The 57671-nt window shown below is 70.4% G+C and carries 48 protein-coding genes and 1 pseudogene (2 of these 49 only partly in view); 16 read left to right on the top strand and 33 right to left on the bottom strand.

All coding sequences use genetic code 11. The features are described 5' to 3' along the window. A protein-coding gene (locus AB0J87_RS03980; protein ID WP_363962521.1) for a Clp protease N-terminal domain-containing protein crosses the window boundary here: on the top strand, positions 1 to 42 show its 3' portion. Its footprint begins 441 nt before the window's first position; 42 of the gene's 483 nt are visible here — the last part of the coding sequence; its start codon lies off the left edge, out of view; it ends in the stop codon at positions 40 to 42. 174 nt (positions 43 to 216) lie between these two features. Here AB0J87_RS03980 and AB0J87_RS03975 read toward each other — a convergent pair whose 3' ends face one another. From AB0J87_RS03975 to AB0J87_RS03960, 4 genes are all read right to left on the bottom strand, one after another. After that, positions 217 to 5091: an NAD-glutamate dehydrogenase gene (locus AB0J87_RS03975; protein ID WP_363962520.1), complete on the bottom strand. Its 4875-nt coding sequence runs from the start codon at positions 5089 to 5091 to the stop codon at positions 217 to 219. A gap of 38 nt (positions 5092 to 5129) precedes the next feature. Beyond that, positions 5130 to 5933: a tryptophan 2,3-dioxygenase family protein gene (locus tag AB0J87_RS03970; protein WP_363962519.1), complete on the bottom strand. Its 804-nt coding sequence runs from the start codon at positions 5931 to 5933 to the stop codon at positions 5130 to 5132. 99 nt (positions 5934 to 6032) lie between these two features. Continuing rightward, positions 6033 to 6230, bottom strand: coding sequence for a zf-HC2 domain-containing protein (locus AB0J87_RS03965; protein ID WP_363962518.1), 198 nt, complete (start codon positions 6228 to 6230; stop codon positions 6033 to 6035). Further along, the gene (locus AB0J87_RS03960) at positions 6230 to 6784 is read right to left on the bottom strand and encodes a sigma-70 family RNA polymerase sigma factor (protein WP_221519425.1); all 555 of its coding nucleotides are present in this window, start codon (positions 6782 to 6784) and stop codon (positions 6230 to 6232) included. The genes AB0J87_RS03965 and AB0J87_RS03960 overlap by 1 nt, the downstream gene beginning before the upstream one ends. 172 nt (positions 6785 to 6956) lie before the next feature. On the opposite strand from AB0J87_RS03960, the gene AB0J87_RS03955 reads away from it, so the two are divergent. The 5 genes from AB0J87_RS03955 to AB0J87_RS03935 all read left to right on the top strand — a co-directional run bounded on the left by AB0J87_RS03955 (position 6957) and on the right by AB0J87_RS03935 (position 13212). Further along, positions 6957 to 7541, top strand: a complete 585-nt coding sequence (locus AB0J87_RS03955) for a DUF4142 domain-containing protein (protein ID WP_363962517.1) — start codon at positions 6957 to 6959, stop codon at positions 7539 to 7541. Next, positions 7538 to 9064: a DUF1996 domain-containing protein gene (locus AB0J87_RS03950; protein WP_363962516.1), complete on the top strand. Its 1527-nt coding sequence runs from the start codon at positions 7538 to 7540 to the stop codon at positions 9062 to 9064. Before AB0J87_RS03955 ends, AB0J87_RS03950 begins: the two co-directional genes overlap by 4 nt. A 144-nt stretch (positions 9065 to 9208) precedes the next feature. Next, positions 9209 to 9997: a hypothetical protein gene (locus AB0J87_RS03945; protein ID WP_355190844.1), complete on the top strand. Its 789-nt coding sequence runs from the start codon at positions 9209 to 9211 to the stop codon at positions 9995 to 9997. A gap of 49 nt (positions 9998 to 10046) precedes the next feature. After that, complete coding sequence (locus AB0J87_RS03940) at positions 10047 to 11690, top strand: NADH-ubiquinone oxidoreductase-F iron-sulfur binding region domain-containing protein (protein ID WP_350728446.1); 1644 nt, start codon at positions 10047 to 10049, stop codon at positions 11688 to 11690. A gap of 88 nt (positions 11691 to 11778) precedes the next feature. Further along, positions 11779 to 13212 carry an FAD-binding oxidoreductase gene (locus tag AB0J87_RS03935; protein WP_363962515.1) on the top strand — a complete coding sequence of 478 codons (1434 nt, stop codon included), beginning with the start codon at positions 11779 to 11781 and terminating at the stop codon, positions 13210 to 13212. Here the strand turns inward: AB0J87_RS03935 and AB0J87_RS03930 are convergent. The 4 genes from AB0J87_RS03930 to AB0J87_RS03915 all read right to left on the bottom strand — a co-directional run bounded on the left by AB0J87_RS03930 (position 13209) and on the right by AB0J87_RS03915 (position 17411). Then, positions 13209 to 14036: a L,D-transpeptidase family protein gene (locus AB0J87_RS03930; RefSeq protein ID WP_363962514.1), complete on the bottom strand. Its 828-nt coding sequence runs from the start codon at positions 14034 to 14036 to the stop codon at positions 13209 to 13211. The two genes, AB0J87_RS03935 and AB0J87_RS03930, sit on opposite strands and share 4 nt — an antisense overlap. 134 nt (positions 14037 to 14170) lie before the next feature. After that, a complete protein-coding gene (locus AB0J87_RS03925) occupies positions 14171 to 14947 on the bottom strand; it encodes an ABC transporter permease (protein ID WP_363962513.1) in 777 nt (258 codons plus the stop codon). After that, on the bottom strand, positions 14944 to 16497 hold the full coding sequence (locus AB0J87_RS03920; RefSeq protein ID WP_363962512.1) for an ABC transporter permease subunit: 1554 nt from the start codon (positions 16495 to 16497) through the stop codon (positions 14944 to 14946). The genes AB0J87_RS03925 and AB0J87_RS03920 overlap by 4 nt, the downstream gene beginning before the upstream one ends. Continuing rightward, positions 16494 to 17411, bottom strand: a complete 918-nt coding sequence (locus AB0J87_RS03915) for an ATP-binding cassette domain-containing protein (protein WP_363962511.1) — start codon at positions 17409 to 17411, stop codon at positions 16494 to 16496. The genes AB0J87_RS03920 and AB0J87_RS03915 overlap by 4 nt, the downstream gene beginning before the upstream one ends. Before the next feature lie 134 nt (positions 17412 to 17545). Here AB0J87_RS03915 and AB0J87_RS03910 point away from each other — a divergent pair, with 134 nt between their 5' ends. Together AB0J87_RS03910 and AB0J87_RS03905 are read left to right on the top strand one after the other, a co-directional pair. Next, a complete protein-coding gene (locus tag AB0J87_RS03910) occupies positions 17546 to 18865 on the top strand; it encodes a sensor histidine kinase (protein WP_363962510.1) in 1320 nt (439 codons plus the stop codon). Beyond that, on the top strand, positions 18862 to 19527 hold the full coding sequence (locus AB0J87_RS03905) for a response regulator transcription factor (protein ID WP_350728439.1): 666 nt from the start codon (positions 18862 to 18864) through the stop codon (positions 19525 to 19527). The genes AB0J87_RS03910 and AB0J87_RS03905 overlap by 4 nt, the downstream gene beginning before the upstream one ends. A 3-nt stretch (positions 19528 to 19530) precedes the next feature. Here the strand turns inward: AB0J87_RS03905 and rhaS are convergent, their stop codons facing one another. The 5 genes from rhaS to AB0J87_RS03880 all read right to left on the bottom strand — a co-directional run bounded on the left by rhaS (position 19531) and on the right by AB0J87_RS03880 (position 25316). Next, the gene (gene rhaS, locus AB0J87_RS03900; RefSeq protein WP_355190830.1) at positions 19531 to 20616 is read right to left on the bottom strand and encodes a rhamnose ABC transporter substrate-binding protein; all 1086 of its coding nucleotides are present in this window, start codon (positions 20614 to 20616) and stop codon (positions 19531 to 19533) included. Beyond that, positions 20613 to 21596, bottom strand: a complete 984-nt coding sequence (locus tag AB0J87_RS03895) for an ABC transporter permease (RefSeq protein ID WP_363962509.1) — start codon at positions 21594 to 21596, stop codon at positions 20613 to 20615. Before AB0J87_RS03895 ends, rhaS begins: the two co-directional genes overlap by 4 nt. Then, positions 21586 to 22677 carry an ABC transporter permease gene (locus AB0J87_RS03890; protein ID WP_363962508.1) on the bottom strand — a complete coding sequence of 364 codons (1092 nt, stop codon included), beginning with the start codon at positions 22675 to 22677 and terminating at the stop codon, positions 21586 to 21588. The genes AB0J87_RS03895 and AB0J87_RS03890 overlap by 11 nt, the downstream gene beginning before the upstream one ends. A 48-nt stretch (positions 22678 to 22725) precedes the next feature. Continuing rightward, a complete protein-coding gene (locus AB0J87_RS03885; RefSeq protein ID WP_363962507.1) occupies positions 22726 to 24222 on the bottom strand; it encodes a sugar ABC transporter ATP-binding protein in 1497 nt (498 codons plus the stop codon). Between the two features lie 152 nt (positions 24223 to 24374). After that, complete coding sequence (locus AB0J87_RS03880) at positions 24375 to 25316, bottom strand: AraC family transcriptional regulator (protein WP_355190822.1); 942 nt, start codon at positions 25314 to 25316, stop codon at positions 24375 to 24377. Positions 25317 to 25404: 88 nt separating this feature from the next. Between AB0J87_RS03880 and AB0J87_RS03875 the strand changes: the two genes are divergently transcribed. Beyond that, positions 25405 to 27069, top strand: a complete 1665-nt coding sequence (locus AB0J87_RS03875; RefSeq protein WP_363962506.1) for a zinc-binding dehydrogenase — start codon at positions 25405 to 25407, stop codon at positions 27067 to 27069. Here the strand turns inward: AB0J87_RS03875 and AB0J87_RS03870 are convergent. From AB0J87_RS03870 to AB0J87_RS03860, 3 genes are read right to left on the bottom strand one after another with little or no spacing between them, the layout of a single operon-like run. Continuing rightward, on the bottom strand, positions 27050 to 29017 hold the full coding sequence (locus tag AB0J87_RS03870; RefSeq protein ID WP_363962505.1) for an acetoacetate--CoA ligase: 1968 nt from the start codon (positions 29015 to 29017) through the stop codon (positions 27050 to 27052). The two genes, AB0J87_RS03875 and AB0J87_RS03870, sit on opposite strands and share 20 nt — an antisense overlap. A 57-nt stretch (positions 29018 to 29074) precedes the next feature. Continuing rightward, positions 29075 to 29932, bottom strand: a complete 858-nt coding sequence (locus tag AB0J87_RS03865) for a serine hydrolase (RefSeq protein WP_363962504.1) — start codon at positions 29930 to 29932, stop codon at positions 29075 to 29077. After that, positions 29929 to 30861: a LysR family transcriptional regulator gene (locus AB0J87_RS03860; RefSeq protein ID WP_355190818.1), complete on the bottom strand. Its 933-nt coding sequence runs from the start codon at positions 30859 to 30861 to the stop codon at positions 29929 to 29931. The genes AB0J87_RS03865 and AB0J87_RS03860 overlap by 4 nt, the downstream gene beginning before the upstream one ends. A 108-nt stretch (positions 30862 to 30969) precedes the next feature. Between AB0J87_RS03860 and AB0J87_RS03855 the strand changes: the two genes are divergently transcribed. Continuing rightward, on the top strand, positions 30970 to 32538 hold the full coding sequence (locus AB0J87_RS03855; protein ID WP_363962503.1) for a penicillin-binding transpeptidase domain-containing protein: 1569 nt from the start codon (positions 30970 to 30972) through the stop codon (positions 32536 to 32538). Between the two features lie 2 nt (positions 32539 to 32540). On the opposite strand, the gene AB0J87_RS03850 is transcribed toward AB0J87_RS03855, so the two are convergent. The 5 genes from AB0J87_RS03850 to AB0J87_RS03830 form a co-directional block, all read right to left on the bottom strand. Then, positions 32541 to 33245 carry a haloacid dehalogenase-like hydrolase gene (locus AB0J87_RS03850; RefSeq protein ID WP_363962502.1) on the bottom strand — a complete coding sequence of 235 codons (705 nt, stop codon included), beginning with the start codon at positions 33243 to 33245 and terminating at the stop codon, positions 32541 to 32543. A gap of 132 nt (positions 33246 to 33377) precedes the next feature. Continuing rightward, positions 33378 to 34004 (bottom strand): HAD hydrolase-like protein, encoded by a 627-nt coding sequence (locus AB0J87_RS03845; protein ID WP_363962501.1) that lies wholly within the window; start codon positions 34002 to 34004, stop codon positions 33378 to 33380. Positions 34005 to 34095: 91 nt separating this feature from the next. Next, entirely contained in the window at positions 34096 to 34542 is a 447-nt protein-coding gene (locus AB0J87_RS03840; RefSeq protein WP_363962500.1) for a DUF2690 domain-containing protein, read from the bottom strand. 99 nt (positions 34543 to 34641) lie between these two features. Beyond that, entirely contained in the window at positions 34642 to 35151 is a 510-nt protein-coding gene (locus AB0J87_RS03835) for a hypothetical protein (protein ID WP_363962499.1), read from the bottom strand. Between the two features lie 101 nt (positions 35152 to 35252). Further along, the gene (locus AB0J87_RS03830; RefSeq protein WP_350728424.1) at positions 35253 to 35927 is read right to left on the bottom strand and encodes an HAD family phosphatase; all 675 of its coding nucleotides are present in this window, start codon (positions 35925 to 35927) and stop codon (positions 35253 to 35255) included. A gap of 91 nt (positions 35928 to 36018) precedes the next feature. On the opposite strand from AB0J87_RS03830, the gene AB0J87_RS03825 reads away from it, so the two are divergent. Then, entirely contained in the window at positions 36019 to 36813 is a 795-nt protein-coding gene (locus AB0J87_RS03825) for a FoF1 ATP synthase subunit a (protein ID WP_363962498.1), read from the top strand. Here AB0J87_RS03825 and nagZ read toward each other — a convergent pair whose 3' ends face one another. From nagZ to AB0J87_RS03795, 6 genes and pseudogenes are all read right to left on the bottom strand, one after another. After that, positions 36814 to 38124, bottom strand: a complete 1311-nt coding sequence (gene nagZ, locus AB0J87_RS03820) for a beta-N-acetylhexosaminidase (RefSeq protein ID WP_363962497.1) — start codon at positions 38122 to 38124, stop codon at positions 36814 to 36816. Positions 38125 to 38196: 72 nt separating this feature from the next. Then, positions 38197 to 39864, bottom strand: a complete 1668-nt coding sequence (gene ptsP, locus AB0J87_RS03815) for a phosphoenolpyruvate--protein phosphotransferase (protein WP_363962496.1) — start codon at positions 39862 to 39864, stop codon at positions 38197 to 38199. Next, a complete protein-coding gene (locus tag AB0J87_RS03810) occupies positions 39861 to 40121 on the bottom strand; it encodes an HPr family phosphocarrier protein (RefSeq protein ID WP_192790234.1) in 261 nt (86 codons plus the stop codon). Before AB0J87_RS03810 ends, ptsP begins: the two co-directional genes overlap by 4 nt. A 94-nt stretch (positions 40122 to 40215) precedes the next feature. After that, positions 40216 to 40662 carry a PTS glucose transporter subunit IIA gene (locus AB0J87_RS03805; RefSeq protein ID WP_192790233.1) on the bottom strand — a complete coding sequence of 149 codons (447 nt, stop codon included), beginning with the start codon at positions 40660 to 40662 and terminating at the stop codon, positions 40216 to 40218. A gap of 10 nt (positions 40663 to 40672) precedes the next feature. Next, positions 40673 to 40912: pseudogene (locus AB0J87_RS03800) on the bottom strand (PTS glucose/sucrose transporter subunit IIB); the annotation flags it as partial. A gap of 32 nt (positions 40913 to 40944) precedes the next feature. Beyond that, the gene (locus tag AB0J87_RS03795) at positions 40945 to 41979 is read right to left on the bottom strand and encodes an SIS domain-containing protein (RefSeq protein ID WP_350728419.1); all 1035 of its coding nucleotides are present in this window, start codon (positions 41977 to 41979) and stop codon (positions 40945 to 40947) included. 125 nt (positions 41980 to 42104) lie between these two features. On the opposite strand from AB0J87_RS03795, the gene AB0J87_RS03790 reads away from it, so the two are divergent. The 3 genes from AB0J87_RS03790 to AB0J87_RS03780 all read left to right on the top strand — a co-directional run bounded on the left by AB0J87_RS03790 (position 42105) and on the right by AB0J87_RS03780 (position 45244). Next, a complete protein-coding gene (locus AB0J87_RS03790; RefSeq protein ID WP_363962495.1) occupies positions 42105 to 42845 on the top strand; it encodes a GntR family transcriptional regulator in 741 nt (246 codons plus the stop codon). A 28-nt stretch (positions 42846 to 42873) separates the two neighbouring features. After that, on the top strand, positions 42874 to 44187 hold the full coding sequence (locus tag AB0J87_RS03785) for a PTS transporter subunit EIIC (RefSeq protein ID WP_363962494.1): 1314 nt from the start codon (positions 42874 to 42876) through the stop codon (positions 44185 to 44187). A 604-nt stretch (positions 44188 to 44791) separates the two neighbouring features. Continuing rightward, on the top strand, positions 44792 to 45244 hold the full coding sequence (locus tag AB0J87_RS03780; protein ID WP_363962493.1) for an Rv3235 family protein: 453 nt from the start codon (positions 44792 to 44794) through the stop codon (positions 45242 to 45244). A gap of 80 nt (positions 45245 to 45324) precedes the next feature. Here AB0J87_RS03780 and secA read toward each other — a convergent pair whose 3' ends face one another. Then, positions 45325 to 48114 (bottom strand): preprotein translocase subunit SecA, encoded by a 2790-nt coding sequence (secA, locus tag AB0J87_RS03775; protein ID WP_363962492.1) that lies wholly within the window; start codon positions 48112 to 48114, stop codon positions 45325 to 45327. A 223-nt stretch (positions 48115 to 48337) separates the two neighbouring features. Here secA and AB0J87_RS03770 point away from each other — a divergent pair, with 223 nt between their 5' ends. Together AB0J87_RS03770 and AB0J87_RS03765 are read left to right on the top strand one after the other, a co-directional pair. After that, positions 48338 to 48598: an HGxxPAAW family protein gene (locus AB0J87_RS03770; RefSeq protein WP_350728414.1), complete on the top strand. Its 261-nt coding sequence runs from the start codon at positions 48338 to 48340 to the stop codon at positions 48596 to 48598. A 1057-nt stretch (positions 48599 to 49655) separates the two neighbouring features. Next, positions 49656 to 50855, top strand: coding sequence for a crosslink repair DNA glycosylase YcaQ family protein (locus AB0J87_RS03765; RefSeq protein WP_363962491.1), 1200 nt, complete (start codon positions 49656 to 49658; stop codon positions 50853 to 50855). Positions 50856 to 51451: 596 nt separating this feature from the next. On the opposite strand, the gene AB0J87_RS03760 is transcribed toward AB0J87_RS03765, so the two are convergent. From AB0J87_RS03760 to mtrB, 5 genes are all read right to left on the bottom strand, one after another. Then, positions 51452 to 52150: a response regulator transcription factor gene (locus AB0J87_RS03760; RefSeq protein WP_350728412.1), complete on the bottom strand. Its 699-nt coding sequence runs from the start codon at positions 52148 to 52150 to the stop codon at positions 51452 to 51454. A gap of 172 nt (positions 52151 to 52322) precedes the next feature. Continuing rightward, positions 52323 to 52979: a ribosome-associated translation inhibitor RaiA gene (gene raiA, locus AB0J87_RS03755; protein WP_363962490.1), complete on the bottom strand. Its 657-nt coding sequence runs from the start codon at positions 52977 to 52979 to the stop codon at positions 52323 to 52325. A gap of 628 nt (positions 52980 to 53607) precedes the next feature. Continuing rightward, complete coding sequence (locus tag AB0J87_RS03750; RefSeq protein WP_363962489.1) at positions 53608 to 54291, bottom strand: ComF family protein; 684 nt, start codon at positions 54289 to 54291, stop codon at positions 53608 to 53610. A 76-nt stretch (positions 54292 to 54367) separates the two neighbouring features. Further along, positions 54368 to 56110, bottom strand: a complete 1743-nt coding sequence (locus AB0J87_RS03745; protein WP_363962488.1) for an LpqB family beta-propeller domain-containing protein — start codon at positions 56108 to 56110, stop codon at positions 54368 to 54370. Further along, positions 56097 to 57671: the 3' portion of an MtrAB system histidine kinase MtrB gene (gene mtrB, locus AB0J87_RS03740; protein ID WP_363962487.1), read on the bottom strand. 48 nt of this gene lie beyond the right edge of the window; the window shows 1575 of its 1623 coding nt (coding positions 49-1623); its start codon lies off the right edge, out of view; its stop codon occupies positions 56097 to 56099. The genes AB0J87_RS03745 and mtrB overlap by 14 nt, the downstream gene beginning before the upstream one ends.

Here is a 57671-nt window from a genome sequence, read left to right as displayed (position 1 = left end):
GCGACCCGCCTCCGGCAGGTACTGGCGGACGGGAGCTGGTGACCCCCTGGAGCGCCCTGGAAGGCGCCCCACGCCACGCGGCGCTCCGGGCGCACCACCGGGGCACGGCCGAGCACAGGCCCTGGCCGCCGTAGACACAGCGGCCGGGCCGGACCCAGACCGCGGTACGCACGGCGGCCGGGCCGGGCCCGGGCCGCCGTGAGCACAGCGGCCTGGCTACGCCTCCGTGTGCGGGAGGTTGCTGGCCGCCACCAGGGTCCGGATCGCCCGCAGCGCGACCGACAGGGTGGCCAGGTCGAAGTGGTCGCTCTCCCAGATCTCCGAGAGCGTCTGCCGCGCCCTGGAGACCGCCGCCGAGTTGGCCTCAGACCACCGGGCCAGCCGCTCCTCCGGCGGCAGCCCCGGCGTGCTGTGGGCCAGCACGTCGCGGGTCAGCGAGGCGTGCGCGGCGTAGAGGTCGTCGCGCAGGGCGGAGCGGGCCATCGAGTTCCAGCGGTTGTCCCGGGGCAGCGCGATGATGCGCTCCCGGAGGCGGGCCAGCTGGAGCCGGTCCGCCAGGTCGAAGTAGACCTCCGCCACCTCGGCGACCGGGCGGCCCGTCAGCGACGCCACCTCCACCAGGTCCAGCATGGAGTACGCGGGCACCATGGCGGCCGCCCGCTCGGCCAGCTCCAGCGGCACCCCCCTGGCCACGAACGAGTCGCGGCGATCCTCGTAGGCGGCCAGGTCGGGCCCGGTCAGCAGCTTGGGGATGTGGGTCAGCAGGCCGTTGACGCCCTTCACGAAGAAGGCGACCGACCCTGCCAGGTCCAGCGGCGGGCGGCGGTTGACCAGCAGCCAGCGGGTGCCGCGCTCGGCCAGCTTGCGGGCCTCCAGCAGCATGGCGATCTGGGTGGCCGTGTCGGCCTTGTTGTCCAGCGCCTCCACGGCCCGGTGGAAGCTGGGCAGGTCGAACACCTCGCGCGCCACGAGGTAGGCACGCACGATGTCGGGGGTCGAGGCCCCGGTCTCCTCCCCGAAGCGGTACATGAACGTGGTGCCCATGGAGTTGACCAGCTCGTTCACCACGCAGGTGGTGATGATCTCGCGCCGCAGCGGGTGGGCGTCCATGTACGGGCGGAAGCGCTCGCGCAGCGCGGACGGGAAGTACGACACCAGCCACGAGGCCAGGTAGGGGTCGTCGGGCAGGTCGGAGCCCAGCAGCTCGGCGTCGGCGACCAGCTTGGTGTAGGCCAGCAGGACGGAGAACTCGGGCGCGGTCAGGCCGAGCCTGGCCTGGCGGCGCTCGGCCAGCGTCTTGTCCGAGGGCAGGAACTCCAGCTCCCGGTTGACCAGGCCGTCCCGTTCAAGGCGGCGCAGGTAGCGGGAGTGGATGTGGAGCATCTCGACGGCCTGGGTGCGGGCCGCGGCGAGGACCACGTTCTGCGCGTAGTTGTCACGCAGCACCAGGTCGGCGACCTCGTCGGTCATCGAGGTGAAGACCTGGTTGCGCTGCTTGTCGGTCAGCTCGCCGTCGCGGACGACCTGGTCGAGCAGGATCTTGATGTTCACCTCGTGGTCGGAGGTGTCGACCCCCGCCGAGTTGTCGATGAAGTCGGTGTTGACCAGCCCGCCGTTCAGCGCGAACTCGATGCGGGCGAGCTGGGTGAACCCCAGGTTGCCGCCCTCGCCGATGACCTTGCAGCGCAGGTCCGCGGCGTTGACCCGCAGCCCGTCGTTGGCCTTGTCGCCCACGTCCGCGTTGGACTCGGAGCCGGCCTTGACGTAGGTGCCGATGCCGCCGTTCCACAGCAGGTCGACGGGGGCCCGCAGGATGGCGCTGATCAGGTCGTTGGGGGCCAGGGAGGTGACCCCGGCGGGGATGCCGAGCGCCTCGCGCATCTGCGGCGTGATGTGGATGGACTTGGCCGTACGGGGGAAGATGCCGCCGCCGGCCGAGATCAGCTTGGCGTCGTAGTCCTCCCAGGAGCTGCGCGGCAGCTCGAAGAGGCGCTGCCGCTCCGCGTACGAGGTGGCCGCGTCGGGCGAGGGGTCGACGAAGATGTGCCGGTGGTCGAAGGCGGCCACCAGCCGGATGTGGCGGGACAGCAGCATGCCGTTGCCGAACACGTCGCCGGACATGTCTCCGATGCCGGCCACCGTGAAGTCGGTGCTCTGCACGTCCAGGCCCGTGGTCCGGAAGTGGTACTTGACCGACTCCCAGGCTCCGCGGGCGGTGATGCCCATGGCCTTGTGGTCGTAGCCGATCGAGCCGCCGGAGGCGAACGCGTCGCCCAGCCAGAAGCCGTACTCCTTGGCCACGCTGTTGGCGATGTCGGAGAAGGTCGCGGTGCCCTTGTCGGCGGCGACCACGAGGTAGGTGTCGTCGCCGTCGTGCCTGACCACGTCGGGCGGCGGCACGACCTTGCCGTCCACGAGGTTGTCGGTCACGTCGAGCAGGCCGGAGATGAACGTCCGGTAGCAGGCGACGCCTTCGACGAGCATCTCCTCCCGCGTTCCGGACACAGGCGGCTGTTTAACGACAAATCCGCCTTTAGACCCAGTGGGGACGATGACGGTGTTTTTCACCATCTGCGCCTTTACCAGGCCGAGAATCTCCGTACGGAAGTCCTCCATCCGGTCCGACCACCGCAGCCCGCCCCGCGCCACTTTCCCGAAGCGCAGATGCACGCCCTCGACCCGCGGCGAATAGACGAATATTTCGTACTTCGGCCGCGGCAGCGGCAGGACGCTGATCGCCTGCGGGTCGAATTTGAGGGATATGTACGGTTTGCGGTGCCCATCGACCCTTTGGAAGTAATTCGTGCGCAATGTCGCCTGAATCATCTCCAGGTACGCCCGCAGGATCCGGTCCTCGTCCAGCGAGGCCACCTCGTCGAGCGCGCCCAGGATCTCCTCGTTGAGCGCCTCGGCGAGATCGAGCCGCACGTCCTCGCCGCGCCGCGGATCGAGCTTGGCCTCGAAGAAGCTCACCAGCAGCCGCGCCAGCCGCACGTTCCCGGCCAGCACCCGCTCCATGTAGGTCTGCGAGAACGTGCCCCCGGCCTGGCGCAGGTACTTGGCGTACACCCGGAGGATCTCGACCTGCTCCCAGGTCAGCCCGGCGCTCAGGATGAGCGAGTTGAGGTCGTCGGCCTCGACCTGCCCCTTCCAGAGGGCGCTGAGCCCGTCCTGGAACAGCCGCTTGAAGTCGTCCCTGCCGACCTCCTCCGTCGGCGTGTACCGCAGGCCGAAGTCGTAGATCCAGGCGTTCTTGGTGTTGGGGTCGTTGTCGCGGTCGATCTCGTACGGCCGCTCGTCCACGACCTCCACGCCGAGCCGCTGGATCAGCGGCAGCGCCTCGGAGAGCGAGATGGGCGAGCCGACCTTGTAGATCTTGAGCCGCCGCTCCCCCTCGGCCGCGTCGTACGGCTCGTAGAGGTTGATGTCCACCTCCGCGCCGTCGCCCACGGCCACGAGGTCCTCCAGGCGGCGCAGGTCCACGACGGCCACCTTGGGCGGGAAGTCCGCCTTGTAACCCTCGGGGAACGCGGAGGCGTACCGCTTGATGAGCGCGGGCGCCTCGTCCTCGGCGGTCCTCCGCCCCAGCTCGGTGGCCAGGTCGTCCTCCCAGGAGCGGGTCAGGGCGGCCAGCCGCGCCTCCAGCTCCTCGACGTCCACGCTCGGCGGCGGGAGCTGCTTGCCCCGCTCGCCCCGCACGACCACGTGCAGCCGGGCCAGCACCGACTCGCCGATCATCGCGCTGTAGTCGAGCGACTTGCCGCCCAGGGCCTTCAGCAGCACCTCCTGCATCTTCAGCCGCACCTTGGTGGTGTAGCGGTCGCGCGGCAGGTAGATCAGGCAGGAGATGTAGCGACCGTAGTCGTCGCGGCGCAGGAAGAGCTTGACCTGCTTGCGCTCGCGCAGCCGCAGCACGCCCAGCGCGATCGGCAGGAGCTGGTCGATCGAGGTCTGGAAGAGCTCGTCGCGCGGGAACGTCTCGAGGATCTCGATCAGGTCCTTGCCGTCGTGGCTGTCGGGCGCCAGCCCGGCCCTGTCCAGCACCTCCGCCAGCTTCCGGCGGAGCACGGGGATCCTGGAGATCGACTCGTTGTACGCCACGTGCGTGAACAGGCCCAGGAAGCGCCGCTCGCCGATCACCTCGCCCTCGGGCGAAAAGATCTTGACGCCGATGTAGTCGAGGTAGGTCGCCCGGTGAACGGTGGCCCTCGAGTTGGCCTTGGTGGTGATCACGAGCTGCTTCTCGCGCGCCTTGGCGCGCACCTCGGCGGGCAGCGCCGAGAAGCTTTCCGAGCCGACCTTGTCGTCGCGCAGGATGCCCAGAGCCGCGCCCGGCAGCGCCCGCAGCGTCTCGCCCTCGTCGGTGTGCTCGAGCCGGTACTCGCGGTAACCCAGGAAGGTGAAGTGCCCGTCGGCGAGCCAGCGCAGCAGGTCGATGCTGTCCTCGACCTCCGCGGGCTCCAGCGGCGGCGGGCTCATGCCCAGGTCCTCGGCGGTCTGTACGGCCAGCGCCCGCATCTTCCTGAAGTCCTCGACCGCGTGGCGCACGTCGGTGAGCACCCGCTGCAGGTCGGCCTCCAGCGCCTTGAGCGCCTCGGGATCGGCCTGCCGGTCGACCTCGATGTGCATCCACGACTCGACCAGCATCTGGCCGGTGACGTCCTCCTGGCCGCGGCCGAGCATCCGGCCCGTCATGTCGCGGCGCACCCGCATCTGGGGGTGGACCAGCAGGTGGATGCCCAGGTCGTGGCGGTCGAGCTCCATCGTGACGGAGTCGACGAGGAACGGCATGTCGTCCGTGACGACCTCGACGACCGAGTGGCCCGGGTCCCAGCCGTTCTCGTCCAGCGTGGGGGTGTAGGCGCGGACGACCGCCCGGCCCTGGGGGCGGACCTCGGCCAGCTGCCGCTGCGACATCGCGGGGCCGTACACGTCAACGGGGTTGCGGTCGAGCAGGTCCTCCGGCGCGACGTGCCGGTAGTAGAACCGGAGGAAGGACAGGGCCTCCTCGGGGCCCACATGTTCGCTGCTCGCCGCGCAACTTTCCGCGGCTCGCTGGAGCAGCTCGTCCTTGGCCTCGTCGAGGGGCATTTCGGTCTCACTCCTTTGTGAGGGTTTGCCAAAGCTGTTCATAGCCAGGCCCTTAGCTCCCACAGCAGCGGGAAGTAGTGCAAACGCGTTCTGCCGCGTAGATAGGGGGCGCCTGTCGAGCCGCCGGTGCCCGACTTGGTGCCGATTTGACGTTCGACCATCTGGACATGACGTGTCCGCCACTGCGCGGCGGTCGCGTCGTGCGTCAGCAGGTCTTCGGCCAGTTGCCACAGGTCGTCGTACGACCCGCGGTCCCTCGCCACGGCCAGCAGCGAGCCCATGATCTCGTCGTCGGAGACCGGCAGGCCACGCTGGGAGAGGGCGGTGAGGTAAGCATCCCACAGCGAGGGCTCCTCCAGCCTGCGGCGCAGCCGTGCGAGCTCCGTGTCGCTGGCGTGCCTGAAGCTGCCGAGATAGCGCTCGTCCTTCAGCCCGGACAGGAACTCCAGCTCCCGGAACTGCACCGACTGGAAGCCGCTGGCGGGCGCCAGCTTCTCCCGGAACATGAGGAAGTCCTGGGGCGTCATCGTCTCCAGGACGTCCACCTGCTCGATCAGCACCTTCTCGACCGAGTGCACCCGTCGGAACAGGTGCCTGGCCCGCCAGAGCTCGCCGGCGAACATGGCCTCGCGGGCGTTCTCCAGCTCGTGGAGCAGCAGCTTGAACCACAGCTCGTAGACCTGGTGGATGGTGATGAAGAGCAACTCGTCGGGCGCTTCCGACTGTGGCCGTTGCTGTGCGAGAAGCGCGGGCAGGCGAAGATAGCCGCCGTACGACAGCCGGCCGCCTTCCTCGCCGAACCGCCGATGCGGGGGAACGGGCGCATCTCCGTCGATGCCCACCGAACACCTCCCCCTGACCGTCCGGTCACGCTACACCGGACGCAACGCCTCGCCGTACCGATACCACCCGAAAAGGGCACAGACGTCAACGTACAGACGTCAGCGTGACATCGACCTCGGGGGGTCGTCATCGGAGGCTGCGGGAGCGTTCTTGAGCTCGTCGAGCTCTTCCGGAAGCTCGGCAAGCTCAATCAGCTCCGCCTGGCATCTCTTACACGTATCGAGGTGGCGTTCGAAGGCCTCGTGCTCATCCTCATCGAGGACTCCGAGGACATAGGCAGCCACCTCGTCATGCATCAGCCGGCTACCCCCTTGTCCCGCAGCAGTTCGCGGAGAGCCCGGATCCCGTAATAGAGCCGGGACTTCACCGTGCCCGGAGGTATCCCCAGTATCTCCGCCGCTTCACTAATCGTACGGTCTCGGAGGTAGGTCTGCTCTATGACTTCGCGGTGTTCTTCAGAGAGGCTGCGAAGGGCGTCGGCGACGACCATCCGCGACAGAGCTCGCTCCGAGCCGTCGGGTACGGCCATCATGTCGACTTCGGGCGGCTCGACCTCTTGAGGCCGGACGCTCTTCCGTCGACGTCCATCGATAACGATGCGGCGGGCTACCGTCAGTAGCCACGCCCATATAAGGCTTGGTTCCCACTGCAGTCTTGCCGAGTTTTTCCAGGCTCGGACGAGCGTCTCCTGCACCACGTCTTCGGCCCATTGAAGGTCGTTACCTGTCGATTTGCGTACGTGGCGCAGCAGAGGGCCGCCGAACTCCTGGTAAAGCACCGCGATGCGATGCTCCGCCTCGGCATCCGCACTCTCGAACCTGCCGTCGAGGTGACCTAGCACGGGGCACATCTTTACACCTTCGTTATCTCAGCGGTAGCCACTCCGATAACTCCAGTCATTTCTAACTATCTCCGGCCATGTGCTGAACCAAGCCCGAGAGACTCGCGTACCTCCGACCATGCACAGGCTTTTGCGCGGTGGCGAGCTGTTCATGCTCGGTGGCTTCGTCGTGGCGGCCGCGGTGACGATCGTGCTGGTCATGCCGCCTTCGATCGATCCCGCCGCCACTGCGGCGACCCAGACATCATCGGGGCCCGTCACGGCCGCCGACCGTGACCTGCTCATCAAGGTACGGCAGGCCGGTCTCTGGGAGATGCCCGCGGGCGACTATGCCCAGACCCGCGCCGAGTCCCAGCGCGTCAAGGAAGTCGGCAGGCTGATCATGCAGGACCACCAGAGGCTGGACCTGATGACACGGCAAACCGCCAAGAAGCTCGGTGTGGCACTGCCCAGCGAGCCCAACGCCGATCAGCAGAGCTGGATGGCCCAGCTGGCTGCGGAGCGCGGACCCGCCTTCGACCAGGACTTCGCGAACCTGTTGCGTGCCGCGCACGGCAAGGTCTTCACCGTCGTGGCGGCTGTACGGGCCGGTACGCGCAACGCGGAGATCAGGAAGTTCGCCCAGGAAGGCATCAACTTCGTCATGCGCCACATGACGCTCCTGGAGTCCACCGGCCTGGTCGATCACACGCAGTTGCCCGAGCCTCCGACGCCCTCACCAGCTCCACCCGTCGCGATGGCGGTTGAAAAGAGGAGAGACGCATGACGAGATCTAGACGCATGGCCTCGGCCGTGTCCGCATTGGCCGTGGTGGCCGGCGGATTGGTGTCCGCGGCCGTCATCGGCGTCGGCCCCGCGCGCGCCGACCACTGCGACCCGGCACAGGCCTCCCAGGAGCAGCAGCAGGGTCAGCGGAACCGGAACAACAACCAGAACCAGAACCAGGACCAGCAACAAGATCAAGATCAGCAGGGACAGGATCAGAACCAGCAGGACCAGAACCAGAACCAGGATCAGAACGGGCAGAACCAAGGCCAGAACAACAACCAGAACCAGCAGGACCAGAACAACAACCAGCAGAACAACAACCAGCAGCAGAACAACCAGCAGCAGGGCCAGCAGCAGGACCAGAACGGCGACCAGCAGCAGAACGCCGACCAGCAGGGCCAGAGCGGCGGGCGCGCCGTGCTCGACCCGGCCCAGAACCCCGACGCCCAGAACCCCGACGCCCAGAATCCCGACGCCCAGAATCCCGACCCGGAGCAGACCGCCGAGACGTTCGGCCGCCGCAACCGGCCGACCAGGAACCCCGGCCAGGGCAATAACGGGAACAACGGCAACAACGGGAACAACGGGAACAACGGCAACGCCTCCCCCAGCCCGTCCCCCACGGCGTCCGAGGAGCACAACGAGAACGAGTGCGCCGACCTGGGCCCGTTCGTCGAGGACTTCGTCGACATCCGCCAGGTAGCGCCGCGTCAGCTTGACGCCCGCATCGGCAGGGGCGGCTCGCGCGGCACCTTCGTCTCCGCGTGCGGGACGAACCGCAACGGCCACAACAACCCGGACAACTTCATCGTCGCCCCCGGCGTGAGCAACGGAGCCCACCACCTCCACGACTACGTGGGCAACCTGTCAACGGACGGCTTCTCCACGGACGAGAGCCTGGCCGCCGCGGGCACCACGTGCCGGCTGGGCGATAAATCCACCTACTTCTGGCCGGTCCTCAGAGACCGCAAGGTGGACGTGAACACTCAGGATGCGGACGGCAACGTCGGCCAGGTGCTGCGTGCACGCTCCGTGACGCTCCAGTTCCGCGGCAACGCCAGCTCCCAGGTCGTCGCGATGCCGAGGTTCCTCAGGCTGATCACCGGTGACGCCAAGGCCGCCACCAACGGCGCCGGCAACGCCAGGGCCTCCTGGAGCTGCACGGGATTCCAAAACCGCATAAGTCCCGACAAATATCCGCTTTGCCCGCGCGGCAGCCAAGTCGTTCGTATTCTGGACTTCCCTAGCTGCTGGGACGGCCAGAACACTGATAGCGCCAATCACCGAACGCACGTGGTCTTCCCTGGACAGGGTGGCGCCTGCCCGCAAGGAACCAAGGCGGTGCCGGCTTTGCGCATGACCCTCACGTACACCGTGCCGCAAGGCCCGTCATTCGCCGTGGACGCCTTCCCTGAACAGAAGCACAACCCCATCACCGACCACGCCGACTTCGCGAACGTGATGCCCGACCGGCTGATGCAGTTCGTCGTCTCTTGCATCAACCGGGGCCGCCGATGCTGATCTGAAAGCCCTCACGGGCTACCCAGCCTTCCGAGTCGCACCCTCACCCGACCTTGGAGGGAACCTTAGATGCTCCACAGACGACACCCCCGGCACACTCCCACCAAGTTAGACACCCGCAGTGTCCGACTGGGAGCCAGCGCCATGGTCATGGCAGTCGTGCTGTCGGCGTTCGCGCTGACCAGGACAGACCGTGGCATAGCAATCCTCGGCCGGGTGGTCGGCTTCCTCGAGTTCTACGTGGGCGTGATGGCCCTGGTGACCTTCACCGCGACCGTCGCGCTCGGCATCATCACCACCGAGCGGGTCTTCCTGTCTCCGGTCAACCGGGTCAGGTCGCAGCTCGCCCACAAGGCCTTCGGCCTTCTCGGGATGATCTTCCTGATCACGCACATCTCCCTCATGATCAGCCTGGGTCACGTGCCGCCGGGCGCGGCGGTCGTCCCGATCGCCGGAATCAACAAGGGTCTCGGCATCCTGGCCTTCGACATGATGATCGTGGCCGTGGCCACGGGACTGCTCAGGAGGCGCTGGGCGGCGAAGGCCAGGCCATGGATGTGGCGGGTGATGCACTCGGTCGCGTACCTGGGCTGGCCCGTCGCCATCATGCACGGCCTGACGGCCGGCCGTCCGCCGGCCGGCTGGGTGGCCTGGTCCTACGTGGCCAGCATCGCGGCGGTCGGCGGAGCGCTGGTCATCCGCGTGCTGGCCGCGGCCTTCCGGCCGCCGGTCACGCTCGAGAAGATCCAGGGGCCGGCGGTGACCAACCCCGCCGCCATGGGCGTACCCGCCGAGCAGCCGCAGAAGGTCGCGGCGGGCAACGCCGCCGCCGCGGCAGCCGCGGCAGCGGCCGCGGGCCCGGGCCCGGCCCAGAGAAGGAACGCACCGGTAAGCCTCGCCGACGCGCGGCGCAGGTATCGGGAGGCCGGATGAGACCGCCTCAGGAGACCCGGTTGACCCCCGCAACCCGACAGGAGCGATCGTGATTCCGGCCCGAGTGCCGCGGGTCTTACGGATGGGTCCGGCCCGGCTGACCGCCGGGCTGGACCAGACCCGCCGACTGGACCTGCCCGCCCACCGCACCCTCCACGGTTCCCCCAAGCCGCGCGACCTGGATCAGCTCATCTCGATGGCCAACGAGGTGGACATGCGCGGCCGGGGCGGCGCGGCGTTCCCGTTCGCGCGCAAGCTGCGGGCCGTCGCCGACGCGGTGGGCTCGAGCGGCGAGTGCGTCGTCCTCATCAACGGCGCCGAGGGCGAGCCGGCCAGCTCCAAGGACGCCATGCTGCTCACCCGCAACCCCCACCTGGTCCTCGACGGCGCCGTGCTGGCCGCCGAGGCGCTGGGCGCCCGCGAGGTGGTTCTCGCCACGGCCGGCGGCGAGGTCGCCGAGGCGTCCGTCAGCGCCGCCGTGGACGAGCGCCGGGCCGCGAACGTCGCCGGCGGCGCGGAGAGCCGCATCCCGATCCGGGTGGTCGGGATCAAGGAGCGGTTCATCTCCGGCGAGGGCGGCGCGCTCGTCAACGCCGTCAACGGCGAGATCGGCATCCCGCCCGGCCGCAAGAGGCGGGCCGCGATCAGCGGCGTGGACGGGCTGCCGACCCTGCTGTCCAACACGGAGACGTACGCGCAGCTGGCGCTGCTGGCCGAGCTCGGCCCGGAGAGGTACGCCGAGGTCGGCACCCCCAAGGAGCCCGGCACCATCCTGCTCACCGTCAGCGGCGGCGCGGCCAACGGCGCGGTCATCGAGGCGCCGACCGGAACGTACCTGGCGGACGTGCTCGCGCTCACCGAGGCCGAGATCGGCGACGGGGTGCTCATCGGGGGCTACCACGGCGCCTGGCTGTCGGCCGAGGTGGCGCAGACGGCCGTGATCTCGCGCGAGGGCATGAAGCTCGCCGGCGCGACCCTGGGGGCCGGGATCATCGTCCCGCTCGGCGAGTCGACGTGCTCGCTGGGCGAGGCCGCCCGAGTCACCTCCTACCTGGCGGGCGAGTCGGCCGGCCAGTGCGGCCCGTGCCGGCTCGGCCTGCCGGACCTGGCGTGGGCCATGAACGCGCTGGTCGAGGGCAGCGGCTCCGTGGACGCCGTACGGCGCTGCGTGCGCGGCGTCGAGCGGCGGGGGGCGTGCTTCCACCCGGACGGCACGGCCAAGTTCGTGCTGTCGGCGCTGGACGCGTTCGAGAGCGAGATCGCACTCCATCTGGAGCACGGTTCGTGTGGCCGGCCGGTCCGCGGCGCGCTGCCGATGCCCGAGCCCGAGAAGGACTACGTGGAGTACCGGCTGGAGGTCGACTGGTCCCGCTGCGCGGGACACGGACTCTGTGCCCATCTGCTGCCGGAGTTCGTGGAACTGGACGACTACGGGTTCCCGTCGTTCAGGACCGTCCCGGGCTGGATGGCCAAGGAGGCTCGGCGCACGGTCGAGATGTGCCCCGCGCTGGCCCTGCGGATGGTCCAGACCACGGGAGACGGTCACGGTGGTCCGGCTCCGAAGCCGGCCGCCTCGCCGCTGCGGCTGGTCAAGGACGGAGCCCTCAAGAAGTCCGAGAAGAGCGGCCCGCCGCGGCTCACCCGGGTGGGGGGCGCCACTCCCAGGAGCGCGTTCGGAGGGAGCGCCGGCTGAGCCCTGAAGTGATGGAGATGTGACCAAACCTGGCGGGTCATCCGGACGTCTCACCGAGCGGCTCAACACCGATCACACGGAGGCGTCCATGGACCGCCGGGACTTTCTGCATGTCGCCGCGCTCGCCCCGCTGGCCGCCACCGCGCGGTCTACTGGGCGGTCTACTGGCACGTCCGGGCTCTCCGCGCCGCCGCCCAACTGGGCAAGGCTGCGGAGACAGCTGAAGGGCACGCTCGTGCTGCCGGGCGACGCCGGGTACGACACCGCGCGCCGCCTGTACAACCCCGCCTACGACCGGATCCGGCCGGGCGGGGTCGCTTACTGTGCGAGCGCGGCCGACGTGTCGGCGTGCCTGACGTTCGCGCGCACCGGCGGCGTGCCGGTCACCACCCGTTCGGGAGGTCACTCCTACGCGGGCTGGTCCACGGGCCCCGGGCTGGTGATCGACGTGTCCAGGATGAGCTCGGTCGCCTATGCGGGGGGCCGGGCCACGGTCGGCGCGGGCGCCAAGCTGATCGACGTCTACGACAAGCTCGCCCGCCACGGCGTGAGCATCCCCGCGGGCTCCTGCCCCACGGTCGGGGTCGGCGGTCTCACGCTCGGCGGAGGCATCGGCGTGGTGTCCCGGAAGTACGGGCTCACCTGCGACAACCTCCAGTCGGTACGCGTCGTCACGGCCGACGGCCGGACGCTGGACTGCGACGCTGCACGCAACGCCGGCCTCTACTGGGCCTGCAGGGGCGGTGGCGGCGGGAACTTCGGCGTGGCGGTGTCCTTCACGTTCAGGACGTTCGCGGCGCGCGACGTCACCGTGTTCTTCCTGCACTGGCCGTGGGCCAAGGCGGGGACCGCGGTCAAGGCGTGGCAGTCGTGGGGGCCTTCGGCGCCGGACGAGCTGTGGTCCTCGCTGCACCTGGGACGCTCGGGCGGCGGCCTGGACGTCGCGATCGTCGGCACGTACGTGGGCGGCAAGCCCGCGCTCGACCGGCTGCTGGCCCCGCTCATCGGCAAGATCGGGCAGCCCTCCTCCCGCTCGGCCCGGACGGTCCCCTATCTGGACGGCATGAAGATCATGGGCGGCTGCGCGGCCATGTCGATCGCCGAGTGCCGGCGGATGCCGCGGGAGGCGTTCGCGGCCAAGTCGCACATGGCGTACCGGAAGCTGCCGGCGGACGGCGTGCGGGCGCTGGTGGACGGGGTGGCGCGCGGCGGGCGGCACTCGGTGCTGCTGGACGCCATGGGCGGGGCCATCGGCCGGGTCGGTCCGGCGGACACGGCGTTCCCGCATCGGGCGGCGCTCTACAGCGTGCAGTATTACGCGGAGGGGACGGATCGGCGGTGGCTGCGCGGGCTACATTCCGACATGTCCCCATTTTTCGGGGATCATGCTTATGTTAATTACATCGACCCCGATTTGAGCAATTGGCGAAATGCGTACTACGGGCCCAATGCGGCCCGGCTGGCCGAGGTGAAATCCACGTACGACCCCGGCCGGCTGTTCCGGCTGCCCCAGGGCATCTAGATCTGTCCGCGTACGTACACCGGCTCCCCCTCCTTCACCATGTTGAACACGCGCACGGACGTCGACAGCGGCATGCGTACGCAGCCGTGCGAGGCGGGCCTGAGCGGCACCTCCGTCGAGCCGTGCATGGCGATGCCGCCGACGAAGTAGAGCGAGTTGAACATCGAGCCCAGCAAGCCCGTCGTCCAGCCGGGCGCCTTCCTGGTCACCCGGAAGTCGCCCACCGGCGTGACCGCGTTGCCGCAGTGGCCCTTCTCGCAGTACTGCACCTCGGCGCCGGTGGAGACGTGGGTGACCAGCACCGGGCGGTTGTCGCGATAGATGGTGAGCAGTTGGCGGGTCAGGCTGATCTCGATCCGGTTCGCGCCGCCCTGCGGCACCAGCGGGCGCAGCCCCTTGCTCCGCCTGAGCGCCGCCCACGTCTTCGGCCCCACCTCGCCCATCGGCACCATCCCCCTGCTCTTGTGCAACCCCCAGACCGCGTACCTCGTCTGCTCGTCATAGACGCCGTGCGCCTGGCCGAAGTAGAAGCCGCCGTCGTGCAGGCGCCGCTGGAGCTGCCTGACCATCTCGCCCCGATCACCCGGCCGCAGCACACCGATCTTCCCGGCGCGGGCGCCCTTGACGCCCTTGACCACCCGGACCTGCTTCACCGGTTCCGGCACCGTCTCCACCGCCGGGACCGGCATCACGTCCGGCACCGCCTCCACCGCCGGGACGCCCGTGTCGGTCTGGACGCCCGGGTCCCCCTGCGGGAGCTCGTCCGCCAGAGCGGGCGCCGCGGCCAGCAGCGGCAGAAAACATCCCGCGGCCAGCGCCGCCATTCCCCTTATCCTCATAAATCGACGCGTACCCAGATCGCCGATAATTCACATCCAACGGGAGGTTTTGTCAAGCAAAGTCCGCGAGAATATCAATTCCGGTAAATACCGGCATTTCCGCTTTATTCGCTATTCGATCACGCGTCGCGGTACCGGAGGAGCAGACCGCCCCCCACGAGGGAGGCGGCGGACCAGGCGGCGAGGACGCCGAGGCCCGCCCACGGTCCGATGGGGAGGGACGCGAGATCCACGGTCGTCTGGACGGCCAGCCCGGCGTTCGTCGGGGACAGCGTCCACAGGAGCCGCCGCACCTCGGGGTCCGCGACCATGAGGATCACGACCGGGAACACGTACAGGAGCCCGATCACGACCCCGGCGGCCGCGGCCGAGTCGCGTACGGCGGTGGCCAGGCCGAGGCTCAGCAGCGCGATCAGCACCAGGTAGAGGACCGAGCCCACGGCGGCGCGCAGGGTCGGCCCGTCGGCCAGGGACAGCGGCGGGTAGCCGTGCGCGGCCGTGAAGCCGCTGCCCGGCAGCAGGAGCCGCCCCGCCAGCACGGACCCGAGCACGGAGAGGGTCCCCGCGCCCAGCGTGAGCCCGCCGACCACCACCGCCTTGGCGGCCAGGGCGGTGGCCCGGCGCGGCATCGCGGTGAGGCTGGTGCGGATCATGCCGGTGCTGTACTCGCCGCAGACCGCCACCACGGCCAGCAGCGCCACCATCGCCTGGCCCAGCTGGACCCCGACGAGGCTGATCCTGGCCGCGTCCTGCCCGCACCCCGCCGTCGCGCAGGACACGACGGCCGCCGCGAGGGCGCTCAGGGCCACGGTCAGCACGACGGCCCCGGCCAGCAGCCACCCGGGCCCCGCCACCGTCCGCAGCTTGGTCCACTCGGCGTGTATCTCGCGTCTCATACGTCCCTCCGGCGCAACCGGTGGGCGGCCAGGGCCAGGGCGAGCGCGGCGTACGCGCACAGGACCGCGAACCCCGCCCAGGGCGGCAGCGGGAAGAAGCCCTCCGCCGGGGCGAACCGGGCGGTCATCTGCTCGTACGTGACCGTGCTCTGCTGGATCGCGAAGCCCGCCGCCGGAGTGAGCCGCAGCAGCCACCGCGCCACCTCGTCGGGCAGCAGGGACGCGGTCGCCAGCAGGTACGGGACGACGATCGCCACGATGGCCGCGATGACGGCCACCGCGCTGCGCCGGAACAGCGACCCGAGAGCGAGCGCGAAGACCGCCACCACGGCGAGCAGCGCGGCGGTCCCGGCGATCACCCGCAGCCCGGTGAGCGGCGCCAGCGGCGCGAGGACGTTGCCGTTGCCCGCCAGGAGAGCCCGTCCGACCGGCACCGTGACGGCGGCGGCGACCAGCCCGAAGACGAAGACGGCCACGGAGATCACGACGGCCTTGGCCGCCAGCGCCCGGCCGCGCCGCGGGGCGGCCAGCAGGGTGGTGCGGACGATCCCGCGCCGGTACTCCGCGGTGACGAACGACACCGCGACCACGATGACGACGACCAGCCCCGCCAGCACCCCGGTCAGGACGCGCTCGGCGGGCATGCCCTCCAGAGCCGGCGCGATGTCGCCGACTCCCGTGATCCTGAACGTGTCACCGGAGCGCACGAGCCCGCCCGGATGGTGCGGGGTGCCGTCGACCTCGAGCGTGACGCCGATGTCGTCGCGGGTCCACGAACCCCCGGAGGCCACGCCCCGCACGCTGACCTGGTCCATGTCGGCGGTGACCTCGGCGAAGCGGGAGGCCGTCGCGGCCCCGCCGATCACGTTGGAGGTCACGGTCAGGTCGCCGGGAGAGGCCGCGAACAGCCCGACGCGGACCCTCCCGGCCGCCATCCGGGCGGTGCCCACCCTGGTCCACCGCGAGCCGTCGGCCGACTCCTCGCCGACGATCGTCTCGCCGGTACGGGTCAGCCGCAGCCACCGCGGAGCCCCGCCGGGCCGCCCCGCCACGTCCTCGGTGAAGTCGTGCTGCATCCGCACCCCGTGGCTGCCGGTGACCATCACCGCCGCGTACGCGGCTCCCTGGCGGACGCTCTGCTTGATCATGACCCCGGCCTTGGCCCACGGCGTGACGCCGGGGACGACGTTCCGGACACCGGGGGTCACGTCGGGCTTGCGGAGCTGCCCGGTCAGGTTGTTCACGCGTACGGTGATGCTGCCGTCGCCGTCGAGCTGCTGGTGGACGAAGTAGAACCGGTCCTCCACGGCCTCCCCGCCGGGCCCGGTGGGCGGCGCGGGGCAGGGCACCTCGATCGGCCCGTTCATGCAGGAGGAGCGGCTGCCGGTCGCGAAGAGCACCCCGAGCAGGACGATGAGCAGCGTCGTCAGCGTCAGGCCCGCCACCCAGCCGCGTACCGTGCGGAGTTTGGTCCACTCGGCCCGCAGCAGCTGCGCGAAGCCGTCGCGCCCGGCCCGCAGGCCCGAGCGGTAGGGGGTCACGGCGGTCATCGCGCCGCCCCCTTGAACTCGACCGCGTCCCTGGTCAGATCCAGGTACGCCTCCTCCAGCGACGCCCGGTGGGCCGCGACCTCGGAGAACGGCACCGCCCGCGAGGCGAGCAGCCGCACGATGTGCTCGGACGCCAGCCCGGAGACGACCAGAGTGTCGCGATCGGTGACGGTCACGGTGCCCCCGGCAGCGGCCAGCACCGACATCGCCTCCGGACGCGCCTGCGTGCGCAGCGTGACCCGGTCCCGTGAGGCGGTCGCGATCAGGTCGGCCACGCTGGTGTCCGCGACGACCCGGCCCCTGCCCACCACCACGAGATGGCCGGCGGTGTCCTGGAGCTCGCTCATCAGGTGACTGGACACCAGCACGGCACGCCCCTCCGCGGCCAGCGACCGCAGGAAGCCCCGGATCCACACGATGCCCTCGGGGTCGAGGCCGTTGAACGGCTCGTCCAGCATGAGCACCGGCGGGTCGCCGAGCAGCGCGGCGGCGATGCCGAGGCGCTGGCGCATGCCGAGCGAGTAGCCGCCCGCCCGGCGCCGGGCCGCGGGCGTCAGCCCGACCTGCTCGATCACCTCGTCCACCCGCCCGGCGCCCAGCCCCTGGGAGTGGGCCAGCCACAGGAGGTGGTTGCGCGCGGTGCGGCCCGGTTGCAGCGCGGCCGCGTCCAGCAGCGCGCCGACGTGGCTCAGCGGGCTGCGCAGGCTCGCGTACGGGCGCCCGCCGACCAGGGCGTGGCCCTCGTCGGCCGCGTCCAGTCCGAGCACCACCCGCATGGTGGTGGACTTGCCCGCGCCGTTCGGCCCGACGAACCCGGTGACCTGGCCGGGCAGCACGGTGAACGTCATCCCGTCCAGCGCCCGGGTCTGGCCGAACCGCTTGCGCAGGCCGCTGACTTCGATGGTTGCTTCCACGGCAGGCAGACTAGGCAGCGGGCCCGGCCCGGGTCGTCACGCGGCGGAGCGATCTGCGGCGTCGCTGGCGCCAGCTACGCCTCGTCCCTCTTACGAGGGATGCCACAATTGCCCGCGCCCGGGACAATGACCTGGTGGAACGAGTGCAGGACCGGAGGTGGAGCCGTATCGTCGCGGTGCCGCTCGCGTGGGCGCGCCGGATCGGGGCGGCCGTGCCGTACGGTCCCGCCGCGGCCCGGCAGCTGCCGGTCGTGCTCGGGGTGGCCCTGGCGGTGCTCGCGGTGGCCGAGTCGGTCGTGCAGTCCGGGAGCGCGCCCGCGCTCTCGGAGACCGTGAGCGCGCCGGTGGGCGGTCAGCCCGTGAGCCCCGACGCGCTGTCGCCGGCCGGTGACGACACGGCCCCGCTGCTCCTCGTGGTGTTCCCCCTGCTCGCGCTGGCCACCACGCTGCCGCTCCCCCTCCTGTGGGCCCAGCCGTCCGTGGCGGCGCTCCTGGCGACCGGGGCGGGCGCGCTGTCGGTCCTGGCCTTCCACACGCTGACCGTGGCGGGCGCGGCGGCGCAGCTGATCGCCGGCTACCGGGCCGGCCGCCACGGTGCGCCGGCGGCGGCCGTGCTCCTCGCGGTGCCGTACCCGGTGCTGGCCGTGGCGATCGGGCCGGGCGAGCGTGTGCGGGCGCTCACGCTGCTGCTCGCCTGCCTGGCCCCGGCGCTGGCGCTGGCCGGGATCGCCGTACGGGCCCGCCGCAGGGCCCGGGCCGACACCGCCGCCCGGCAGGTCATGGCCGACAGCCTGATCGAGCACACCGCCCGAGGCGAGCGCGCCCGCATCGCCCGCGAGCTGCACGACGTGGTCGCCCACCACATCTCCATGGTCGCCGTCCAGGCCGAGACCGCCCGGCTGGCCGTCCCCGGCATGCCGGAGGCGGGCGCGGAGCGGCTGCTGGCCATCGGCGACACCGCGCGGGCGGCGCTGACCGAGATGCGGCGGCTGCTCGGCGTGCTGCGCGAGGACGCCGAGGCCGATTCGGCCCGGCATCCCCAGCCCGGGCTGCGCCTGCACGAGCTCAACGAGCTGCTCGACGAGTCGCGCGAGGCGTCGGGCACGACCACCCGGCTCGTCCTGCGGGGCTCGCCGGTGGAGCTCGATCCCGGCGTGGAGCTGGCCGCGTACCGGATCATCCAGGAGGCGCTCACCAACGCGCGCCGCCACGCGCCCGGGGCCGCCGTGGACGTGGAGCTCGACTACACCGGCCCCGGCCTGCGCCTGCTCGTCCGCGACAACGGCCCGGGGCCGGTGGACCCGGAAGGGGGAGGACCCAATGGTGGGCACGGCCTGGCCGGGATGCGCGAGCGGGCCGCGGCCGTCGGCGGCGAGCTCCGCACCGGCCCCGCCCAGGGCGGCGGGTTCCTCGTGGAGGCCCGCCTGCCCGGACGGGACGAGGAGGGCGGATGAGCGGGCCCGCCAGGCTCAGGATCGTGATCGCCGACGACCACCTGGTGGTGCGGACGGGGTTCGCCGAGTTGCTCGACACCCAGCCGGACTTCGAGGTCGCGGGCACCGCCGCCGACGGGGCCGAGGCGGTGCGGGTCTGCCGCGAGCTGTCCCCCGACGTGGTGCTCATGGACGTGCGCATGCCGGTCATGGACGGCATCGAGGCCACCAGGCGCCTCAACGGCGGGCCGAGGGTGCTCATCCTGACCACGTTCGACCTGGACGAGTACGTCTACGACGCCCTGCGCGCCGGAGCCAGCGGCTTCCTGCTCAAGGACGTCACCGCCGAGCGCCTCTTCGACGCCGTACGCGTGATCGCCGCCGGCGAGGCGCTGCTGGCCCCGGCCGTCACCCGCCGCCTCATCAGCGAGTTCGCCCGCATGGGCGGCCCGAGACCCGCGGCGGAGACGCTGTCCGCGCTGACCCCGCGCGAGACGCAGGTCCTGCGGCTGGTCGCCGAGGGCCTGTCCAACCCCGAGATCGCGGCCAGGCTGGTGGTCACCGAGGAGACCGTCAAGACCCACGTGAGCCGGGTGCTGAACAAGCTCGGCCTGCGCGACAGGACCCAGGCCGTCGTCATGGCGTACGAGACGGGCCTGGTCGTGCCGCGCGGCCGGGCGTGAACATCAGAAGTCGAACTTGTCGATGTTGTCCTTGTTGAACACGGTCGGCTTGCCCAGCAGCACCTCGCCCTTGGCCCCGATCGTGTACTCGCCGAGCTTGCCGGCCTTGAACTTCTCCCCTTCGGCCCCGGTGATCTGCCCGGACGCCAGCGCCGCCGCCGCGTACGAGGCCAGGTAGCCCAGGTCGGCCGGGTTCCACAGCTCGAACGCCTCGATAGTGCCGTCCTTGACGAACTTCCTGAGCTGGTTGGGGGTGCCGAGCCCGGTCAGCTTGACCTTGCCCTTGGACGGCGAGTCCGACAGGTAGCGGGCCGCCGCGGCGATGCCCACGGTCGTGGGCGAGATGATGCCCGCCAGGTCCGGGTACGAGCGCAGCAGCCCCTGCGTCTCGGTGAACGACTTCTGGTCGTCGTCGTTGCCGTAGGCGACCTTGACCAGCTCCATGTCCTTGTACTCGGGCTTCTTGAGCTCGTCCTTCATGAAGTCGATCCAGGTGTTCTGGTTCGTCGCGTTGGGGGTGGCGGAGAGCACGGCGATCTTGCCCTTGTGCCCGATCTGCTCGGCCAGCAACTGCACCTCGGTCCGGCCCAGGTCCTCGGGGCTGGCCTGGTTGACGAACACGTCGCGGCCCTCGGGGGCGGTGTCGGAGTCGTAGCTGACGACCTTGACCCCGGCGGCCCTGGCCTGCTTGAGCGCGGGCACGACGGCGTTGGGGTCGTTCGCGGAGATGACGATGGCGTCCTGCTTCTGCTGCATCAGCGTGTTGATGTAGGAGACCTGCGAGGACGCGCTGGCGTCGGACGGCCCGACCTCCTTGCCCTCGCCGCCGAACTCCTTGGCGGCCGCGATCCCGCCACCGTCGGCGATCGTGAAGTACGGGTTGTTGACCTGCTTGGGCAGGAACGCGATCTTCAGTCCCTGTTTGAGCGGGGCATTGGGATCCACGGCCGGGGCCGAGGAGGCGGCGGCCGTGGCGGAGGCGGAGGACTGTTGTGCCACGTCGCTCTTGGTGGTGCCGCCGCAGGCGGCCGTCAGCAGGACGAGTCCGGCAAGGAGCGCCGTCGGCCGCCAAGGGGTGCGCGTTGTCATGAAACGGACTTCCCTTCCACTTGTGGTGAGGTGCGCCGCCGCCATACCGCCCCCAGGTTCGGCGCCAGCACGGATGCGACGAGCAGCAGGCCCGTCACGAAGTTCAGGACCTCGTTGGCCACGTCGGCGAGGATGAGCGCGTTGCGCACGACGCCGAGCAGCAGCACCGCCATGAGGACTCCGGGCAGCGTGCCGCGCCCGCCGAAGATCGACACACCGCCGAGCAGCACGGCGGCCACCACGGCCAGCTCGAGCCCGACGCCGTTGTCCGCCCTGGCGCTGGCGTAGCGGAACGTGTAGACGAGGGAGGCCAGCGACGCCATCACCCCGGAGGCCACGAACAGCCAGAACTTGATCCGCTTGACCCGGACGCCCGCGAAGTAGGCGGCCTCCACGTTCGAGCCGAGCGCGACGATGGAGCGGCCCAGCCCGGTCGCGTGCAGCAGCGTGGCCGCCACCACCGCCAGCACCCCGACCAGCACGGACGCCAGCGGGATCGGGCCGACGGACGCGGTGGCCAGGCTCGTGTACGCGGGCGGCAGGTCGGCCACCGCCTGGTCGCCGAGCATGACGTACGCCAGGCCGCGGAACAGCGCGAACGTCCCGATGGTGACCGCGAGCGAGGGCAGGCCGAGGCGGGTGACGAGCAGCCCGTTGAACGCGCCGCACAGGGCGCCCACCAGCAGGCAGATGGGCATGATCGCCTCGATCGGCAGCCCCGCGTTCCACAGTTGGCCGAGCACCGCGCACGACAGGCCCAGCGTGGAGGCCACCGACAGGTCGATCTCGGCCGCCACGATGACCAGCGTCATCGTCAGGGCCATGAGGGCGATCTCGGTGGTGTCGAGGAGCAGGAAGGAGACGTTGGACCCGTTCGCGAACCCGTCCACGCGGAGCGAGGCCCAGACGCTCACGCCGACGAGCAGCACGAGGATGAGCCCCTCCCAGCGGCGCGCCATCCGAGCGAGATCAGCTGCCATCGGCGGTCCTCCCGGGAGCGGGCTCTGCAGGATCGGTAGGTTCGGTGGCATCGTGGAATCTGCGGCGGCGCAGGGCCGCGGCGACGCGGAGCGCGAGCACGCGGTCGAGGACGATGGCGGCCAGCAGCAGGGCGCCGTTGATGGCGGTCTGGGCGAGCGCGTCCACCCGGAGCACGGCCAGCGCGCTGGTGATGCCGGTCAGCAGGAGTGCCCCGAGCACCGCCCCGTACACCGTGCCGCTGCCGCCGAAGATGGCCACCCCGCCCACCACGACGGCGGCGATCACGTCGAGCTCCTTGCCGGTCGCCACGGTGGCGTCCACGGTGCCGAAGCGGGCCGCCCACATGACCCCGGCCAGCCCCGCCAGCGCCCCGTTGGCCACGAACGCCGCGACGATCCTGCGCCGCACCCGGATCCCGGCCAGCACGGCCGCCTCGGGGTTGGAGCCGATGGCGTACAGCTCGCGGCCGGCGCGCAGGTTGCCCAACATCCACCCGACCGCCAGCAGCACGACCAGGGCGACCAGCGCGAGCAGCGGCACGCCGAGCACCGAGCGCGTCCCCAGGGACAGGAAGCCGTCGGGCATGTCGGCCGCGTTCACCTGGCGTCCGCCGGCCCAGGCGAAGTCGATGCCGCGGAAGGCGTACAGGGTGCCGAGGGTGGCCACCAGCGCGGGCACCTTGGCCGCCCCGACGAGCAGCCCGTTGACCGCCCCGCACAGGGCGCCGAGCACCACGCAGCCCGCGATCACGACCGGGATCGGCACGCCCGGGTGGTCGGCCAGGATCAGCGCGCCCCCGAACGCCGACAGCCCCACCACGGAGCTGACGGACAGGTCCACGTTCCTGGTGATGACCACGAGCGTCTGGCCGACGGCGAGCATGGCGACGATGGCGGAGTTCAGCAGGATGTCGCGCAGGCTGGCGTAGGTGAGGAAGGACGGGTTGACGGCGCCGGTGACGCCGAAGAGGAGGCCCAGCGCGACCACGATGCCCAGCTCGCGCACCCGCGCGACGCGGTCCACGAGCCGCCGCCCGCCGTTGCGCCGCACGGCCTCGGTCCTGGTGGCGGTGGCGGTCACGCGCGGCTCCTTCCGGTGGCGGTCACGCCGGGCTCCTTCCGGTGGCGGTCACGCGCGGCTCCTTCCGGTGGCGGCGGCCATCACGCTCTCCTCGGTGGCGTCCGCGCGCGGGATCTCCGCGGCCAGCCGCCCCTCGTGCATGACCAGCACCCTGTCGGCCATCCCCAGCACCTCGGGCAGCTCGGACGAGATCATCAGCACCGCCACCCCGCTCCCGGCCAGCTCCGACAGCAGCCGGTGCACCTCGGCCTTGGTGGCCACGTCGATCCCCCGGGTCGGCTCGTCCACGATGAGCACCGACGGCCGGCGCGCCAGCCACTTGGCCAGCACGACCTTCTGCTGGTTGCCGCCGGACAGCACGTTCACGGCGTCCGTCAGCCGCGCGAACTTCAGCCGCAGCCGCACCGCCCAGTCCCTGGCCCGCTCCCGTTCGGCCGCCCGGGAGACCAGCGGCCCCCGGCGCACGTCGGCCAGGCCGGCGAGCCCGATGTTGCGCTCGATGGACAGGTCCATGACGAGCCCCTGCTGCCGCCGGTCCTCGGGCACCAGGGCCAGCCCCGCCGCCATGGCCGCCGTGGGGCTGGCGGGCCGCAGCCGCCTGCCGTCCACCTCGACGCTCCCCGCGTCCCACCGGTCGATGCCGAACACGGCCCTGGCCACCTCGCTGCGCCCGGCCCCGACGAGCCCGGCCAGCGCGACGATCTCGCCCCGCCGCACCTCGAAGGAGACGTCGGTGAAGACGCCCTCGCGGGTGAGCCGGCGCACCTTGAGCGCGACCTCGCCGGCCTCCGTCTCCTGCTTGGGGAACAGGGCCTCCAGCTCCCTGCCGACCATGCGGCGTACCAGGTCGTCGGGGGTGATGTCGGCGACCAGGTCCTCGGCCACGTACGCGCCGTCACGCAGGGTGGTGACCCGCCGGCACAGCTCGAAGATCTCCTCCAACCGGTGCGAGATGAACAGCAGCGCGCAGCCCTGCGCGCGCAGCGTCCGGGCCACGCCGAACAGCCGGGCGACCTCCATGCCGGACAGGGCGGCGGTGGGCTCGTCCATGACGAGCACCCGCGCCTGCCGCGACAGCGCCTTGGCGATCTCCACGAGCTGCTGGTCGGCGATCGACAGGCCGCGGGCCGGCTGGTCGGGGTCGAGGGGCACGCCGAGCCGCTCGAACAGCTCGGCGGCGCCGACGCGCATGGCCCGCCGGTCGATGCCGAGGCGGCCGCGGGGCTGGCGGCCCATGAAGATGTTCTCCATGACCGACAGGTCGGGAAAGAGGGTCGGCTCCTGGTAGATGACGGCGACCCCGGCCCGCTGCGCGTCCGCGGGCCCGCCGAACTCCACCGGCTCGCCGTCCAGCAGGATCCGGCCCGAGTCCGGCCGGTGCACGCCGGACAGGATTTTCACGATCGTCGACTTGCCCGCGCCGTTCTCCCCCGCGAGCGCGTGCACCTCGCCGGGGAAGAGATCGAGAGAGACCTCGCGTACGGCGCGCACCGCACCGAACGCCTTGCTGACCTGGGAAAGGGATAGAACGGGAGTCTCATTCATTGCCGCACTCCCGGCAAAATCGTTTTAAGCGGTGGGAGGACGGTAAATCAGCGAGTGGCGAAGCGTCAATGCCTGGCTATTACAAGATTCCCAAGCACCCGAAGTCGTTCGGAAATTGTTACGTTTTAACCTATTTGCGCAAGGGCAAGAAGTCAGGCCGGGCAGATCTCGCGGCGATATCTGCCGGGCGCCACGCCGTACTCCCGTTTGAAGGCGTTGGCGAAGGCGAACTCCGAGGTGTAGCCGACCTTGGCGGCGATCTGGCCCAGCGGGGCGTCCGACGCGCGCATGAGGTGGGCCGCCGTGGCCAGGCGCCACCAGGTGAGGTACGCGAGCGGCGGCCGGCCGATCAGCTCGCCGAAGCGGCGCGAGAAGGCCGACCTCGACAGCCCCGCCCGCGCGCCCAGCTCCTGGACCGTCCACGGGTGGGCGGGATCCCGGTGGACGGCGTCCAGCGCGGCGCTGATGCCGGGATCCGCGAGCGCCTGCGCCCACCCACCGACCGAGCACTGGCCGTGCTCCCCCTCGAACCAGGCCCGCAGGATGTAGAGCAGCAGCAGGTCCAGGAGGGACGACACCACCGTGTCCGCGCCCAGCCGCGGGCGCTGGATCTCGGCGCCCAGAGCCTCGACGGCGGCGCGCAGCTCGGTGTGGAGGCCGACGCCGGCCGGGAGGTGGATCAGGTCGGGAAGATCGCGCAGGATCGGGTGGGCCCGGCCCGGATCGAGCCGGTAGCCGCCGCACAGCAGCACCGTCGCCACGGGCCCGTCAACGAGCCCATCGACGGTGGCGGAGGCGAACAGGCCGGGACCGTCGTCCAGCGGGTCGCAGTCGGGCTCGGCGAGCGGGGTGGACGGCGAGTCCGCCATGGCGTAGCCGTGGCCGTGGGGGAAGAAGACCACGTCACCCACCGACAGCGCGATCGGATCGCCGTCCGGCCGGATCAACCAGCCCGACCCCCGCAGGACGACCTGGAACCCGGCGGAGCCGGGAACCGTCGGGAACCGCTGGCCCCAGGGGGCACGCCACTCGACGCGGGCCGATCGGGGGCTGCCGGTGCGCATGAGGGCGATCACATCGCTGAGCACGTCCACGGATGAAGCTTACGGGAGGACGATCACGTATGAAATCCGGCTCGATGACGCATTGGTTGTCTCGCGGATGGCCCGTACGGTGGCCTGCATGAGAACAGTGCTGGTGACGGGCGCGACCGGGACGGTCGGCAGGCTGGTGGTGGCGCGGTTGACGGAGGCGGGGGCCGAGGTCAGGCCCTTCGGCCGGGCCCAGGGCGACCTGGCGGACCCCGGGTCGCTGCCGCTCGACGGTGTGGAGTCGGTGTTCCTGGTGTGGCCGTTCGCCACGACGGAAGGGGCGCGGGCGGTGATCGACGCGATCGCGCGCCGGGCGCGGCGGGTGGTCTACCTCTCCTCCGCCGCGGTACGCGACCACGAACGCGAGGTCGAGCGGCTGATCGAGAAGTCGGGCCTGGAGTGGACGGTGCTGCGCCCGCACGCCTTCGCGGCCAACGCGCTGCGGTGGGCGGCGCGGGTGCGGGCGGGGGTGGTGCGCGGCTCGTACGGCCAGGCCGCCATGCCCATGCTGGACGAGCGGGACCTCGCGGCGGTGGCGGCACGGGCGCTGATGGAGGAGGGACACCATGGCGCCGTCCACGACCTGACCGGCCCGGAGTCGATCACCCAGGCCGACCAGGTCCGCATCATCTCCCAGATCACGAAATTTCCGGCGCGCTGGGAGGAGGTCCCGCCCGACCGGACCCGTACGGAGCTCCTGGCCACGGGCTGGCCCCCGCAGGCGGTGGACGGCGTGCTCCAGGCCCAGGCGGACCTGGTCCGCCACCCGGCCCCCGTCACGCCGGCGGTCGAGGAGGTCACGAAGACCGCGCCCCGCACGTTCGGCGCCTGGGTGGCCGACCACGCCGAGGAGTTCCGCGTTCCCGGCGAACCACCCGAGACCATGCGTGCCGCCCGCATCCACGAGTACGGGGACGAGATCCGCTTCGACCGGATCCCCACGCCGCGCCCGGGCCCGGGACAGGTCCTCCTCGAAGTGGCCGCCACCTCCTTCAACCCGTCGGAGGTCGGCCTGCGGGCGGGCCTGCTGCGCGAGGTGCTCCCGGTGAGCCTGCCGTACACGCTCGGCGCGGACGTCTCGGGCACGGTCGTCGCGCTCGGCGAGGGCGTGACGGGCCTGGCCCCGGGTGACCGCGTGTTCGGCCTGGTGGACGGCGCCGCCGCCGGATACGCGGCCGTGCCCGCGAGCGTCCTGGCCAGAGCGCCGCGGAGCATCCCGCTCGCCCACGCGGCCGCCGTCCCGGTGGCCGGGCTCACGGCGTGGCAGGCGATCCACGAGCACGCCCGCGTCATCCGTGGCGAGCGGGTGCTGATCAACGGGGCGGGCGGCGGGGTCGGCATGTTCGCCGTCCAGCTCGCCAAGCTCGCGGGCGCGACCGTGTTCGCCACGGCGAGCCCGCGCAGCGCGGCCGCGGTCGAGCGGTACGGCGCCGACGAGGTGATCGACTACACGACCACGCCGCTCCCCGGCGGCATGGACGTCGTGCTGAACCTGGCCGCGCTCCCCCAGGAGGACGCCGCCGCCCTGGCCGGACTCGGGCGCAGGACGATCACGATCGCCACCCCGATCGAGGGCGGCACCCACTTCGTGGCCCGCAACGACCCGGCTCAGCTCGCCGAGCTGGCCGAGCTCGTCGACCGGGGCGAACTCACGGTCGAAGTGGCCGAGTATCGTCCCCTGACCGAGCTGGAGGAGGTCCACCGCGCGGCCGGGCAGGGCCGGACGCGCGGCAAGATCATTCTGCTGCCGGACTGAAGTGGCGCAGCACCTCGGGGTTGGCCATGGCGTCGGGATTGGCCGCCTGCTCGACGGGCGTGCCCAGCAGGATCTTGCGTACGGGCACCTCCAGCTTCTTGCCGGAGAGCGTACGGGGGATGCCGGGGACGGCGTGGATCTCGTTGGGCACGTGACGGGGTGACAGCTCCTTGCGCAGGGCGTCGCAGAGGGTCCGCTGGAGCGACTCGGTCAGCGTCGCACCCTCGGCGAGCGTCACGTACAGCAGCAGCCGCCCCTCCTGCCCGAGCTGCCCGGTGTCGATCACGAGGCTGTCGGCGATCTCGTCGAACCGCTCGACGACCCGGTAGAACTCGCTGGTGCCCATCCGGACGCCGCCCCGGTTGAGGGTCGAGTCGGAGCGGCCGTAGATCACGCAGCTCCCGTCCTCGTTGATCTTGATCCAGTCGCCGTGCCGCCACACCCCGGGGTAGACGTCGAAGTAGCTCTCGAAGTAGCGCCGGCCGTCGGGGTCGTTCCAGAACATCACCGGCATCGACGGCATGGGCGCGGTCAGCACGAGTTCGCCCACCTCGCCGACGACCGGCTTGCCCGCGGGGTCGTACGACTCGACCTTCGCCCCCAGCGACCGGCACGGGATGATGCCCGCCCTGATCGGGTGGAGCATGGTCGCCCCGACGAACCCCGTGCACACGTCCGTGCCTCCGGAGAACGACCCCACAGGGACCCCGGGCAGCTCCGAGGCCACCCACGAGAACCCCTCCGGCGGCAGCGGCGACCCGGTCGAGCCGACGCCGCGCAGCCGCTCCAGCCCCTGGGGGTGGACCCCGGCCTTCAGCGAGGCCATGATGTACGGCGCCCCGACCCCGAAGTAGGTCACCTTCTCGGAGTCGGCGATCCGCCACAGCGCGGCGGGCGACGGATAGGTGGCCGCGCCGTCGTACAGCACCGGCGTGGCCCCCACCAGCAGGGCGCCGATGAGGTAGTTCCACATCATCCAGCCCGTGGTGGTGTACCAGAAGAACACATCGCCTTCGCCGATGTCCTGCTGGAAGGTGAGGGACTTGAGATGCTCCAGCACCACGCCGCCGTGCCCGTGCACGATCGGCTTGGGCAGCCCGGTCGTGCCGCTGGAGTAGAGGATCCACAGCGGGTGGCCGAACGGCACCCGCTCGAACTCCAGCGGCCCCTCCTCGGCCCGCAGCCCCTCCCAGCCGATCACCTCGCCGTGCGGCACCTCCCGGGTGTGCGCCTCGGCGGGCCCGGCCTGCTGGGGCGCGCTGCCCTCGTCGAGTGCCGCCAGGTAGGGGATCCACACGGTCGCGCGCAGCGTGGGCAACTGGGCGGCGATCTCGTTGACGGCGTCGGAACGGTCGTAGGTCTTGCCGTTGTAGTGGTAGCCGTCGACCGCGATGAGCACCTTGGGCTCGATCTGCTTGAACCTGTCGACGATGCTCGGCACCCCGAAGTCGGGCGAGCCGGCCGACCAGATCGCGCCCAGGGAGGCGGTCGCCAGGAAGGCGATCAGGGCCTGCGGGATGCTCGGCAGGTAGGCGGCCACCCGGTCGCCGCGCCGCACGCCGAGGCGGGCCAGCCCCGCCCGGACACGGGCGACCTCCTCGCGCAGCTCGTCCCAGGTCAGCTCCTGGCGGGCGCCGTCCTCGGACACGAACACCACGGCGGTGCCCTCGGTGCGGCGCAGCGCGTTCTCGGCGTAGTTGAGCGTGCTCCCCTCGAACCACGTGACGTCCGGCATCGTCCCGGAGAGCACCGGCCCGTCGCCCCGGTCGCCGACCACGTCGAAGTAGTCCCAGATCGACGTCCAGAACTCGCCCGGGTGCTCGACGGACCACCGCCACACGTCCTCATAGGGTCCCGGCCGTCCCAGCCACTCCAGGTAGCGGGTCAGCCCGGCCTTCGCGACGACCTCTTCGCTCGGCTCCCAGAGAAGCTCGCCCTCAGCAACCATGTGCCCATCCTGTCGCCCGTCGGGGGGAAAGTCATACCCGGACCCCCACATAACTTGCTATCTCCGTAGGTGGTCCACCGCCATACGCGCCGCCGTGCCGATCACCGCGTCGGCGCGCGGCTGGTTGAGCGCGGTGCTGAACGAACGCGTGCACACGGCCACGGCGTAGCGCCGGCCGTCCGGGTACTCGACGACCCCCGACTCGCTGCGCAGCGTGGGCAGCGTGCCGGTCTTGCCGCTGACCGCGACGTCGTCGTACGGGAAGCCGGAGGCCAGCCGGTGCGGCCACACCTGCATGTTGAGCACGCCGCGCATCCAGGCGCACGACTCCTGCGAGGCCGCCTCGTCCCGCCAGATCATCCCGAACAGCGCCGCCAGCTCGCGCGGGGTGGACCGGTTCGCCCGCGCGGGGTCGAGCACGCTCAGCCGCGCGATGTCCTCCGGATCCACGAACGGCCACGCGTGCCCGGCGTCGACGGCCATGCTGCCGAGGAGCTCCCGGGCGCTCTGCGTCACCCGCGTCCCGTCGAGCCCGAACCCGGCCAGCATGGTGTTGATCGCCTCGCACCCGACCCGGCCCAGCAGCATGTCGGCCGAAGTGTTGTCGCTCACCGCGATCATCAGGTACGCCAGGTCGCGCAGCGAGATCGTCACGTCGTCGAGCATCGCCGAGAGCCCGGTCGGCCCCGAGACCCTGTCCTCGGCCGTGACGGTCACGCGTTCGGAGAGGTCCAGCAGCCCGGCGTCGGCCTGCCCGCAGAGCGCCACCAGCAGCGGCACCTTGAACATCGACGCCGTGGGCACCGGCTCGTCCGGCCCGTGCCCCACCTCGCGCCCCGAGTCGATGTCGGCCGCGTACAACCAGCCCCGCACCCCCGCCGCACGGAACAGCGCCTCGAAGTCCGGCGTGCTCATGCGAGCATCCCCGGCCTGCGGCTGATCCGCCGCACGGACACCGCGCCCTCGTCCGTCATCCCGGCGCTCTCCTTCAGCGTGCGTACGGCGACGGCCGAGAAGTCGTCGACCAGTTCGTCGATCGGGGCGGCCACCGCCTGGCGCCAGGCGGTGGAGACCCGGCACGTGATCGGCGAGCCTAGCAGCGGCCGCCAGACCAGCCCCGGGAGCTCCACCTTCGGCCCGAACGCCACCGCCGCGCCCGCCAGCACCAGCCCGAGCCCGGCGCCCTCGTGCACCTGTACGGGGACGTAGCCGTGGCGGCGGCACTCCGAGAGCATCTCCGCGTACAGCCCCGGCTCGCCCTCCTGGGGCGGCATCAGCAGCTCCCGGCCCGCCAGGTCGGCCAGGTGCACCTCACCGACTCCGGTGAGCGGGTCGCCCTCGGCCAGCAGCACACCTTGCGGCTGCGCCAGCACCTGGCCGAACCGCAGGCCAGGCGCGGCGACCGGATGGCGGACGAGACCGACGTCGATCGTCCCCTCGGCCAGCGCCGTCACCTGGTCGGCGGTCCAGATCTCGGCGGGCGCGAGGCGTACCGCGGGATTGGTCTCGCGGAAGCCCGCGACCAGGGCGGCGATGGCGGCGGCGGCCAGGTCGGGCGGGAGGCCGACCTTGAGCACCGTGCCCTCGCCCTGCCTGGCCAGCTCGTGCAGCCGGTCCACCCGGGCCACGATCTCGCGGGCCTCGCCCAGGAGCAGCCGGCCCGCCTCGGTGAGCCGCACCTGGCGGGCCGAGCGGTCGAACAGCCGCACGCCGAGCTCCTCCTCCAGGCGCTTGATGCGCTGGCTGAGCGGCGGCTGCGCCATGCCGAGCCGGATGGCGGCGTTGCCGAAGTGGAGTTCCTCCGCGACGACGGTGAAGTAGCGAAGGTGCCGGACGAGGTCCACGACCAGCCACTATATCCAGATTTATATCTGTAAGGCGCTTATATCAGTATTGGACACCATTGCCGTCCCTCTGGTGTCCTCTGCTCCATGGCACCACAAACGGGGACAATGTACGCACGGCGCCGCCGCTGGCCGTGGATCGTTCCGGGGCTCCTGATCCCGGTCGTGGCGGCGGGAGGCGTCATCTGGGCGCTGCGCACGGAGGGCTCGCCGGAGGAGACGGCCGACAAGTATCTTTCGGCCTGGTCCGCCCAGGACTATGCGGGGATGCGCGCTCTGGTGGCCGACCCGCCCGCCGACTTCGAGACCTGGCACCGGCGCTTCCGCACCGACCTCAAGCTCACCGAGGCGTCCTTCAACCGCCCCAGGCCGACGGGCGTCTTCGCCTCCTCCCCGGGGGACGAGGTCGGCTTCCAGGCCAAGCTGCTCGGACAGCAGGACTGGACCTACGACGGCGAGCTCAAGCTCGTGGAGCGCGACCGCAGGTGGAAGGTCGCCTGGACGCCGGCCACCATCCACCCGCTGCTCAAGAAGGGGCGCTCGCTACGGGTGATCTCCCAGCAGGGCGACCCGCTGCGGGTCCTGGCCGCCGACGGCACCGCGATCAACACGCCGTCCGCGCCCGGCTCGGTGCAGCAGCTCGTGGAGGGCATCAGGCAGACGTTCCCCGACCGCTTCAAGAAGCCCGCCCGCTCCCGGATCGATCTGTACGAAGGGGACAAACCCATCCAGACAGTCGTCCGCGCTAGTGGATACCGCCCGCTCCGGACCACCATCGACCTGAAGGTCCACAGCGCCGGGGCCAAGGCTCTGGAGGACGTGTCGGAACCGGCTTCCCTGGTGGCGCTGCGCGCCTCGACCGGCGAGATCCTCGCGGTGGTGAACAAGCCGGGGGGCTTCAACCGGGCCCTGCTCGGCAAGTATCCGCCCGGCTCGACGTTCAAGGTGGTGACGGCCTCCGCGCTGGTCGCGGACGGGGTCGAGCCGTCCCGCCAGGTCACCTGCCCCGCCGAGAAGAACATCGGCGGCTTCCCGTTCCACAACGCCGACTTCGAGGACTTCGGCACGCTGTCGTTCCAGGACGCGTTCGCGCATTCGTGCAACACGACGTTCGGGGAGATGAGCGTGGGCCGGCTGAACGGCGGCCGGCTGGCGCAGGTCGCCCGCAGCTTCGGCTTCGGGACTCCGATCACCCCCGGCGTGCCCGCGGTCCGCGCCGAGTTCCCGGACACGAAGGACGACACGGACCTCGCCTCCGCCGCCATCGGCCAGGGCCGCGTCCTGGCCAGCCCGCTCAACATGGCCTCGGTCGCGGCCGCCATCGCCTCCGGCGCCTGGATCTCCCCGACCCTCGTCAAGGAGGAGCCGATCCCGGACGCCCAGCCCACCAACCCCCGGCCGCTGGAGGACGGCGTGGTGGCGGCCCTGCGCAAGCTGATGCCGGCCGTGGTGACGGACGGCACCGCCCACGCCGTCCAGTTCCCCGAGGGCACGGCCGGCAAGACGGGCACCGCGGAGTTCGGGTCCGGCAAGGAGCCGCCGACCCACTCGTGGTTCATCGGCTACCGCGGCGACGTGGCCTTCGCGGTCATCGCCGAAGGCGCGGGCACCGGCGCCGGCGTGGCCGCCCCGGCCGCCGCCCGCTTCCTCGACAACCTCGGCAGCGCCGGCACGTGATGCTACGCGGTGCGGCCGACCGGCGAGGTGAGGCCCGCCACGGCGGCGACGACCTCGGAGGCGTTGGAGAGGTCGGGCAGCACCACGTCGGCCCCCGCCTCGCGCAGCTCTGCCGCCATGGACCGGCCCGAGGCGACCCCGATCATCGCCGCGCCGCCGATCTTGGCGGCCTGGACGTCCCGCGTGGAGTCCCCGATCACCACGGTGTTCGCCGCGGTGAACGGCGTGCCCAGGCGCTCCTTGGCCCGGGACTGCGCCACCTGCAGCAGCGTCGCCTTGGGGTAGACCTCCTCGCCGTACCCGCCCAGCGTGAAGTCGATGTGCTTGTCCAGCCCGAACGCCTTGAGCTTGTGCACGGCGTTGCTCCTGATGGTCCCGGTCAGCACCGTCTGGATCACGCCGTCGAGCCTGGACACCGACTTCAGCGCGTCCTTGGCCCCCGGCAGGGCCCGCCCCTCCTTGGCCAGCCGCCCGCGCCGGTCGGCGAAGGCCACGGCCAGCGCCGACAGGAACTTGGGCAGATGGTCGTCCTCGGCCAGGATGCCGTTGACGGCGAGCGTCTCGAAGACGATCTCGGAGTCCGGGCGCCCCAGCGGGGGCACGAGTTTGACCAGCGGTCGCCCGGTGACGAGGCGGAACGCCTCCGCGTAGGCGTCTCTGGTCACGATGGCGACGTCGACCAGCGTGAGGTCGATGTTCCACAGCACAAGGCGGTTGATGGCAGCCTCCTGGGGGGTGACCCTGCATAGGGTACGGCGGGCGCCGCCGTTCGTGTTCACATACGGTACGGCCGGCGCGATACGCGGAGCCGACGCCTTGGCGATTCGGGCATGAAGGTTTTACGCGAAATTCAGCGCGTCCGACAGCGTGTCGACCACGGGAAAGCCGATGCTCGCCAGCTCGGCGCGGGTCGTCATCCCGCCCGTGTACAGCACCGCCCTGGCCCCCACGTGCCGCGCGGCGAGCCCGTCGTCCACGCTGTCGCCGATCACCAGGACCTCGGCGGGATCGATCCCGAGGGCCGTGATGTGTGCCGTCATGTGCGCGGCCTTCTCGCCGCCCGTGGTGCCCAGCAGCCCGTCGATCCGGGTGAAGTGCCGGGTGATGCCGAACGAGTCGACCTTGGGCACGAGGTGCGCGTGCGGCGCCATCGAGCAGAGCGACTGGGTGCCCGTCCAGTTCGCGAGGGCCAGCTCTGCGTCGGCGGCCAGCGCGCAGGCGTCGCTCAGCCGGAAGTAGTGCTCGTGGAACCCGTCGTCGAGCAGCTCCCACTCCCCCTCGGTCAGGGGGCGGCCGAGCATGCGCTCGTAGGCGACCCAGATGGGCCGGGTGTAGACCGCGCGGAATCCGTCGGCGGTCATCTCAGGAAGCTCGTACGGCTTGAAGACCTCGTTGGTGGCTCCCACCACGGCGTCGATGTCGTGGAAGAGCGTGCCGTTCCAATCCCAGATGATGTGCTTTGTCATGTTGCGACAAGCTTAGACGGCACGTGTGACGTTTCGATGAACGCCCAGAACAGGGGCCGCGGCCATCCGGCCACGACCCCTGGAGGGAGAGCTAGCCGCAGGCCTTCGCGGTGGCGCCGGTGCCGTTCTGGCCACCACGGCCGCCGTTCCACTGGATCGAGGCACTGCCCCAGGCGCACATGTTGTTGGCCCAGACCATGTTGCCCCAGTGCCGGCCCTTGTTGCCCGCCTTGAAGCGGAACTGGTCGTAGCGGCCGTCCGCCGCGTAGACGCTGATGGTGCCGGTCGCCGAGGAGGCCGTGCGGATCTCGACCCAGTTGGTCTTGCACTTGCCGGACCACCAGAGCTTGATCGTTCCGACGTTGCCGTCGAGGCGGCTCTTGATGGGGGCGGTCTTGACCACCTTGGCCGAGTTCCAGCAGCCCGACTTGGACGGGTCCTTGTGGTCGCCCGGCTTGGCCTGGGCGTGCGCGGGCGCGCCCGCCAGGAGGACCGCCGCGACGGCTCCCAGGACAGTAGCGGCAACTCGAAGCTTCACTTGGACCGACTCCTTGCGTAAACAACACTTGCTAGATCGCGACACTAGCGAGGCCCGGCTCCAAACGGTCAAGGAAGTGTGATCGATGTAACGTCGTTGTTATGATCGCAGAAGGTCGGAAATCTCCTGCGTGGCATACCACATGAGCTCGTGCGCCTCGGCCCCGTCCACGGTGAATCTCGCGTCGTCGTCGCCCCCGTCCGCGGCCGGCAGCGCGGCGACGGCGGCCTCGATGTCGGTGATCGCCTCGTGGTCGTCGATGTGCACCGCGGCCACCTTGGCCAGCGGGATCGGGTCGGCGAGGCGCACTCTCGCCCGTTCCTCCAGATCGACTCCGGCGGCGACCGAGCGCTCCGGCACCTCGGCGGCGACCACCACGCGCCGGAACGCGGTCTCGGCGCCGTCGGCGCGGTCGGCGGCCAGCATCCGCAGCGACGCGCGGGCCGCCTCGGTGAGCGCCACGTATTCGAGCTCCTCGGTGTCGCCCGAGGCGTACCACTCGGTCAGCGCGGGGGTCACCGCGTAGCCGGTCAGCGGGGCCGGACCCAGCTCTCCCGACTCGACCGCCTGGGCCAGTGCCGGGAGAGTGCACGGCAGATAGACGCGCATGACGAACCTTTCGTGCTTTCTTTCTGGCCGAGCTCAGCTCGGCGTGCCGAGATGGAGGTCCGCACTCGGCGGCGGCCCTGTCTCGGCGTACAAGGGCTCTATCATGCCCGTCGCAGCGTGAGACGGAGGAGAGACTCGAGTTCCTCGATGGTCGAGTCGGCATCTTTGTGATGGATGCCGGCGATGCCGAGCGCGCGGGCGGCCAGGATGTTGGCCTCGATGTCGTCGATGAACACGCACTCCTCGCAGGCCAGGCCGATCAGCTCGACCGCGTGGTGGTAGATGCGCGGCTCGGGCTTGCGCATCCCGACCTCGCCGGAGATCACGACCGCGTCGAAGAGCTCGTCCCAGTCGGCGCGGGGATACTCATTCGACCAAGAGTTAGATACCAAACACGTTTTGACACCATTTTTTCGTACGTCGCGGAGCATGTCGTACATTGCGTCAACGCGTTCGAATCCCGCGAACATCCGCTCCAGCAGCCCTTCGGCCACGGGCGGCACCCCGTCGACGGTCAGCAGCCGGGCGGCGAGGTCGCGCTCGAAGGCGGAGCCGTCGATCTCGCCCCTTTCCAGCGCGTGGACGACGCTTTCGCCGACACCGTCGCCGTAAGCGTGGTCGACCATCTTCCGCATCACGTGGCGGTAGTGGTCGCCGTCGATCCTGTCCGCCGCGATCCAGCGCGCGATGGAGTCGGAAAGGCTGGTCGTCAGCACCCCGCCCCAGTCGATGAGCACACCCGTAAGCACCGTTCCAGAATAGAACGTCACCGGCACTTATAAACCGTTAAAACCCCATAAAAAGGTCGCCCGATATATCCGGTTAAGGTGTGCTTCCAGCGATAGTCGCTACCCAGAAAGGACCGCCGTGCGGACGACGATCCTGATCACCTCCCCCGACCGATGGACCGCCCCGGGACTGGAACTCTTCGAGTTCGCGCCGATCTTTCCCGGCGGCCCGGAATGGCTCACCAAACCGGTCCTCATCGCCCTGCTCAGCTCGGTCATCGCCATCGCCCTGTGCTGGGCCGCGTTCGCCAAGCCGAAGATCATCCCACGCGGCTGGCAGAGCATCGGCGAGTACGCGTACCTGTTCGTACGCGACCAGATCGCCCGGCCCAGCCTCGGCGCCGACTCCGACCGATGGATGGGCTTCCTCCTCACGACCTTCCTGACCGTGCTCATCTGGAACCTGATGGGCATCGTCCCGCTCATCCAGTTCCCCGTCGCCGCGCACATCGCCTTCCCCCTGGTGCTGGCGCTCATCGTGTACGGCATCAAGGTCTACCTCGGCGTCCGGCACCACGGCGTGCGCGGCTACCTGAGGGGCATCGTGCATCTCCCGGGCCTGCCCGGCTGGGCGTACGGCCTCTATGCCCCGCTGATCCTGGCCGAGGTGTTCATCACGTCGCTGTTCACCCACTTCGTGCGGTTGTTCGCGAACATGTTCGCCGGCCACATCCTCGTGGCCTTCTTCAGCTCGGTGGGCTTCTGGTTCCTGTTCGAGCGGCTCACCCCGCTGGGCGCGGGGCTCGGCGTCCTCGGCGTGCTGATGACGATCGTGATGACCGCGTTCGAGATGTTCATCCAGTTTCTACAGGCGTTCCTGTTCGCCATGCTGGCCGGGATGTTCATCGCCAGCGGCCTGCGCGGCGCGCACTAGCTAGCGCGTGACCTGGGCGGCCAGCTTGCGGTGCGCCGCGGAGCGCAGCACGCCGGCCGCCTTCTCCGCGTCGGCGGCGGGGGCCTCGGTCAGGTAGCCCTTGGCCTGCTTGAGCGTGAGCAACCTGGTGACGGACTGGTCGAGCCGGTCCTTGGAGATCCGGCCCGACCTCACCGCCGCCACCACCGCCTGGTAGGCCTTCGGCAGGTCGTTCGGCATGAGCAGCAGGTCGGCCCCGGCCAGCACGGCCCGCACCGCGATCTCCCCGTCGTTGTACTTCTTGCGCACGCCCTCCATGTTGAGCGCGTCGGTGGAGATCACGCCCTTGAAGCCGAGCTTCTGCCGCAGCAGGCCGGTCAGGATGGGCTTGGACAGCGTGGCCGGGTCGCCCGACGGGTCGAGCTTGGGGAAGACGAGGTGGGCGCTCATCACGGCGTCCACGCCCGCGTCGATCGCCGCCCTGAACGGCGGCGCGTCGATCTTCTCCCACTGCGCCTTCGTGTGCTTGATCACCGGCAGCCCCGTGTGGCTGTCGACGTCGGTGTCGCCGTGGCCGGGGAAGTGCTTGGCGGTGGCGGCCACCTTCGCCTCGCCGAACCCCTTGACCGCCGCCGCGACCATCTTCGCCACCCGCGCCGGGTCGTTGCCGTAGGCCCGGGGGCCGATGACCGGGTTCTTGGGGTTCACGTTCACGTCGGCGACCGGGGCGAAGTCGAGGTTGACGCCGAGCGCGCGCAGCTCCTCGCCGGTGGCCCTGGCCACGGCCCGCGCCCGGTCGGGGTCCTTGGTGGCGCCGATCTGGGCGGCTCCAGGGAAGTCGGTCATCAGCGCGGACATCCTGGCCACCAGGCCGTTCTCCTGGTCGGTGCCGATCAGGAGCGGGACGTCCGCGGACGCGCGCTGCAGGCCGTTGGTGAGGCCGACGACCTGGCCGACGCCCTTGATGTTGTGCGGGAAGAGGATCACGCCGCCGAGGTGGTACTTCGCGATCACCTTGGCCGGGGTCTGGGCGCCGTACCTGGCCTGATTCTCGCCCGACACCGTGCCGGCCGCGGTGCCGTACAGGACGGGCATGAAGAGCTGGCCGACCTTCTCCTCGACGCTCATCTTCGCCAGGACGCGCTCGACGGCGCCCTGCCGCGCCTGCGGCGGGCTCTGCGGCGTCGTCTGCGGAGGCGTCGTTTGCGGGGTCTGCGCGGGCGGTGCGGCCTTGCCTCCTCCGGTCGGGGTCGCACCCGCCGGGCTGCCGCCTGCGCCGCAGGCTGTCAGAGCGATCGCGAGGAGGCCTGCCGTACCGATCCGTCGAAGCATGCCTCCAAAGGTATCCATGAGACAACCCACACCAGACCGTCCCTTTACCAAGACGGCCGGATGTGGACCCGGTTACAGCCCCAGCCGGGTGAGCCCGGACAGGTGCACACGGGCCGCCGCACGCGCCTGCGCCGCCGTCGTCTGCGCCCGCGCGGCCTCGGCGGCCCGCTCGCACTGCTCGAGCGTGTGCGCGGCCAGCACGGCGCGTACGGCGGGCAACGCCGCGGCGCCCATCGACAGCGAGGAGACCCCGAGCCCGACGAGCACGCAGGCCAGCGCCGGGTCGGCGGCCGACTCGCCGCAGACGCCGCACGGCTTGCCCGCTCTCGCGGCGGCGGCCGCGGTCATGGCGACCAGGTCCAGCAGCGCGGGCAGCCACGGGTCGTGCAGCGCGCTCACGGCGCCGACCTGGCGGTCCGCGGCGTAGGCGTACTGGGCGAGGTCGTTGGTGCCGATCGAGACGAAGTCCACCCGGGTGAGCAGCTCGCGGGCGCGCAGCGCGGCCGACGGGACCTCGACCATCGCGCCCACGTTCGTCAGGCCCCTGGCCCGGCACTCCTGCGCGAACCACGCGGCCTCCTCGGCCGTGGCCACCATCGGCGCCATCACCTGGAGCCGTTCGGAGGCGATGGCCGCGAGCGCGCCGAGTTGCGCCGCCATGACGTCGGGGAATCTCCTGAACCTGCGCAGCCCCCGCTCACCGAGCGCCGGGTTCGGCTCGGCGGGCCCGGGCAGGAACGCCAGCGGCTTGTCCGCGCCCACGTCCAGGGTTCGCACGACCACCTTGCCGCCGGGGAACGCCTCCAGCGCCGCGCGGTAGGCCCGCCGCTGCTCCCCCGTGGACGGCGGCTCGGTCCTGTCGAGGAAGAGGAACTCGGTGCGGTAGAGCCCGATCCCCTCGGCCCCGGCGTTGACGGCGTCGTCGAGGTCCGCGGGGCCGCCGATGTTGGCGAGCAGCGGAACCGGGTGCCCGTCGGCGGTCCTGCCCGGTCCCTTCGCCGCGGCGATCGCCGCCTGCCGCGCGGCGTCCGCGCCGACCGCCTCGGCCACGTCGGACTCGGCCGGCTCGACGCGTACGTCTCCCGACGTGCCGTCGGCCATCACCCGGACGCCCGGCGGGATCTCCAGCGCGCCCGGGCAGGCCACGACGGCGGGCACGCCCATCGCCCTGGCCATGATCGCGGTGTGGCTGGTGGGGCCGCCCTCCTGGGTGACGAACGCGGCGACGTCCTCCTTGCGCAGCATCGCCGTGTCGGCGGGCGCGAGGTCCCTGGCGACCAGCACGTACGGCTCCTCGGGCGCGACCGGGAGCCCCTGCATGGCGTGCCCGTAGAGCAGCGCGATCACGCGGTCCCTGATGTCGTCGAGGTCGGCGGCCCGCTCGCCCAGGTAGCCCCCGGACCCGGCCAGTACGTGCCGATATTTCGTGAAAGCTTCAAAAACCGCCCTCGGGGCGGCCAGGCCGCGGTCGATCAACGTTCGCACCTTGACGACCAGCCCGGGATCCTCGGCCATCAGCGCCTGGGCCTTGAGGATCTCCTCGGCCTCGCCGCCCGCCTGGTTCCCCCGGGCCTCCAACTCTCCCGCGACCTGTGTGAGCGCGGCCATCGCGCGCTCCTTCTCCTGATCCGCCTCACCGGTGTAGGTGGCGCCCTCGGGGGGTTCGGGCACGGAGACGGTCAGCACGTACGCGGAGCCGTGCCCGATGCCCGGGCTGACCCCGACCCCCCGCAGGTTCATGGCGCCGCGGCGATCGCGGCCAGCTCGTCGAGGACCTCTTCCGACCCCTCGCCCTCCGCGCTGATCACGACGGTCTCGCCCTGCCTGACGTCCAAGGCCATGATCGCGAGGATGCTCTTGCCGTTGACCTGCTGGCTGCCGTGGGACTTCGTCACCGTGATGTCCATGGGGGCCTTCTTCGCCCGCTGGACGAACGTCGCCGCGGGCCGGGCGTGCAGCCCCACTTCCGCCGCCACGGTGACCTTGCGCTCACCCATTACTCCTCCTTCTGGTGCCGGTCCAGACCAGCCGGACCCTCGTGCGATAGCGCGTGTACATTCTGCCGTCTCGGCGAACACGCTCGTTCCGGAGCTATTCCCATCGAAAGAGCTCGTCCCCCGCGTGAACCGCCCCCTCCGCGACCTCCGTCACGGCCCCGGAGAGGGCGTCGAGCGCGACGACCGGGCAGACCGGCGAGCGGCCGCCCGCCTCGACGACCGCCGGGTCCCAGGCCACGACGGGCTGACCGGCGCTCACGCGGTCGCCCTCGGCGGCCAGGAGCTCGAACCCCTGGCCTTTGAGCTGGACCGTGTCGATGCCCAGGTGCACCAGGACGCCTCTGCCGTCGTCTCCGACGATGACGTACGCGTGCGGATGCAGTTTCATGATCTTTCCAGCTATGGGGGCTACGGCCTTGCCCGGCCCGCGCAGCGGGTCGATCGCGGCCCCCGGCCCGACCAGCCCGGCGGAGAACACCGGGTCGGGCACGGCGGCCAACCCCACAGCTGCCCCCTCAACCGGGGCGAGAACAGTCGTCATGGTCTCGCCCTTAGCCGATGATGTCCTCGATGTCGCTGGCGATGGTGTCCGCCTCCGGCCCGACGACGACCTGGACCACGTTCCCCGCGGCCATCACGCCGTGCGCGCCCGCCGCCCTGAGGGCGGCCTGATCGACCTTGGACGCGTCGTGCACCTCCGTGCGCAACCGGGTGATGCAGGGCTCGATCTCGATGATGTTGTCGGCCCCGCCCAAACCGGCGATGATCGCGTTCGCGTCAGCCGCCATCCGGCCCTCCCTAGAGCTCTTGTGACCAGGCTATTTCAGTCGGTCTGGGTGACCTTGTTCAGCCCGCGCGGCGCGTCGGGGTCGATGCCGAGCCTGCGGGCCAGCGCCTCGGTGAGCAGCTGACCGGGCACGATCAACCCCATCGGAGCCACCCATTCGGGCAGGTCGGGGCCGTTCAGCGCAGCGGTGCCCGCCCGTGCGAGCGCGTCGCCGCCACCGATCGTGTACGCCGCCGCGCCCGCGGCCACCACCCGCTCGGCCAGCGCGACCGTACCGGACAGGGTCGGGCTGTTCTCGGCGGCGACCAGCAGCGCGGGCGTGTCGGCGTCGACCACGGCGATGGGGCCGTGCAGCAGGTCGGCGTAGGACAGGCCCATGGCGTGCAGGTAGCAGGCCTCCTTGAGCTTCAGCGCCGTCTCCAGGGCCGTCGAGAACGCCAGCCCGCGCCCGGACACGACCACGCCCGGCTTGTCCAGCAGGCCCTCGACCACGGCCTCCAGGTCGCCCGGCTCGGTGATCAGCTTCTCCACCGCCTCGGGCACCCGCCGCAGGTCCTCCGCGTCCACGTCGGCGCCCAGGCCCAGCGCGAGCACCGCCAGGGCCGCGAGCTGCGTCGTGTACGTCTTGGTCGCGGGAACGGCCTTCTCCTCGCCGGCGACCGTGCACAGGGCCACGTCGGCGGCCTGCGCGAGGGGGCTCTGCTCGCCGCCGTTCGTGATGCCGACGGTCCTGGCCCCGCAGTCCTTGGCCCAGGCCAGCGTCTCGACGATCTCCTCGGTGCGCCCCGACTGCGAGATCGCGACGGCCAGCACCCCGTCCAGGTCCAGCTTGCGCTTGTACGTCGTGGCGATCGAGGGAGCGGCCAGCGCGGCCAGGCGGCCCGCGTGTGATTCGACCAGGTATCGCCCATAAACTGCAGCATTGTCAGAGGTACCGCGCGCGATGAACAGCAGCTGGCGAGTCTGCTCGCCCACTGCTCTCACCTCGTCGACCCTCGGCAGCAGGGAGTCCAGGGTGGCCCGCAGCGCGGCCGGCTGCTCGGCGATCTCGCTGCGCATCTTCGTGGTCATCTTGGGCTCTTTCCTTGATCGACTGCGACGCGGACTTGACCGTCTTTCGCGACATGTGGTCTAGTCCGGACTAGACCAGTACGAACCATAACCCATTGCCAAGGTCGCGATCGAGGGGAGGATCCGTGGCGCACATCGATCCGGACAGCCCGGTGCCCAAGTATTTCCAGCTCCGCGAGATCCTGTTGGACCTCATCGACAGCGACGAGCTGAGCATCGGGGCGGCCATCCCGTCCGAGCGCGAGCTCTGCCAGCGCTTCGGCCTGTCCAGGATGACCGTACGGCAGGCCGTCGACCACCTCGTGTCCGAGGGTCGCCTGCACCGGGTGCCGGGCAAGGGGACGTTCGTCGCCCGGCCCAAGATCGAGCTGGCGCTGCAGCTGACGTCGTTCACCGACGACATGAGGGCGCGGGGCATGATCCCGGGCTCGCGCGACCTCGATCGCCGGACCGTGCGGGCCAGCGCGCACCTCGCCAAGGAGCTGGGGATCCAGCCGGGCGAGGAGGTGCACTTCATCGAGCGGCTGCGGATGGCCGACGGGGAGCCGCTGTCCATCGAACGGGCGCACATCCCGGTCAAGCTCGCCCCCGACCTGGGTTCCCACGACTTGTCGGATAAATCACTTTATGAGCTGCTGGAGAGCCGCTACGGCCTGGTCATGGACGCCGGCGAGCTCACCATCGACGGCGGCATCGCCGACCCGAGCGACGCGGACCTGCTGAAGCTCCCGCGCGGCGGCGCCGTACTGCTGCTGCAGCGCAGGTCGTTCGCCGGCGGCATCTGTGCGGAGCTGGGCGTGTCCACGTATCGTGCGGATCGCTACCAGTTGCGCACCATCCTGGAAATGCCCGTAAGACGGGGCTGAGGCCTCACCCGGCTCGGAGGAACGCCCGGTGAACGAGACCACCGCCGCCCGGCCTTCGCCGTTCGCTCGCGTGATGACCGTGCTCCAGCGGCTGGGCCGCTCCCTCATGCTGCCCATCGCCGCCCTGCCCGCCGCCGCCCTGCTGCTGCGCTTCGGCCAGCCCGACATGCTCGGCTCCAACGGCGCCGAGCCGGGCGGCCTGGCGGACGTGGCCGGGTTCGCCTGGATGAACCAGGTCGCCGAGGTGCTGGCCGCGGCCGGCGCGGCGCTGTTCGAGAACCTGCCGTTGCTGTTCGCCGTGGGAGTGGCGATCGGCTTCGCCCGCAAGGCCGACGGCTCCACCGCCCTGGCCGCCGTGGTCGGCTACCTGGTCTTCGACCGGGTGACCAAGGTGATGTTCTTCGGCTCCGACATCCGCGACACCGTCCTCATCAAGGAGGCCCAGGCCCAGGGCATCAAGGAGATCATCAACTACGGCATGCAGAACCCGACCAAGGTCCTCGGCGGCATCGTCATGGGCCTGGTCGCCGCCCTCCTCTGGCAGCGCTTCCACCGCATCAAGCTGCCGTCCTGGCTGGCCTTCTTCGGCGGTCGCCGATTCGTCCCCATCATCACCTCCATCGTGGCCCTGCTCCTCGGCGTGGTCTTCGGCTGGCTCTGGCCGGTGATCGGCGAGTGGATCCGCCACGCCGGCGAGGCCCTGGCCGCCATCGGCCCGATCGGCACCGGCATCTACGGCCTCATCAACCGCCTGCTCATCCCCCTCGGCCTGCACCACTTCGTCAACTCCGTCGTCTGGTACGTGGTGCCGCAGTGCGAGGTGGGCGGCCGGGTGCTGGGCGGGGACTGGAACTGCTACTTCGGTGGCGCCCCGCACGCCGGCCAGTTCATGGCCGGCTTCTTCCCCGTCATGATGTTCGCCCTGCCCGCCGCCGCCCTCGCCATGTGGCGCGCCGCCCCACCCCACCGCCGCGCCACGGTGGGCGGCATCATGCTCTCGGCCGCCCTGGCGTCGTTCGTCACGGGGATCACGGAGCCGATCGAGTTCGCCTTCATCTTCGTGGCCCCCCTGCTCCTGGTGGTGCACGCCATCCTGACCGGCCTGGCCATGGCCCTGACCACCTTGATCGGCGGACAACTGGGATTCGGCTTCTCCGCCGGCCTGCTCGACATGCTCCTGAACGCCAGCAAGTCGAACACCCAGAATTTGCCCGGGATCCTGATCTTGGGGGTGGTTTACGGCGTCGTCTACTACGCCGTCTTCACCTTCCTCATCCGCAAACTCAACATCCTCACCCCGGGCCGCGAACCCGAACCAGACCTCGACTCAGGCGAAACCTAGCCCCCAACCCCACACCCCCACCCCAAGCCGCTCCACCCACCCGCAGAGACGCCCCACGGCCGCGCCCGGCGCCCACCAACGGCGAGACGGCGGCACCCACCACAGCCCAGCCTGGACGCCATACACGGGACGCCCACGCAGCCCCACAACCACCGCGCCACGGACGACACGCCCTCCCAGCCCCGACCACCGCCCGGCCGAACGCCCCGCGAGCGAGCCCCACAAGCCCAGGCCACCCCGCCGCAGCGCCACACCGCCGCCCCACGCGCCTCGCCCCGCCCTCCAAAGCGCCGCGTCGGCGAGACGCCCCACGGCCGCGCCCGGCGCCCACCAACGGCGGAGCCCACTCGCACCCCGAAAAAGGGACGACCACCACCCCACTACGCGCATGCCCAAAAGGGTTTGGGGCGCCCGCAACACAGCCAATCACGTCCGGAATAGCCACCCACCCCCACCCCAAGGGGATCCAACTTCCAAAAATCTTCTCCATCAAAGACGGACAAACCCAGCCACCCCCAGGAGAAGTTGGCGGCATTTGTATTCCTGGCCCAGACCGAAAACTCCTTATAACGATTCTTTCTTCGTCCAAGAATTTGGAGGATGCGTGTCAACAACCCCCCGCATCGGCGTCACCCCCACCCCCGAACCCCCCTACGACGAAGAGCAGCCGACATCGGAAATCGCACCCCCGGAAATCCACGGCACCCTGGCCCTGGACCCCCGCCCCCTCGTATGGGGCCCGCCGGGATCCATCCCCGATGAGCGCAAGCTGCGCCACCTCGGCCAGGCGCTGGCAGAGGTGCTCGCGGGCCGCCGACCGCCGGAGACCGTGGCCGACAAGCTCACAGCTCGCGCCTACCGAGAGCTGGTCCAGGCAGGCAAGATGATCAGGACCAGCCGCCCCCCGTTCGCCGGCAGCGTGCACGTCAAGGAGCCCAGAGACGGTGCCGTGGAGATGTGCATGCTGGTGCACTGTGGCGACCGCAACCGCGTCCTGGCGATACGGCTCGAACGGAGGGGCGCCCAATGGCTCTGCACGGACTTCGAAACGGCGTAGAAAAAGGCATTTAAAGAGCTCAGAAAGACATGGCAGAAAAAAGAGACCCCCACACGAGGTGGGGGTCTCAAAAAGAAGCGTCAGGCGGCGTTCTTGGGATCGCCGTGGCAGCGCTTGTACTTCTTGCCCGACCCACAGGGGCAGGGCGCGTTGCGCTCCACGTTTCCGTACGCGGCCCGCTCCGCCGAAGTGGTGCGGACGCGGGTGTGCTCGACCTCGCCCTGCTCGCCGGGCGCGGAGTATTCGAGCTCGGCCGGACGCTCAGGCCCGCGCAGCCCGCGCGCGATGATCGAGCGGGTCTCCGCGATGGCCGCGTCCTCCTCCTCGACGATCGGGTTTTCCTGCACCTCCACCTCGAGGTTGAACAGGAACCCGACCGAGTCCTCCTTGATGCCCTCGAGCATCGCGGCGAACATCTCGAAGCCCTCGCGGGCGTACTCGATCTTGGGGTCCTTCTGCGCGTAGGCCCGCATGCCGATGCCCTCGCGCAGGTAGTCCATCTCGTACAGGTGCTCGCGCCACTTCCGGTCGAGGACCGAGAGGATCACGCGGCGCTCCAGGTCGCGCGTGGTCTCGGGGCCGAACTCCTCCTCGCGCCTGGCGTACGCCTCGAGCGCGTCGGCCTTGACCTTCTCGGAGATGAACTCGGCGGTCAGCTCTTCGCGAGAGCCGGCCTCCTCGATGAGGTCCTCGATCCTGATCGAGATCGGGTAGAGCTCCCCGAACGCCTTCCACAGCTTGTCGAGGTCCCACTCCTCGGCGAAGCCCTCGGACGTGGCGCCCTGCACGTAGCCGTCGATCACCTCGCCGACGAAGCCGCGCACCTGCTCGTGCAGGTCGGCGCCCTCCAGCACGCGGTGGCGCTCGGCGTAGATGACCTTGCGCTGGCGGTCCATGACCTCGTCGTACTTCAGAACTTCCTTGCGGATCTCGAAGTTCTGCTGCTCGACCTGGTGCTGGGCGGAGGCGATGGCCTTGGAGACGATGCCCGACTCGATCGGCTGGTCGTCGGGGATCTGCAGCCTGGTCATGATCATCTCGACCCTGGCCGAGTTGAACAGGCGCATGAGGTCGTCGCCGAGCGACAGGTAGAACCGCGACTCACCGGGGTCGCCCTGACGGCCGGAGCGGCCGCGGAGCTGGTTGTCGATGCGGCGCGACTCGTGGCGCTCGGTGCCGAGAACGTAGAGGCCGCCGAGCGAGGTGACCTCGTCGTGCTCGGCCTTGACCGCCGCCCTGGCCTTCTCCAGCGCCTCGGGGTAGGCCTTCTCGTACTCCTCCGGCGTCTCGACCGGGTCGAGGCCGCGCTGGCGCAGCTCGAGGTCGGCGCGGAACTCGGAGTTGCCGCCGAGCATGATGTCGGTGCCTCGACCGGCCATGTTGGTGGCGACGGTGACCGCGCCCTTGCGCCCGGCCTCGGCGATGATCGACGCCTCACGCGCGTGGTTCTTCGCGTTGAGCACCTCGTGCTGCACGCCGCGGCGCTTGAGCGCCTTGGACAGCCGCTCGGACTTCTCCACCGAGGTCGTGCCGACGAGCACCGGCTGGCCGGCCTCGTAGCGCTCCTTGATGTCCTGGACCACCGCGTCGAACTTGGCGTCCTCGGTCTTGTAGACCACGTCCGCCTGGTCCTTGCGGACCATCGGCCGGTTGGTCGGGATCGGGACGACACCCAGCTTGTACGTCTGGTGGAACTCGTTGGCCTCGGTCGCGGCCGTACCGGTCATTCCGCTCAGCTTGGTGTAGAGGCGGAAGTAGTTCTGCAGGGTGACCGTGGCGAGAGTCTGGTTCTCGTCCTTGATCTTCACGCTCTCTTTGGCCTCGATGGCCTGGTGCATGCCCTCGTTGTAGCGGCGCCCGTGCAGGATGCGGCCGGTGAACTCGTCGACGATCAGGACCTCGCCGTCGGCGACGATGTAGTCCTTGTCCTTCTTGAACAGCTCCTTGGCCTTGAGCGCGTTGTTCAGGAAGCCGACGAGGTGGGTGTGCTCGGGCTTGTAGAGGTTGTCGATGCCGAGCCAGTCCTCGACCTTCTCGACACCGGCCTCCAGGATGCCGACCGTGCGCTTCTTCTCGTCGACGATGTAGTCGCCGGTGCTCTCCTCGCCCGGGTTCTTCGCCTCGATGCCCCTGCGCAGGCGGGGCACGATCTTGGCGAACTCCTGGTACCACTTGCCCGACTGCTCGCCGGGGCCGGAGATGATCAGCGGCGTACGGGCCTCGTCGATCAGGATGGAGTCGACCTCGTCGACGATCGCGAAGTTGTGGCCACGCTGCGCGCACTCCTCGAGCGACCACGCCATGTTGTCGCGCAGGTAGTCGAAGCCGAACTCGTTGTTGGTGCCGTACGTGATGTCGGCCTCGTACTGCTTGCGCCGCTCGTCGGGCTGCTGGCCGGCGACGATGCAGCCGACCTCGAGGCCGAGGAACCGGTGGATGCGGCCCATGGTCTCGGCGTCACGCTTGGCCAGGTAGTCGTTGACCGTGATGACGTGGACGCCCTTGCCGGAGATGGCGTTGAGGTACGCCGGAAGCGTACAGGTGAGAGTCTTGCCCTCACCGGTCTTCATCTCCGAGATGTTGCCCAGATGGAGGTTGGCGCCGCCCATGATCTGCACGTCGTAGGGCCGCTGGCCGAGCACGCGGCGGGCCGCCTCGCGCACGGTCGCGAACGCCTCGGGAAGCAGATCGTCGAGCGTTTCACCGTCTGCATGGCGCTGCTTGAACTCATCCGTCAGCGCACGCAACTCCGCGTCGGACAGGCTCGTGAAGTCGTCCTCGATGGAGTTGACCTGGTCTGCGATCCGCTTGAGCTTGCGCAGGATCTTACCTTCGCCGGCACGTAGGATCTTGTCGAGAATGGCTGCCACTTTATGTAAAGCTCCTCGCAGGTCTACCCCGGCGGCGCCGCCAGGAGGAGAGGCCGAGACAAACTTCCCCGTTGCCATCGTAGGCGGTTCCGCAACCAGACACAGCCACCGTGACGACGAGGGCGCAACACCCATCTGGGAGAATGGGTCAAGGCAGAGGGTATGCCGGTTGAGAGCCGGCTCGCACCAATAAGCGCGATAACCGGCAAAGGAAGGATTAATCATGGTTGAGGGGAAGAAGTCGGAGCATACGGAGAATCTCGGCAGCCACGCCGGGCGCGCGTCATCGTGGCTGGCGGTGACGGTGATGCTGGTGGGCACGGTGGTGGCCGGCTTCGGCCTCACGGCCGCCAACTGGACGCTCGTCTGGATCGGCGCCGGAGTGTTCGTCGTGGGCGGCGTCCTGGCCCTTGTCTTCGATATCTTCACCGACGTCGTGATCGACGCGCCCCGCGTGGGCATGCACGCTGAAGATCACCGCTGACGCACGCTTCACCGGGCGGGCACCCACCCACGGGTGCCCCGCCAGCTCCCATCTCCCACGCTCTGTGCGCCGCCGGTGACCGGTTCTCCCACACCGGCCGCGAGCACCTCGAAGCCGCCGACCTTGGCCTTTCGTAATAGACGAGCACAATCCCCGTAACGACGAGCCCGCCGCGCGTGTCGGGCGGGGATGAGGGGTGGCGTACGCGGCGTACGAGCCACAGGGCCGGACCGTACGAGCCACAGGGCCGGACGTACGGCGCTGGAGGCCTTGGGGCCTGCTTCGGGCGCCGTCGCCTGCCGCCCGGCCGCTCTCAGGCGGCATCGGCGGGCCCGATCGGCGTCGGCGGGGCAAGACGGCTGGCTTTGACGGCGGGCAGACCGGACGCGGTGACGCCGTGACGACAACCGAACGCCGTGACGCCAACCGGACGCGGTGACGCAGACCGGACGCGGAGACGCCGACCAGACGCGGTGACGCAGACCGGACGCGGTGGCGCCGACGGTCGAGGACCGGGCGATATTGACAAGCGGCCCGCCGGGCGAGGATGGCGGCGAGCCGGGGGCGCCTGGCGTGGGCCGGCGGTAGTCCGGGCATTGGCTGGCGGCAGTCCGGACGTTGGCTGGTGGCGGGCCAGGTGTGGGCGGTGCCAGCTAGCGGGCGATGGGCGACCTCCACTGCCGACGGGCACGGGTGACGTCGACAAGGCGTCAGGCGGGCGCGGAACACATTCGGCGCGGGACACATCCGCGCGGGACACATCCGCGCGGGACACATCCGCGCGGGACACATCCGCGCGGGACACATCCACGCGGAACACATTCGGCGCAGGACACATCCACGCGGAACACATCCACGCGGGACACATCCACGCGGGACACATCCACGTGGGAGGCATCGGCGGGGGCGGTCGGTGTTGGTGGGGCCGGTGGCGTTGGCGGTGGGTGGGCCGGGGCGCGGATGGCGGGGGTGTGCCCAAAGGGTGGGGCGGGCGGGGATGTTTTGTCGGTGGCCGTCGCTACATTGCTCGCATGCATCGCCATACGCAATCGCAGCCATGACCGGCACCATCGACCTGACCCTCGACGAGGCGCGCCGGATCATCCTCCGCTCCCAGGGCATGATCGGCGCCGACGCGCGCAAGGGCGGGGCGCACGCGATGCTGCGCAGGCTGGGCGCCGTGCAGCTCGACACGATCTCAGTGCTCGCCCGCTCCCACGAGCTGGTCGCCTACGCCCGCCTGGGCGCGGTGGGACGGGCCAGCATCGAACGGGCCTACTGGCACAACCCCGCCCAGAGCTTCGAATACTGGTGCCACGCCGCCTGCATCCTGCCCGTCGAGCACTGGCCCCTCTACTCGTTCCGGCGCCGGGCGTACCGTAAGCGGCGCTACCGCTGGCACGAGGTCCCCGACGGGGTGGACAAGCTGCTCGAGCAGGTACGCGAGCAGGGCCCGCTGACGACCTCGGACGTCGGCGGGGCCAAGAACGGCGGCCCGTGGTGGGACTGGTCCGACTCCAAGATCGGCCTGGAGTGGCTGCTCGACATCGGCGAGCTGGTCTGCAGCCGCCGTGTCGGCTGGCGGCGCGTCTACGACCTGGCGGAGCGCGTGGTCCCAGCGGAGCTCCTGGCCGACGACCTCTCCGACGAGGAGTGCGTCGTACGCCTGGCCGCCGTGGCGGGCCGGTCCCTGGGCGTGGCCAACAGGACCGACCTCATCGACTTCCTGCGCCTGAAGGGCGAGTACGCCGCCATGCTCGACGAGGCCCTGCGCAGCGGCGCGGCGGGCCTCGTGCCCGTGACGGTCGCGGGCTGGCCGGGCAAGAAGGGCTCCCCCAACGCCTGGGCGGACCCGGCGGCGCTGGAGTCCGAGCCGCGCGGGCGCCATCGCACGACGCTGCTGTCACCGTTCGACTCCCTCATCTGGCACCGCGGCCGCACCGAGCGCGTCTTCGGCTTCCAGTACACGCTCGAGCTGTACGTCCCCAAGCACAAGCGGGTCCACGGCTACTTCACGATGCCCGTGCTGGCGGGCGGCCGGCTGATCGGCCGCGTCGACCCGGCCCGTGAGGGCAGCACACTGGTGATCCGGCAGCTCCACCTGGAGCCGGGCCTGTCGCCCGCCAGGTGGGCCGACGCCCTGGCGGACGCCCTGTGGTCTGCGGCGGAGTGGGTGGGCTGCGATTCCGTACGGGTCGAGCACGCCGATCCGCCCGAGCTCGTCCCGATCCTGAACGCCGCCGCCACCGCCCGATAGCACCCCAGCACGACGGCGCCAGGCGGGCGGACGCGGGTAGCGAGCGCGGGTGGCTGCCTATCTCCAGGCTGCCCAGATGTGGGCGGGAGTGAGACGGCTTGCGGGCTGCGGCGACGGGCCCGAGTGGGTGCCCGCCTCCAGACCGCCCAGATGGGCGCGGGGGTGAGACGGCTCGCGGGCTGCGGCGACGGGCCCGAGTGGGTGCCCGCCTCCAGGCCACCCAGGTGGGCGCGAGAGTGAGCCTGCCTCCAGGCCGCCCAGATGGGGGCGGGAGTGACGGCTTGCGGGCGGCGATGGCCGTGCCTGTCCCTTGACCGCCCAGGTGGGAACGGGGGCGGCACGACCGCCGGGGCGTGGGTGAATGCCCGCCCGGATGGGAACCGAGGGGACGGGATCTCGCGGGCGGCGGTGGTTGCCCTGTCCCCTGCCTGGCCGCCCAGACGAGGAACCGGGGCGACGCGGCCTCCGGGGCGTGGGGACTGACTGTCCCTGACAGCCCGGATGGGAAACAGGGGACCCGGCCTCGCGGGTGGCGATGGCTGCCTGGCCCTGAGCCGTCCAGGTGAGAGCCGGGGTGAGGCTCCCCGCATGGACGGCTAGGTGATCTCCAGCATGCGTTCCCGCACCGCGTACACCACGGCCTCCATCCTCGAGTGCAGTTGCAGCTTGTCGAGGATGTTGCGTACGTGGTTCTTCACGGTGTTCTCGGAGATGAACAGCTGCTTGGCGATCTCGCGGTTGTTCATCCCCTTGGCCACCAGCCGCAGGACCTCCATCTCGCGATCGGTCAGGCGGGGGACGGGGAGCTGGGGAGGGCGCTCGGACTCCTTGCGGCTCATGTTCTGGAATTCGCTGATGAGCTTGGCGGCCATCGCCGGGTTGATTAAGGACTGGCCCTCGTGCACGCCGCGCACCGCGGCCGGCACGTCGTTGATCTGGACGTCCTTGAGCAGGTAGCCGGTGGCGCCTGCCTTGATGGCCTCGAAGAGGTCTTCTTCCTCGTCGCTCACCGTCAGCATGATGACGCGCGTGCTCGGGACCGAGGCCTTGATGCCCTTCGTGGCCTCGATCCCGTCCTGCCGTGGCATACGCACGTCCATGAGCGCGATGTCGGGCATGAGGCGGTTGGCCAACTCGACCGCCTCCTGCCCGTCGCTCGCTTCGCCGACCACCTCGATGTCGGGCTCAGCGGCCAGCGCGAGAGCCAGGCTCCGCCGGATCAGCTCGTGATCGTCAACGATCAACACGCGGATCGGCTCGGTCGCTGGGGTACGGACCTCGCCGGACTCGGTCACGAGGCCTCCTTGATCCGCCTCGCGACAGCCTTCGCTTCGCTTCGCTCGCTCATCTGAACCTGACTGAGCTCGCTCACGTCTCCTCCTCGTCGGGGGGCCAGAGCCGTTGAACCGCAATGATGGCACGGGAGCCGCGGTTCTCGGGTGGTCGAGAAGATCTTTTAGCGCGCGATCATGGCTCTACGAGCCGCAACACGCCGTAGTTGTAGCCGCGTCTGTTGTAGACCACGCACGGCTGGCCGCTCTCCTTGTCACGGAACAGGTAGAAGTCGTGCCCGACCAGCTCCATCTCGAGGAGGGCCTGGTCGATGGTCATGGGTTCCGCTTTGTGGAACTTCTCTCGGACGACGAGCGGCCCTTCGCCGTCCATCTCGATCGGGACGATGTCGTCGTAGCGCTGGTCGCGCTGAACCTGCTCGTCCTCTTCGGCCTCGGCGGGGGCGGTGGCCTCCCGCGGGGCCAGGTCCGCGACGTCGGGGAGTGCCGCGGTGATCTCCGCCACAGAGGGCGGGCAGTGGTTGCCGTGGTGGACCTTGCGCCGGTCGGCCAGCCGCCTGAGGCGGCCTTCCAGCTTGTCGAGGGCCATGTCGAGGGCTGCGAATCGGTCGTCGGCCGAGGCTTCGGCGCGGATGGCCGGTCCTCGAGAGTGAATGGTGAGCTCGACGCGCTCGCGCTGGTCAGCGAGGCGCGGATTGCGTTCTTTCGACACCTCCACATCGACTCGGATGAGTTTGTTGTCCAGACGTTCGATCCTGGCCAGCTTGGTCGTCACTTGGTCACGGAACCGATCACTCACACCTGTGTGCCGGCCCTTGACGATGATGTCCATGCAACAGCCCCCCTTCGGTCTAGCGACTGAGCAAGAGCGCCCGACGACGTGCCTGTCGGACGGGGTCTGCTGTCTGCCTTTCTGTCACCGTTACCCTCTTCCGACTCTGCGTCACCGGGAACTCGGTTGGCACCCGTCCGGCCGACCTGGTCTTCGACCCCACATCCGCCTGCTGAGGGTTTCGCAGCTCTGTTGCCACTACTGCCCTTCTCTTCTGGCGAGGGACATCTGGACCCTCGGGAAGGCAGGACTTACCCCTAAGCCGCACCGTGATCGGTCGACAAAGAGTCGCCTTACGTGGACCGTTTTGCCTGCGGCTGGCATCGGCTAGCAGAGTCGGGGACCCCGACCCTGCGCAACCACGGACCCGAACGGGTGCCATGTCAGAACGCTATCCGCATCCTGCGCGAATGTCAGCCGGAGGATCGGCCAAAGGATCACGTACCGTGATTTTCCCGAGGTCCTCATGCTCTCCCAAATGCCCTATTTAACCGGTCGGCAACCCTTATGAGGATGGAGCTCCCGCCCACTGAGCAGCCCTGCCGCCCCCTTGGGGGAAGTGACATGTGGCCTCGTGGTGAGGATAGCGATGTGGATCTTTCTTTACTCACCGTAACCGTAATCCTTTTCAAGATCTTCGGCGTGTCGCGGCCACGGTCGCGGCGAGCGGCACTCGCACCCCCGCCGAGCTCAGCACCCTGGCGGCCTCCACGAGGGTGGCCCCGGTCGTGACGATGTCGTCCAGGAGCACCGCACAGGCCGCTGGAGGGCCTTTCGCGGCCCGCCGCACCTGGAGTGACCCCGCGAGGTTGGAGCTCCTCTCGGCGGAACTCAGCCCCGCCTGGTCGGCCACCCGCCGCGCCTGGCCCAGCGCCGGCCAGGCCTCGGCCCGCAGGCCCCACGCCCGCAGCCGACCGGCGGCCAGCACCGCCAGCCGGCCGACCGGGTCGTGGCCCCGGTGCCGGCGCGTCCGCCGCGCGCTCGGCACCGGCACCACCACGAACCGCCCGCCGGCCCAGGGTGCCTTCGCGCCGTTGACCGCCGTCACGACGGTGAACGCCACGGCCTCCGCCAGCACCTCCGCCAACGTCACCGCGCCCCGCTCCTTGTACGCCACGACCGCCCTGCGCACCGCGCCCTCGTACGGTGCCGCCGACCAGCAGTCGGGCAGGCCGTCCGGCACGGGCTCGGGCAACCGCCTGGCGGGCGCGCCGACGAGCTCGGCCTGACAGCCCGCGCACCACCGCGCACCACCGGCGGCGCACCCGGCGCAGGACTGCGGGAGGACGAGGTCGAGCACGGCGGTCAGCACGCGTGCCAGGATGCCGCCCGCGACCGACAATTTCCGTCCGGGCCGACGAGCGGCCGGCCCGGGGAGAGACGAGCGGCTAACCCAGGGGGAAGAGCGGCGTGCTGGCGCCGGATTCGATCTTGGGGGTCCAGGACTGCCGGTCCTGGCCGAGCTCCATGATCTGGTTGCCCTTGGCCGTCTTCGCCTCCGCCAGCACGCGGTCGTTCACCGCGGCCACCGCCGCGAGCGGCTCCTTCAGCGGCACTCCCTCGATCTCCCCGTCTCCCACGTTGATCTCGTTGAGCACCTGCCCCGCCTGACCCTCCACCAGCACCAGCAGGTGTTCGTCATCCTCCCAGGCCACGTCGAGGATCTTGTTTCCCCCCTCGGTGGTGGTCAGGGCCTGGAAGTTGCCCAGCATCATCCCCGCGGCCCCACCCGTGAGCGCGCCGATCTGGACCGTGTTCTGACCGGTGGTGACCGCCACCCGCACGCCGTCCCTGGCGATCCTGAGCCGGGTGACGTCCAGCCCGGTCAGCTTGGGCGCGGAGATCCGCTGGGGTCCCTTCCCGCTGAGCGGGTCGTACCGGAGCAGGGCGGCGTTCGTCTGGTCGTAGGTCCACAGGGACCCGTCGCGGTGCCACGTGGGCGGGGTCAGGGTGCCCTGGATGACCTCCTGCCAGCGCCCCGACTGCGTCAGCGCCGCCACCGAGATGCCGGTGGAGGTCTGGGCGGCGACGTACCCACCGTCCTTGGACAGGGCGAAGCCGTGGAAGCCGTCGCGCTCCTGCCCCGCCGGACCCGGCACGCTGCCCGCGGGCCCGTCCTTGCTCATGTAGTGGACCGCGCCCTTGCTGATGTAGTACGCGGCGTCGCTGGTGGCGTCCAGCCAGTCGTCGTCGGAGTCGGGCCGGTCGATGGAGTAGGACTCCCCGTTCACCTGGATCTCGATGACGCGGCCCTTGGCGATCTCGTTCTTGTTCAGGCTGTACCTGATCTGGGCCCGCAGGGAGTCCTCGGCGCCCAGGTCAAGGGTGTCGAGGGGGCCGGAGAGGTTGATCACCACGCGGTCCTCGCCGGACCTGATCGACTCGACCTTGGTGTCGAGCGGGAAGCTCGTCGTCACCGCCCCCTGCAGGGCCGAGGTGGGGCTCTTGAGCAGGCGCTGCAGGATGGTCTGCGCGTACGTCTCCGTCGGCTTCAGCCGCAGGCGCACGCGGTCCACGACCAGCGTGTTCGGGCTGTTGCCGTTCAGGTAGTAGAGGTTCGTGGCCCGGTACGCGCGGCTCACGTCGGAGTCGGTGAGCAGCAGCCCGTTGGGCAGGCTCTTGACCAGGTAACCGCCGCCTTCGGCCTTCACGAGCTCGAAGGAGTCCACCCAGGGACCGGCGGTGGGGGCGTACGAGTCGTCCTCCTTGATGCGCGCCACCCACCGGCCCTTGACCGTGACCTTCTCCACCGGCTCCGTCGCCTCGCGCTCGGTGGGAGGCACGATCTCGAACGCGTCGTCGATCACCGTCACCGGCCCCGAGGCGCTCCACTTCGCCCGCGCCTCCTGGGTCAGGTACTGGGGCAGGATGGTCGGGTCGTCGGCGTAGGCGGCCATGGCCGCCTGCAGACCCCTGATCGTCTGCTCCTCGTTCCAGGTCTTGTCGGGCGGGAAGGCGATCATGCGGTGGAACGGCTTGCTCAGCGGGTCGCCGCTGCCGGCCTCGTTGACGGTGATGGGACCGGTCACGGGGATCACGGTGCAGCCGGAGCCCGCGCAGACCACCGCGACCCCGATCACGAACACCGCGCCGAGCCGCCACACCCGTTCACGCCGCCTAGTCGTCGTCATGGTCGGCCCCGTCCGCCGAGGCCGGCAGCAGCACCGGCGTCATGGCCGTACGCCACGTACGCCGCATCTCGATCTCCGGCGGCACCAGCGACAGCGGCGAGCCCTTCAGATCGGCCCCGGCCGTCCTCGGCAGCGTCAACCTGAACTGCGAGCCCTCCCCCGGCTGTCCCCAGGCCTGCAGCCAGCCGCCGTGCAGCGTGGCGTCCTCGCGCGAGATCGCCAGCCCGAGCCCGGTGCCGCCGATCGTCCGCGCCCGCGACGGGTCGGCCCGCCAGAACCGGTCGAACACCATCGTGTCCTCGCCGCCCTTCAGCCCGATCCCGTGGTCGCGCACGGCGACCGCGACCGCGTCCCGGTCGGCGCCGACGGTGACCACGATGTCCCTGCCCTCGCCGTGCTCGATGGCGTTGAACAGCAGGTTGCGCAGGATCCGCTCGACCCTGCGGTTGTCGATCTCGGCCATGCACGGCTCGTTCGGCAGCCGGAGCTCGAAGCGGGTCGTGTGCCGCTCGGCCAGCGCCTCGGAGTCGGCGATGGCCCGCAGCACCACGTCGCGCACGTCCACGGGGTCGAGGTCGAGCGTGGCGGCGCCGGCGTCGTAGCGGCTGATCTCCAGCAGGTCTGCCAGCATCGACTCGAACCGTTCGAGCTGGGCCTGCATGAGCTCCGCCGAGCGGGAGGCCATCGGGTCGAAGTCCTCGCGGGCGTCGTAGAGCAGGTCGGCGGCCATGCGCACGGTCGTCAGCGGCGTGCGCAGCTCGTGGGAGACGTCGGAGACGAACTGCCGCTGGACCTGCGAGAGCTCCTCCAGCTGGTGGATCTTCAGCGCCAGGTTGGCGGCCATCTCGTTGAACGAGTTCGCCAGGCGGGCCAGGTCGTCCTCGCCGCGAACCTTGAGCCGTTCGTCCAGTTTGCCGGAGGCCAGGCGCTCGGCGGCCTGGCGCGCCAGCCGCACGGGAGTGACGACCTGGCGGGCGACCAGGTACGCGATGGCGGCGAGCAGCAGCACGAGCCCGAGGCCGACCACGACGATGGCCAGCCGGACGTTGGACAGCAGCTCCTCTTCGTCCGTGAACGGGAAGAAGTGGTAGACCTCGTAGCTCTGGCCGCTGGAGGGCACGTGCACGGTGCCGCCGACCACGTACGTGAGCCGGGGCTGGCTCTCGCCGGCGAACTTGATCTTCTCGATGGAACCGACGGTCTTCTTCTGCACGTTGTGCCGCAGGCTCTCCGGCACGTTGGACGGCACGACCCCCCCGGACGCCCGCGACTGGCCGGGGATCGCCTGGTTGAGTATCAGCACGTCGTAGCGCTTCTTGGAGCCGTTCTCACCCGATCCGGTGACGATGTCCATGACGTCGTCGAGCGGGTTGGCCGAGCCCTTCTTGCCGCTGTCGGCGGGCTTGGTCGGGTCGTCGGTCTCGGGCGCCAGCGCGTCGGCGATCTGGAGGCGGTCGGCGAAGGCCTCGCTGGCGGAGGAGCGCTGGCTGCTCTGCACGACCGACCGGTTGATCTGCTCGGACAGGAACGTGCCCAGCACGACCACCACGATCACGGAGAT

The sequence above is a fragment of the Nonomuraea sp. NPDC049625 genome, from assembly GCF_040675285.1.
Taxonomy (GTDB): domain Bacteria; phylum Actinomycetota; class Actinomycetes; order Streptosporangiales; family Streptosporangiaceae; genus Nonomuraea; species Nonomuraea angiospora_A.
Note: the sequence above shows the minus strand (reverse complement) of the source record. Positions and strands in the feature narration are given on the sequence as shown.

Bases quoted from the DNA above. Each gene is read 5' to 3' on its own strand.
- AB0J87_RS03975 (WP_363962520.1), bottom strand. From the start codon at position 5,091: ATGCCCCTCGACGAGGCCAAGGACGAGCTGCTCCAGCGAGCCGCGGAA.
- AB0J87_RS03745 (WP_363962488.1), bottom strand. From the start codon at position 56,110: ATGACGACGACTAGGCGGCGTGAACGGGTGTGGCGGCTCGGCGCGGTG.
- AB0J87_RS03805 (WP_192790233.1), bottom strand. From the start codon at position 40,662: ATGACGACTGTTCTCGCCCCGGTTGAGGGGGCAGCTGTGGGGTTGGCC.
- AB0J87_RS03865 (WP_363962504.1), bottom strand. From the start codon at position 29,932: ATGAGCACGCCGGACTTCGAGGCGCTGTTCCGTGCGGCGGGGGTGCGG.
- AB0J87_RS03855 (WP_363962503.1), top strand. From the start codon at position 30,970: ATGTACGCACGGCGCCGCCGCTGGCCGTGGATCGTTCCGGGGCTCCTG.
- AB0J87_RS03945 (WP_355190844.1), top strand. From the start codon at position 9,209: ATGGTCATGGCAGTCGTGCTGTCGGCGTTCGCGCTGACCAGGACAGAC.
- AB0J87_RS03935 (WP_363962515.1), top strand. From the start codon at position 11,779: ATGGACCGCCGGGACTTTCTGCATGTCGCCGCGCTCGCCCCGCTGGCC.
- AB0J87_RS03965 (WP_363962518.1), bottom strand. From the start codon at position 6,230: ATGCATGACGAGGTGGCTGCCTATGTCCTCGGAGTCCTCGATGAGGAT.
- AB0J87_RS03930 (WP_363962514.1), bottom strand. From the start codon at position 14,036: ATGGCGGCGCTGGCCGCGGGATGTTTTCTGCCGCTGCTGGCCGCGGCG.
- AB0J87_RS03960 (WP_221519425.1), bottom strand. From the start codon at position 6,784: ATGTGCCCCGTGCTAGGTCACCTCGACGGCAGGTTCGAGAGTGCGGAT.
- AB0J87_RS03920 (WP_363962512.1), bottom strand. From the start codon at position 16,497: ATGACCGCCGTGACCCCCTACCGCTCGGGCCTGCGGGCCGGGCGCGAC.
- AB0J87_RS03895 (WP_363962509.1), bottom strand. From the start codon at position 21,596: ATGGCAGCTGATCTCGCTCGGATGGCGCGCCGCTGGGAGGGGCTCATC.
- nagZ (WP_363962497.1), bottom strand. From the start codon at position 38,124: ATGCTTCGACGGATCGGTACGGCAGGCCTCCTCGCGATCGCTCTGACA.
- ptsP (WP_363962496.1), bottom strand. From the start codon at position 39,864: ATGAACCTGCGGGGGGTCGGGGTCAGCCCGGGCATCGGGCACGGCTCC.
- AB0J87_RS03810 (WP_192790234.1), bottom strand. From the start codon at position 40,121: ATGGGTGAGCGCAAGGTCACCGTGGCGGCGGAAGTGGGGCTGCACGCC.
- AB0J87_RS03835 (WP_363962499.1), bottom strand. From the start codon at position 35,151: ATGCGCGTCTATCTGCCGTGCACTCTCCCGGCACTGGCCCAGGCGGTC.
- AB0J87_RS03875 (WP_363962506.1), top strand. From the start codon at position 25,405: ATGAGAACAGTGCTGGTGACGGGCGCGACCGGGACGGTCGGCAGGCTG.
- AB0J87_RS03870 (WP_363962505.1), bottom strand. From the start codon at position 29,017: ATGGTTGCTGAGGGCGAGCTTCTCTGGGAGCCGAGCGAAGAGGTCGTC.
- AB0J87_RS03795 (WP_350728419.1), bottom strand. From the start codon at position 41,979: ATGACCACGAAGATGCGCAGCGAGATCGCCGAGCAGCCGGCCGCGCTG.
- AB0J87_RS03950 (WP_363962516.1), top strand. From the start codon at position 7,538: ATGACGAGATCTAGACGCATGGCCTCGGCCGTGTCCGCATTGGCCGTG.
- AB0J87_RS03925 (WP_363962513.1), bottom strand. From the start codon at position 14,947: ATGAGACGCGAGATACACGCCGAGTGGACCAAGCTGCGGACGGTGGCG.
- AB0J87_RS03905 (WP_350728439.1), top strand. From the start codon at position 18,862: ATGAGCGGGCCCGCCAGGCTCAGGATCGTGATCGCCGACGACCACCTG.
- AB0J87_RS03770 (WP_350728414.1), top strand. From the start codon at position 48,338: ATGGTTGAGGGGAAGAAGTCGGAGCATACGGAGAATCTCGGCAGCCAC.
- raiA (WP_363962490.1), bottom strand. From the start codon at position 52,979: ATGGACATCATCGTCAAGGGCCGGCACACAGGTGTGAGTGATCGGTTC.
- AB0J87_RS03885 (WP_363962507.1), bottom strand. From the start codon at position 24,222: ATGAATGAGACTCCCGTTCTATCCCTTTCCCAGGTCAGCAAGGCGTTC.
- AB0J87_RS03845 (WP_363962501.1), bottom strand. From the start codon at position 34,004: ATGACAAAGCACATCATCTGGGATTGGAACGGCACGCTCTTCCACGAC.
- AB0J87_RS03765 (WP_363962491.1), top strand. From the start codon at position 49,656: ATGACCGGCACCATCGACCTGACCCTCGACGAGGCGCGCCGGATCATC.
- rhaS (WP_355190830.1), bottom strand. From the start codon at position 20,616: ATGACAACGCGCACCCCTTGGCGGCCGACGGCGCTCCTTGCCGGACTC.